We start from the raw sequence: 57212 nt of genomic DNA on the forward strand, positions 1-57212 counted from the left end.
CCTTCGGCCAGCCGCTGGATGCCTTCCCGGCGATCACCGCGAGCGTGTGCAACCTCAACCCCACCAGCCGCGGCACGGTGCGCATCAAGAGCCGCGACCCGCGCCAGGCGCCGGCCATCGCGCCCAACTACCTGAGCACGCCCGAGGATCGCCAGGTGGCGGCGGATTCGCTGCGGGTCACCCGGCGCATCGCCTCCCAGCCGGCCTTCGCGAAGTACGCCCCCGAGGAGGTCAAGCCCGGCCTCGAGTACCAGAGCGACGACGACCTGGCGCGCCTGGCCGGCGACATCGGCACCACCATCTTCCACCCGGTGGGCACGGCCAGGATGGGGCGCGACGACGACCCCATGGCGGTGGTGGACCCGCATCTGCGGGTGCGCGGGGTGGCGGGCCTGCGGGTGGTTGACGCCAGCGTGATGCCCACCATCACCAGCGGCAACACCAACTCGCCGACGCTGATGATCGCCGAGAAGGCCGCCCGCTGGATCCTGGCCGGTGAGTGAGCCGTGTCACGTCCCGGTCACGAAATGTAAATAGTGTTTGACCTGCGCCCGGCGAGGGGGCATGCTTCGCGCAGTTGGTTAGCAAGTCGTAACACCCCAGGTAGGCATCGAACGCTCTAGCGCCTCGATTTTCCCGGGAACGTTTCTTGTTTTACCCACTGCAACTCGGGTATTACCCGGCAAAATCAAAACGCTATTAGAGGAATTCGATAATGGCTACCGGTACCGTCAAGTGGTTCAATGACACCAAGGGCTACGGCTTCATCTCTCCGGACGACAACGGCGACGATCTGTTCGCGCACTTCTCCGAGATCCAGTCCGACGGCTTCAAGACCCTGCAGGACGGCCAGAAGGTCTCCTTCGAGGTCACTCAGGGCAAGAAGGGCCTCCAGGCCTCCAACATCAAGCTCATCGACTGAACGTCGATCGCTCATGATGTGACTGCTCTGCAGTCGATGAAAGGCCCGCTTCGGCGGGCCTTTCGCGTTTCTGGTGCTCGGCTCGATTTTTTTGGCATAAGAGAATTTCTATAAAGAACTTTTTAGAATAGACGGCAGGCGGCAGAATAGGGGCCTTCCCCCTGGACCGGATGCTCGCCATGCCCCTGGACGCCTGGATCTCGCTGGCCGTCATGATCGCCGCGTTCGCGATGATGGCCCTGTCGCGTCTTGGCCCCGACATCATCCTGCTCGGGGCGGTGGTGCTGCTGCTCACCCTGGGCATCATCGAGCCCGACCAGGCGCTGGCGGGCTTCTCCAGTACCGGGCTGTTCACCGTCGCCTTCATGTATGTGCTGGTCACCAGCATCCGCGAGACCGGCGGCATGGACCTGATCATCCGCCATGTGCTGGGGCGTCCCCGTAATGAGAGGGGCGCGCTTTCGCGCCTGCTGCTTCCGGCCGCCTCGCTGAGCGGCTTCATCAACAATACCCCCGTGGTGGCGACCTTCATCCCGGCCGTGCTGAGCTGGAGCCGGCGTGTGGCCGTGCCGGCGCATCGCCTGCTGATGCCGCTCAGCTTCGCTTCGATCCTTGGCGGCACCATCACCCTGTTCGGTACCAGCACCAATCTGGTGGTGCATGGCCTGCTGATCGATCGTGACCCGTCCCTGGCCATGGGGCTGTTCGATATCGCCTGGGTGGGCGTGCCGGTGGCGGTGGTGGGGCTGGCCTATCTGATTCTGCTGGGGCCGCGGCTGTTGCCGGTAAGGCGCGGCGCCGAGGCGGCCTTCGAGAATCCCCGCGAGTTCACCATCGAGATGGAGGTGGCCGCCGGTGGCCCGCTGGTCGATCGCACCGTGGAAGAGGCCGGGCTGCGCCACCTCTGCGAGCTCTTCCTGGTGGAGATCGAGCGTGACGGCAACGTGGTCAGCGTGGTGGGGCCAGGCGAGCGGCTCAAGGGCGGTGACCGCCTGGTGTTTGCCGGCACCTCCGATGGTGCCGTGGAGTTGCAGCAGATCCGCGGCCTGATGCCGTCGCGACACGGTGAATCGAGCCTTGACAAGGACTTCCGCGAGCGCCGTCTGGTGGAGGCGGTGGTCTCGGACCAGTGCCAGTTCGTCGGCCGTCGCATTCGTGATGGCCATTTTCGGACCCTCTACGGGGCCGCGGTGCTGGCAGTGTGTCGCGGTGGGGAGCGGGTGGCCGGCAACCTCGGCCAGGTGCGCCTGCAGCCCGCCGACGTGTTGCTGCTGGAGGCCCGGCCACCGTTTATCGAGCGGCACCGCCAGTCTCGCGACTTCCTGCTGATCAGCCAGGTCAACGGGGCGGCGCGCCCGGCGCACGAGAAGGCCTGGCTGGCCTGGAGCATCCTGGGTGGCGTGGTCGCACTGGCGGCGCTGGGCGTGATGAGCCTGATGAACGCGGCCATGCTGGGTGCGGTGCTGGCGTTGGCCAGCGGTTGCTGTTCGGTGGGGGCGGCCAAGCGTGGCCTCGACACCCAGGTCCTCATGACCATCGCCGCCTCCTTCGGTCTCGGCGCCGCCCTGGAGCAGTCGGGGGCCGCCGCGGTGCTGGCCGAGGTCGTGCTCGGCCTGGCCGGCGGCAGTCCCTGGGCGTTGCTGGTGGCGGTCTACGTGCTGGTCAGTCTGCTCACCGCGGTGGTCACCAACAATGCGGCGGCGGTGATCACCTTCCCGATCGTGATGACCGCCGTCGACAGGCTCGGCGTCGATCCCATGCCTTATGTGGTGGCGATGATGTTCGCCGCCTCGGCGAGCTTCCTGACCCCCATCGGCTACCAGACCAACCTGATGGTGCATGGCCCCGGCGGCTACCGTTTCGTCGACTACCTGCGCCTCGGGGCGCCGCTCAACCTGCTCACCGCGGGGGTGGTGCTGGGGCTGATCCCGCTGTTCTGGCCCTGGTGAGGTGGCGACGGCCATCTCGCCGCCATGCCAGGATTGCGGTAGGGTGACGGCTCTCATTTGCCTGACAGACGGAACCTCTCCCCATGAGCGAACCCGGTGAGCTGATCATCGACCCCAGGGGCGGCAAGCCCGCCGACGCCTGCGTGTTCATCCTCCACGGCCTGGGTGCCGATGGTCGCGACTTCGAGCCGCTGATACCGGCGCTGTCGCTGCCGGCCGATGCCAGCGTGCGCTTCATCCTGCCCCATGCGCCACGCCTGCCGGTGTCCATCAACGGCGGCATGGTGATGCCCGCCTGGTATGACATCAAGGAGATGAGTCTCGACCGGCGCGTCGATGAGGCGCAGCTGATGACCTCGGCCCAGCGCATCCAGGCCCTGGTGCGTGAACAGATCGGCCTCGGCGTCGACAGTCGCCGCATCATCCTGGCCGGCTTCTCCCAGGGCGGGGCGGTGGCCTACCAGGCGGCACTCTCCTTCGATCGGCCCCTGGGTGGCCTGCTGGCGCTCTCCACCTATTTCGCCACCGCCGAGAGCATCTCGCTTGCCGAGGCCAACCGCGAGCTGCCCATCGAGGTGCACCACGGCAGCTTCGACCCGGTGGTGCCCGAGGCGCTGGGCCGTGCCGGCTTCGAGAAGGTCAAGTCGCTGGGTTATCCGGCCCACTATCGCCAGTACCCCATGGCGCATGCCGTCTGCCCCCAGCAGGTCGCGGATATCGGCCACTGGCTGGGCAAGCGCCTGGGGCGCTGACGTGCCTGCAAGGCTCGCCTCGGGCGTCGCCGAAGGTCGCCTCGACAGCCATGTCGCCTGCGGGCAGGATATCTGCCACGATTTCCATGCCTGCAGGGTCGATACCATGAGCGCTTCCCCCTATGCCAACCTCCCCGATGCCCAGGGCTACTTCGGTCGCTTCGGCGGTCAGCTGATCCCTCCCGAACTCAAGGTGGTGATGGACGAGATCGACGCCGCCTACGAGGAGATCCGCGTCCGCGAGGATTTCACGCAGGAGCTGGCCAGCCTGTTGGCCGACTACGTGGGTCGGCCCAGTCCGATCTTTCATGCCCGGCGGCTCTCCGAGACGCTGGGCGGGGCCCAGATCCACCTCAAGCGCGAGGACTTGAACCACACCGGCGCCCACAAGATCAACCACTGCCTGGGTGAGGCCCTGCTCGCCAAGTTCATGGGCAAGACCAAGGTGATCGCCGAGACCGGCGCCGGCCAGCACGGCGTGGCCCTGGCCACCGCCTGCGCCCTGGTGGGCATTCCCTGCGAGATCCACATGGGCCAGGTGGATATCGAGAAGGAGCACCCTAACGTCACCAAGATGAAGATACTGGGGGCCACCCTGATTCCGGTGACCCGCGGCACGGCGACCCTGAAGGACGCCGTGGACAGCGCCTTCGAGGAGTATCTCAAGGATCCACAGCACTTCATCTACGCCATCGGCTCGGTGGTGGGGCCGCACCCCTTCCCGAAGATGGTGCGCGACTTCCAGTCGATCATCGGTCGCGAGGCGCGAGAGCAGTTCCTGGCGCGCCACGGCCGCCTGCCGGACCACGTCACCGCCTGCGTGGGCGGCGGCTCGAATGCCATGGGCATGTTCACCGCCTTCCTCGAGGATGAGGGCGTGCACCTGGTGGGCGTGGAGCCCGCCGGCGAGGGCCTCGACACCCCGCGCCACTCGGCCACCCTGACCCTGGGCAGGCCCGGCGAGATCCACGGTATGGCCTGCTACGTGCTGGAGGACGAGGCCGGCAACCCCATGCCGGTGCACTCCATCGCCTCGGGCCTCGACTACCCGGGTGTGGGGCCGCAGCACAGCTACCTCAAGGAGCTGGGCCGGGTGGACTACCAGAGCGCCAGCGACGACGAGTGCCTGGAGGCCTTCCTGACGCTGTCGCGGGTCGAGGGCATCATCCCGGCGCTGGAGAGCGCCCACGCCGTGGCCTGGGCCATGCGCGAGGCGCCGAAACTGCCCGCCGACCAGCATATCCTGGTCAACCTCTCGGGCCGTGGCGACAAGGACGCCGACTACGTGGCCGACCGGCTGGGACTCTAGACATCCCGGTGCCGCTCCTCCCGCGCGATATCCCGTCGCGCCTGGCGCCGGGCTCGACGGTCGCGCCGAGGGGTGTGTCCCGGGGCGAACTGGGGTAGGGTGACGGGAGGGTCCGGAGAGGCCCGCCTACCGCACAGGGAACCTCGGGGTGAGGAGATGGCTGCATTCAGGGAAAGATGGCAACGCTGGTGGCGTGGCGGTTCGGCCGGGGAGCCGGGCCTCGACGCGCTGCTGCTCGAGCACTACCCCGGCGCCGTGATGCTGCTGGACGACCAGGGCGTGGTGCGCCGGGTCAACCCTACCTTCGAACGCCACGCCGGCCATCCGCCCGAGCAGTTGCTGGGCCGGCGCGCCGTGACCCTCGACATCGACCCGCTGCACGGCGACTTCGCCCGGGCACTCGAGCAATGCGTGGCGACCCGGCGACCCTGGCAGGGTCTGCTGCTGTGCCGACGTGCCGACGGTTCCCTGCGCCATCAGACCACCATGATTCAGCCGCTGCGGCGTGACGACGGCCCCCTGCGGCTGCTGGTGATGCAGTATGACGTGACCGGCATGCGCGAGCGCGAGCTGCGCGACCGCCAGCTGCTGGGGCGCCTGGAGAGCACCGTCTCGAGGGTGCCCGGGGCGCTGTTCCGGCTCCGTCAGGGCAGCGACGGGCACCTCGAGTTCCTCTTTCTCGGCGAGGCCCTGCGCTCGCTCTTCGGGCTGGCCCCGGAGCAGTGCATGGATGACCCCGAGGCCCTGCTCGGCCGGCTGCCCGGCGACGACCGGCAGCGTTTCGAGACCAGCCTGGCCCAGTCCACGGTATCGCTTGCCCCCTGGCAGCTGGAGTTTCGGCTCTCGCTGGCCGAGGGGATGCGCTGGGTCGAGGCCCGTGCCACGCCCCTGGCGCGCGGCCAGGGTGACCTGATGTGGGATGGGCTGCTGATCGATATCGATGAGCGCAAGCAGGTCGAGCAACGTGTGCAGCGGCTGGTGGGGACCGACATGCTGACCGGCGCCCTCAACCGTCGCGCCTTTCTCGAGCAGGGCGAGGCGGCCCTGGCCCGCGCCTTCCGCCACGGCCAGACGCTGTCGCTGGCCATGCTCGACCTCGACCATTTCAAGGCCCTCAATGATACCTACGGCCATGCCGTGGGCGACCTGGCCCTGCAGGCCTTTGCCACGACCTGTCGTGAATCGTTGCGCCCCTACGACCTCTTCGCCCGCATCGGCGGGGAGGAATTCGTGGTGGTGCTGGTGGACAGCCGGCCCGAGGAGGCGTGGAGCGTGCTCGAGCGTCTGCGTCAGGCGGTCGCCGCCATCGAACTGGAGTCGGAGGCAGAGGTGGTGCGTTTCACCGTCAGCCTGGGGCTTGCGGTGCTCGTGGGTGAGGGCTCGCTGGAGTCGGGGCTCGCCCAGGCGGACCGCGCACTCTACCGCGCCAAACGCTCCGGGCGAAATCGGATCTGCGGTCCCGAGGTGCTGATCCAGGATCCCGGGGTTTCGTGAGGAGGGCGGGCTGGCAATTCACGCCACACCCCGTCACGATCGGGAAACCCGATCCCAAGCATTGATCCCGAGAACAAGGAGTACATCAGCATGGCCGGACTCTCCGAAGACTTTCGCCTGCCGGTGGCCTGCCCGGGCTGCGGCAGCCACCTGATGCGGGTCTCCCAGGTGAAGAATCCCGATGACGCGGTGCACTGCGCCTCCTGCGGCAAGAGGATCTGCCTGTGGCACGAGGCCCAGACGGTGCTCAGGCAGGGGCCCGGCAGCGAGAGCGAGGCGCTGATCGAAGCCGCGGTCAATCGCCACGGCTGAACGGGGCCGTTCGCGAATCGTAACAGGAGGGCCGGCGCCGATGGCGCCGGCCCTCCTGTCCTGAGCCTCCTCGCGCGTGTTCGCCGTCTACAGCAGCTCCTCGCCGGCCAGTGCCAGGCGCGAGCGCTCCACGCTCTTGAGCGTGACGTGGCCGGCGTGGGGCCAGTCGCGGAAGCGTTGCACCAGCGCCGCCATGCCGCAGGTGTTGGCGGTGAGGTAGGGGGTATCGATCTGGCCCACGTTGCCCAGGCAGACGATCTTGGTGTTGCGCCCGGCCCGGGTCACCAGCGACTTGAGCTGCTTGGGCGTGAAGTTCTGGGCCTCATCGATGATCAGGAAGGTGTCGTTGAGGGTGCGCCCCCGCATGAAGCCGGGGGCGCGGATCTGGACCCGGGCGCCGAGCAACTGGCGGGTGGCGCCGTTATCCCAGCTGGACTCGCCGTCCTCGTTGCGCAGCAGGTTGTCCATGTTGTCGTGGAAGGCGCCCATCCAGGGCGACATCTTCTCCTCCTCGGTGCCCGGCAGGAAGCCGATGTCCTCGCTCATGGAGATGGGGGCCCGGGTGAACACGATGCGCTCGAAACGCTTGCTGTCCAGGGTCTGTTGGAAGGCCGCGGCGAGTGTCATGAAGGTCTTGCCGGTGCCGGCGCTGCCGGCGATGGTGACCAGGTCGATGTCGTCATCCATGAGCAGGTTGAAGGCGAAGTTCTGGTAGCAGTCGCTGGCGTGCACCCCCCACACGCTGGCGCCATGCCGGAAGTTGGTGATCAGCTCCAGGCGGGCGCGTCGGTCGCTGACCTCGCGCACGACGGCCTCGAAGCTGGCATCACCGTCGGCGACCAGCATGCCGGGATGCCAGTCGGCGGGGATCTCGCCCGCCAGGTGGTAGGCCACGCGCTGGTGGTCACGCTCCACCGTGACGTCCAGGGCGAGGCCATTCCACAGCTCGCCGCCGGCGTCCGGGTAGACCCGCGCCCCCTCCAGCATGGCATCGCTGTCTTCGAAGGCGCGGTCGGTGAGGTAGTCCTCCACCGGCACGCCCAGGGCGGCGGCCTTGACCCGCAGGTTGATGTCCTTGGTGATCAGGATCACCGAGGCGTCGGCGCGTTCGCGGCGCAGCCGGCAGGTCTCGGCCAGGATGCGGTTGTCGGGGGTGTCGTCGAGTGGCTCAAGGCTGGCGAGGTCGGTGTAGCAGAGCAGGCGCAGACGGCCCTCGGGGCCGGTGAGGCGCGGGATGGGGATGCCATCGCGAATCTGCTCGAGGCCCACGTCGGCGGTGAGGTCGGATAGGGTGCGGCTGACCTGGCGGGCGGTGCGGGCGATCTCGCGGATGCCGTTCTTGTGCTTGTCGAGCTCCTCGAGCACGGTCATGGGGATGACCACCTCGTGCTCGTCGAACTGGTAGAGGGCGGCGGGGTCGTGCAGCAGCACATTGGTGTCCAGCACGTACAGCCGGGTGGCCTTCTTGTCGATGCGTACCATCGGCGCAGCTCTCCTGATTATCGCGAGACAGGCGTCATGTGACGCCCTCATGTCGACACTGTCAGCGCACGATGTCAGGGAGGTGACAGCGGCCCGACGGCGTCAGTAGCGCTGGGAACTCCTCCTGTGGCCTTGGACAAGCGGCGGGGTATGGGGTGCCCCGCTGATTCGAGCATGGTCGGCGGTGCGTGGGCCGACAAGGCGAGCGGTCGGCGAAGGTTCAACGCAGCCGGCTCACTCCGCGTGGCGATAGACCCGCTCGACGTCCAGGCTGGAGTGCCGGCCCAGCGCCGTGAAGTTCTCGCTGAGCCACGCCTCGGCGGTCTCCCGCCCCGCGTCGCGCAGGTAGCAGAGGAAGGGCCACTCGGCGTTCATCTTGCTCGAGACGGAGAGCTCGTCCAGCACATCGTCGCCGCTGATGCGGTGAAACAGGGCGCCGGCATAGCAGCCGATGTCGACCCCGTGGTCGCCGAGCAGGCGCTGGAGCATGGCGATCATGCGTACCTCCTTGATCAGCGAGGCATTGAAGGTGATCTCGTTGAGGCGGTTCATGATCCCCGCGGCGCTGGTTGGCACCTCGTCGCGGTAGATGGGGTTGATCTGCACCATGAGGATATCCCGGGAGCCGCAGTGCTCCATCAGCGGCATCAGCGCCGGGTTGCCAGTGTAGCCGCCGTCCCAGTAGGCCTCACCGTCGATCTCCACGGCCTTGAATACCGTGGGCAGGCAGGCCGAGGCCATCACCGCGTCGAGGCTCATCTCCTCGCGGGTGAAGACCCGCTGCTTGCCGCTGCGCACGTTGGTGGCGGTGACGAAGAGCTTGAGGTCGGGGCAGCGGCGCACCCGCTCGAAGTCGACCCGCTCGGCGACGATGTCGCGCAGCGGATTGAGGTTCAGGGGGTTGAACTGATAGGGCGAGACCAGCCGGCTCATCAGGTCCATGGCCACGTAGCCGGGCGAGTGGTCCAGGCTCCAGTTGCCGGTGAGCATGTCCAGCGGGGTGCGGCGGACGGGGCTGGCCATGCCGGCGCGGCTCACCGCGGCCCAGAAGTCGTGCAGGGCCTGGCGGGCGGTGTCGCGGTCGCCGCGGGTCAGGGCGTCGGCCATCACCACGCCGTTCATGGCCCCGGCGCTGGTCCCGCTGATCCCCTCTATCTCGATGCGGGGATCCTCCAGCAGGCGGTCCATCACGCCCCAGGTAAAGGCGCCGTGGGCGCCGCCGCCCTGCAGCGCCAGGTCGATACGCTTGGTCTCGCTCATGCTTTTCCCCTCGTCGCCGGGTCATGGTGCTGCGACGCATCATGGCAGGTCGTGGTGGCCGGGGGAAAGTGCGATGACGTCCGCGTGCTACTGCATGGCGAGTTGCTGGCCCTGGCCGCCCTCGCAATCGAGGTAGGCGGAGCTCGCCAGCCACTCCGGGTCGGGGTAGTAGGCGAACAGGTACTGCTCCTCCTTGAGGCTGTCGATCAGCGGATAGGTGACCTCCTGACGCACCGCCGGACAGCCCAGGCTGCGGCCCAGGCGGCCGGTCTGCTCGATGAACGATTGGCTGACATAGTCGGCGCCGTGCATCACGATGGCGCGTTCATAGGCCAGGTGGTTGACGCCCGGCTCGAGGCCCTCGAGGCGCAGCGAATAGCCGTTGCGCCCGTAGTAGGTGTTCATGGTGCGAAACAGGCCCAGGCTCGACTGGTGACTCTCCGGGGTGTTCGAGAAGCGCGAGGCCAGGGCATCGCCCGAGCCGCGGCCGTGGGAGACCAGTTCCTCGAAGAGCAGCGCCTTGCGGCGCAGGTCGAATACCCACAGGCGCGGCTCGCTGGAGGGCAGCGAGTAGTCGATCACCGCCAGGCGTTCGGCGTTCGGGTCGGCGCAGGAGAGAGCGCTGGCGGCAAGCGCAAGCACCTCGCGGCTGGCATCCGGTGCCAGGCGGGTGAGGGTCTGCTCCAGGGGTTCGTTGTCCAGCACCCTGGGATGCAGGGCCTGGGCGAGGGTCGTGTCGGCGAGGGCTGGCGCGCTGGTCATCAGGCCGGCCGCGCAGAGCAGCCAGGCGGGAAGGATCGATCGCATCATCGCATGTGTCTCCTGGTTTCTCGCTATTATGTAGGGACGAGCCGGGATGGCCAAGTTAGCAATAAACGATACTGGAGGCGAACATGCGGCGATCTGTCGCGATAGGCGCGATGACGTTGGGTATCATGCTGATGTCCGGCATGGCCATGGCGCAGCAGTCGACGCCGCAGGAAGGCGCCGTGAGCGCGGTGGAGCAGGCCCTCGACCAGCGTGACGGGGTCATGGAGGCCTTCTATGCGGCGCGTGACTTCCAGGCCGCCTGGACCCGCGAGTCACATGTGGAGGCGCTGGTCGAGGCGTTGAAGGAACTGGCCGAGGATGGCCTGGAGCCCACCGACTACGGCGCCGATCGCCTGCTGCCAGAGTTTCGCCAGGCCCAGGCCGGCGGCGACCTGGCCAGGGGGCGTTTCGATACCCGGGCGACGCGCGCCCTGCTCACGGCGTTGCGCCACCTCCACCATGGCAAGGTCGACCCCAACAGCATCGATGCCGACTGGGAGGTGCCCATCAACGCGCAGTTGCCTCCCATGGGTGCGATCGTGCGGGCGGTGGACACGGGAGAGATCGCGGCGCTGCTCGATTCGGTTCGCCCGAGCTATGCCCCCTATGAGCGGCTGCGGCAGGGGCTGGCCCGCTATCGCCATATCCAGCGCCTGGGCGGCTGGCCGATGCTGCCCGAGGGCGGGCCGACCCTGCGCCTGGGCGAGACGCATCCCGACGTCGCGCTCCTGCGCGAACGCCTGGCTCAGGTCGGCGAGCTGGAGGTGATGGCGGCGGATGCCTCGATCCTGCCCGCGGCCGATCTGGAGGCGCCGGATCCGCGGCGCTTCGATGCTGACCTGGAGGCGGCGGTGAAACGCTTCCAGAACCGCCACCTGCTGGAAACGGATGGTGTCGTCGGGCCTCGCACCCGGGCGGCCCTCAATGTGCCGGTGGGCAAGCGCGTCGACCAGATTCGCCTCAACCTGGAGCGTGCCCGCTGGCTGATGCACGGCCTGCCCGAGGCCTTCGTGCTGGTGGATATCGCCGGCTACCGGCTCAGCTACTTCCGCCCCAACGGCGAGGTGTGGCGCTCGCGCATCGTGGTAGGCCAGCCCTATCGGCGCACGCCGTCGCTGCGCTCACGGATCACCCACCTCACCGTCAACCCCACCTGGACGGTGCCGCCGACCATCCTGCGCGAGGACGTGATCCCCAAGGTACGTCGCGATCCGGGCTACCTGGCGCGCCAGAACATGCAGGTGCTGTCGCCCTCGGGGCAGCGCCTCAGCCCGAGCCAGGTCAACTGGTCGAGCCCGGGCAACGTGATGATTCGCCAGGCCGCGGGACCCAGCAACGCCCTGGGCCAGGTGGTGGTGCGCTTCCCCAACGACCACCTGGTCTACCTGCATGACACCCCGGCCCAGGGGCTGTTCGCCCGGCAGCAGCGGGCCTTCAGCTCGGGCTGCATCCGCGTGCAGGGGGTGCTGGAGTTCGCCCAGCTGCTGTTCGACGATACCGGCAGCGGTCATGACCTACGCGCCCTGCTGGCGGACGGGCGCACCCGCAACGTGCCGCTGGCCGAGACGATGCCGGTGATCCTGCACTACTGGACGGTGCATCCGGCCCCCGATGGCCGGCTGGTCTTCCGGCCGGATATCTACCAGCGCGACGACGCCCTGCTGCGTGCGCTGGATCGTCCGCTGTCGTTGTAGTCACTCATAGCCCTTGGCCTGCAACCGGAACAGCCGCGCATAGCGGCCATTGGCGGCCATCAGGCTCGGGTGATCGCCCTGCTCGAGGATCTCGCCGCCGTCGATCACCAGGATCCAGTCGGCGGCCCGCACCGTCGAGAAGCGGTGGGAGATCAGGATGGTCATGCGGTCGCGGCTGTGTTCGCGGAAGTCGGCATAGACGGCGGCCTCGGCCGCGGCGTCCATGGCCGCGGTGGGCTCGTCGAGCACCAGGATGTCGGCCCCCTCGCGCATGTAGGCCCGGGACAGGGCGATCTTCTGCCACTGGCCGCCGGAGAGCTCCTGGCCGCCCTTGAACCAGCGTCCCAACTGGGTGTGGTAGCCGCCCGGCATCTCGGCGATGAAGTCGTCGGCCAGGCCGCGTCGCGCCGCCGCCTGCCAGCGGGCCTCGTCGGTGAAGGCCTCGACGTCCCCGGCGCCCAGGTTCTCGCCGACCTTCATCTGGTAGCGCACGAAGTCCTGGAAGATCACGCCGATGCGCCGGCGAAGCGTCTGGACATCCCAGTCCCGCAGGTCGCTGCCGTCGAGCAGGATGCGCCCCGTGCTCGGCTCATAGAGCCGTGTCAGCAGCTTGATCAGGGTGGTCTTGCCCGAGCCGTTGGCGCCCACCAGGGCAAGGCTCTCGCCCGGCCGCAGGTGCATCGAGATGCCCGACAGGGCGGGTGCCTCGGCGCCGGGGTAGGTGAAGCCCACGTTCTCGAAGCGGATGCCGTCGCCGGGGCGAGTGCCTGCGGTCAGGCTGCCCGCCTCCGGGGCCACCGGCTGCTCGAGGTACTCGTAGAGGTTGGAGAGGTAGAGGTTGTCCTCGTACATGCCGCTGATCGAGGTCAGGCTCGCCGAGAGCGCCGCCTGGCCCTGCTTGAAGACCATCAGGTACATGGTCATCTGGCCCAGGCTCAGGGTGCCGGTGATGGTCTCCACCACCACCCAGGCATAGGCGCCGTAGAAGGCCAGGGTGCCCAGCATGCCGAGCACGAAGCCCCAGCCCTCCCGGCGCAGCGTGAGCCGGCGATCCTCGGCGTAGAGGGTGTCGAAGATCTTGCGGTAGCGCGTCAGCAGCAGCGGCTCCAGGCCGAACAGCTTGACCTCCTTGATGCTGTCCTCGCGAGCCAGCACGGTCTCCAGGTACATCTGCATGCGGGTCTGGGGCGAGCGCCAGCGGAACAGCCGGAAGGCGTCGCCGGAGAACTTGGCCTCGGAGATGAACACCGGCAGGGCGCCGACCACCAGCACCAGCAGCGCCCAGGGAGAGAACTGCACCAGCAGTACCCCGAAGCTCGCCAGCGAGATGCCGTTCTGGGCCAGGGAGAAGGTCTTGTTGACCAGCCCTAGGGGGCGGACCGAGGCCTCGCGGCGCGCTCGGGTGAGCTTGTCGTAGAACTCCGAGTCCTCGAACTGGGCGAGGCTCAGGGTGCCGGCCTTCTCGAGGATCATCACATTGACCTTCTGGCCGAGCAGGGCACGCAGCAGCGACTGCTGGGCCGAGAGCGCCCGCTGGGCCAGGGCGATGGCGGCGATCACCCCGCCTTCGGCGACCACGTAGCGCAGCACCGGCCACCAGGCCACGCTACCCGTCTCGGCGTGCTGTTCCATGGCGGCCACCACGGCATCGACGATCAGCTGGCCGAGCCAGGCCGCCACCGCCGGCAGCACGCCGGCCACCAGGGTGGCGATCGCCAGGCCCACGGTGAGCGCACGCGAGGTCTGCCACACCAGGACCATGGCACGGCGGCTGTAGCGGAACACGCCGAGGAAGGCCGCCAGGCGGCTCTCGGGCGGTGGGGCGGGGCGGGGCGAACGCGTGTGGGGGGATGACACGGGGCTCTCCGGGAGCGGGGGGGCAGAATCGAGGCGCCCCGCACGAAGGCGGGGCGCAGCGGAACAGCAGGGACGGCGCGAAGCGAGATCAGCCCTCGTCGGCCTCCTCGTCGGGATCACTCTCGCCGGTGCTGGCCACCACCGGCCCGACCTCGCCGGACTGCAGGGCGGCGAGCAGTGGCTCGGCCTCGCGCTGGAAGGCCACCAGGCGATCGCCCGCGAGGCTCTTGTTCTCCGGCAGCTTGACCTTCATGGCGTCGACCTGATTGTCGCTGACCAGCACCTCATAATGGAGGTGGGGTCCGGTGCTGCGGCCGGTGTTGCCGGAGAGCGCGATGCGCTGCCCCATGGTCACCCGCTCGCCGCGGCTCACCAGCGGCTTGGAGAGGTGCAGGTAGCGGGTGCGGTAGCCGTTGTCGTGGCGGATCACCACGTAGCGGCCCGCGGCGTAGTGGCTGCGCACCGACTCGACCACGCCGTCCGAGGGGGCAGTGACCGGCGTGCCGATCGGCATGGCGAAATCGGTGCCCTTGTGCGGGCTGATGCGCCCGGTCACCGGGTGCTTGCGGCGCGGGTTGAAGTTGGAGCTCAGCCGGTAGCGCCCCTCGAAGGGGTAGCGATTGAAGGCGGGGTCGAGGCTCTCGCCCTCCGGCGTGTAGAAGTTGTTGTCGGCGCTGTTGCGCACCAGGGTCAGCGCGGTGCGCTCGCCCTCGTACTGAACCGCCAGGATGCGCGGATCGAAGCTCTCGCCGTCGATCACGTCGGACTCGACCAGCACCTGAAAACGATCGCCGCGACGGGTGTCGCGGCGGAAGTCGAGTTTCTTGCCCAGCACGTGGGTCAGGCGCGAGACCTCGGTGCTGGAGAGGCCGGTGGCCTGGGCCGAGCGGGCGAAGCTGCCGCTGACGGTGCCGGCGAACAGGCGCTGGGCGGCCTCGCCGGTGCGCTCGATGCTGGCCACCTCGAAGCCGTTATCGCCGCGCTCGGCCACGAAGCCGCTGCGGGCGTCGCGCATCATGCGCAGGGTCAGCAGCTTGCCATCCTCGTCCAGCTGGTAGTCGAGGCGACTGCCGACCTGCCAGCGTTCGAGCAGGTTCCGGTCGGGCAGCTGCTCCAGCAGTGCCAATGCCTCGCTATAGCCCAGTCCCAGGTGCTCCTGAGCCGTGCGCGTAAAGGCGTCGCCTGGCGCGACGGTGTAGGTCTCCCACTCCGGGATATAGGGCTCCCGCGCGGCGATTTCCCGCTCGAGAAGCACCGGGACGTCGTCGAGTATGCTTAGCTCGCCCTCGGGAATCTCCTCGTAGGAAGTGGCGTCGGCCACCAGGCTGCCATCGTGGTCGAGCATGCCGCTGCCGATGGTGCCGATCATCGTGGCGATATGCAGGGCACCGCGATCCAGCCCGCCGGCGTCTCGAGCCGCGATCTCGCTGGCGATTCGCACCGCCTGCTCGTCCAGGGTGCCGCCGGTCGATACCTTGGCCATCATCAGGGGCCTGTCGCCACCCGGCGAGGCGTCCTCGGCGGGGCGGGCCAGCAGCGGAGGGGTGGTGCCTGCGCCGGCGGCGCCGGCCTCATCGATCAGTTCGAGGTCGACCACCTCGCTGACCTTCAGCTGGGTGATGGGCACACGCTGTCGCGTGGCATCCAGGGCCTGGTTGGCCAGTTCGATGGCGTCACCCACGGGACCGCGCTGAAGGCTCAGCGAGGGCAGGCGGGAGGTGGCGTCGGCGTCGAGGGGAATGACGACGGTTTCCAGCGACCGGGAGTCGCGCTGGACATCCTGGTAGGTGGTGAAGATCTTCTGTGCGCCCAGCACGGTGACCATGGTGGCGACCGGTAACAGCAATAACTTGTGCGTGCGGGGCAGCGAATGGAGGACTCGCAGCATGGATAAAGGCCAGTGAATATAGATAAAGGTAGAAAAAGGCCTCTGAACCATAACCCATGATGGGGGTGCTGCCTAGGCTGTACGCATGCACAGTTGTGCCGCCCCGGGCGGCCATGGTGGCCGTGCCGCGGGTGGCAGAGGGGGAGGTGAACGCTGTTTTCTAAGTATCCATTGGAACGAAGTCGGCCGGGGATTGCAACCCCCGGTCGACCTCCGGGCGGTGCTCAGGCCGTACCGTCGGCGAAGCTGCCGTCGCGATAGTCGCGCAGCGCCTGTTCCAGCTCGTGCTGGTGGTTCATCACGAAGGGCCCGTAGTGGGCGATGGGCTCGCCGTGGGGAGTGCCCGCCAGCAGCAGCGCCTCGGCGCCCTCGGCACTGGAGAGCGCGAGGCGGTTGCCCGAGCCCAGTCGCGCCAGCTGGCCGGCCGGTACCCGGGTCTCGCCGATGTCGAGCTCGCCCGCGAACACATAGACCAGCAGGGTCGGGGCATCGACCCGCAGGGTCAGCTCGCTCCCCGCCCCCAGGCGGGCATGGGCCACGCCAGCCTGGCCGGCCAGGGCATCCAGCGGCCCTTCGACGCTCTCGCCGTCGTCGCGTTGCCAGCGTCCGCCCAGGGCCGTCAGCTCGCTGCCCCTGGCGTTGGCAGCCAGGTCGCCCAGCCGTGGCATCTCGGCGTCGCGCACGTCGCGATAGGCGGGGGCGCTCATCTTCTCGCTGGCGGCCAGGTTGATCCACAGTTGGAAGGCCTGCAGGCCTTGGCTGTCGGTGAGTGGCATCTCAGAGTGGATGATGCCGCGGCCGGTGTGCATCCACTGGGCATCGCCGGAGCGGATGGTGCTGGAGTGTCCCAGGTGGTCCTCATGGGTCAGCCCGCCGTGGACCACATAGGTCAGGGTCTGCATGCCGCGGTGAGGGTGCGGCGGGAAGCCCCCGATATAGTCGTCGGCTCGCTCGGAGCCCAGCTCATCGAGCATCAGGAAGGGATCCAGGCCGCCGCCGAAGTCGTGGATGCGGCGAATCTTGACGCCGTCACCGTCCTGGCTGGGGCGGCTCGGCTGCAGCTGCTGGACCCGGCGGAGTTGTGGGGAGCTCATGGTGATTGCCTCGTGGGATAGTGGTGCCATGGCTGGTATTTTAGGTCGGTTTTTTCGAAACTTAAGCGCATAGTTTCGCTTTGTTCATTCGAGGAGTTCGAAATGTCCCGTGTCACCCTGACCCAGTGGCAGATGCTGGCGGCGGTCGTCGATCACGGTGGTTTCGCGCGTGCCGCCGAGGCGATCCACAAGAGTCCCTCCACCCTCAACCACGCGGTCCACAAGCTGGAGGAGCAGCTGGGCGTGCGTGTCCTGGAGCCGGCAGGCCGCCAGGTGCGCCTGACCGAGGCGGGTGAGCTTCTGCTGAGACGCGCGCGTCAGCTGATCGAGAGCGCGGCGGCCCTGGAGGAGGTGGCCGGCAGCCTCGCCGAGGGGCTCGAGGCCGAGGTGGTGCTGGCGGTGGATCAGGTATTCCCCCCCGATGCCCTGGCCCGGGCACTGGCCACCTTCTCCGCGGCCTACCCCCATGTGCGCGTGCAGCTCCACGAGACGGTGCTCAACGGCGGCATCGAGATGCTCTATGACGCCAGCACCGACCTGGTGATCTCGGGGCTCTCGGCCCAGGGGTTCCTGGGCGAGCCGCTGGCCACCGTGCGCTTCGTGGCGGTCGCCCATCCGCACCACCCCTTGCATCGGCTGGGTCGGCCGCTGGACCTGCGCGACCTGGTGCAGCACCGCCAGCTGGTGGTGCGTGACTCGGCGTTGCGTCAATCCATGGATGCGGGCTGGCTCAAGGCCGAGCAGCGCTGGACCCTGAGCCACCTGGAGACCTCCATCGATATGCTGGAGCGCGGCCTCGGCTTCGCCTGGCTGCCGGAGACGCGAATTCGCCAGGCACTCGATGCCGGGCGCCTCCGGCCGCTGCCGCTCACCGCCGGCGGGATCCGCGAGATCCCCGTGCAGCTGATCCATCGTGATCAGGACCGCGCCGGGCCGGCGACCCGTTTCCTGGCCGAGGCCCTGACCATGGAGGCGCAGCGCGGCACGGGCGAGGATGAATTCGACGCTATCGAATGAAAGCGCCCAGAATATGCGCTGAAGCGTCGATTGTTTCGCACTAAGCTAGGGGCATACTGTTCAAAAGGCGGCGAAGGCCGCCACTCCGAGGAGGATCCCCATGGGCCTGTTGATCGATGGCAAGTGGCACGACCAGTGGTATGACACCGACAAGCACGGCGGCGAGTTCGTGCGCGAGTCCGCGCAGCTTCGCGACTGGGTCACCCACGACGGCGGCCCGGGCCCCGATGGCCAGCCGGGGCTGTCCGCCGAGGCGGGGCGCTACCACCTCTACGTCTCGCTGGCCTGCCCCTGGGCCCACCGCGTCATGATCCTGCGCCGGCTCAAGGGGCTGGATGACCTGATCGGCCTCTCCCACGTCAGCCCCCTGATGCTCGACCAGGGCTGGACCTATCATCAGGATGAGGGCTCGAGCGGTGACCCCATCAATGGCGTGGCCTACCACCGCGATCTCTACACCCTGACCGATCCGCACTACACCGGCCGGGTCACGGTGCCGGCGCTGTGGGACAAGCGGGAAGGGCGCATCGTCAACAACGAGTCGGCCGAGCTGTTGCGCATGCTCAACGGCGCCTTCGATGAGCTCACCGGCAATCGCCTCGATTTCTACCCCGAGGACCTGCGCGAGACCATCGAGGCGATCAACGCCGATGTCTATGACCACATCAACAACGGCGTCTACAAGTCGGGCTTCGCCACCGAGCAGGCGGTCTACGAGAAGCACGTGGTGGCGCTCTTCGAGGCGCTTGACCGCATGGAGGCACGCCTGGCGGAGCATCGCTACCTGGCCGGCGAGTGGCTCACCGAGGCCGATATCCGCCTGTTCACCACCCTGATTCGCTTCGATGCCGTCTACCACGGCCACTTCAAGTGCAACCTGCGGCGCATCGAGGACTACCCCAACCTCTCGAACTACCTGCGCGAGCTCTACCAGTGGCCGGGCGTGAAGGAGACCGTGGACTTCGACCATATCAAACGCCACTACTATTACAGCCACGACACCATCAATCCCACGCGGATCGTGCCCCACGGCCCCATCCTCGAGCTTTCGCGCCCCCACGACCGCGAGCGCCTGCCGGGGAAGGGAATTCGAACCAAGCACGCTTGATGAGAAGCGAAGGGCTATAGGAACCAAGGGGCGCTGGGGACAAGTCGTAGAGGAGGTCCTACGCCAGGGATGGCGTCGGTAGCGCCCAGGGAAGGGTTCACAGCGCCTCCTCGAAGGCTTGTCGCCAGATCAGCCCCGATCGACAAGCTATCTACAATAGCTTTGGTGAGAAGCGCCTGCCGCCGTCAAAGCTTTGAGCGTTTTGCTAGAATGCGCCCAACTTCACGTCCAGACACGAGACCCATGACCGACCAGATCCAGCGCTTCCTGTTCGACAACACCAATGTGCGCGGCGAGCTCGTCACCCTCGAGCAGGCCTACGCAGAGGTCCTCGACCGCCACGCCTATCCCCCCGCGGTGAATCACCTGCTGGGCGAGCTGCTCGCCGCGGTGGCCCTGCTCACCGACACCGTCAAGCTCGATGGCACCCTGAGCATCGAGGTGCGCGGCAACGGCGCCCTGGCCCTGCTGATGGCCGAGTCCAATCCCGGCGGCGAGCTGCGTGCCATCGCCCGCATGGCCGAGGACGCGGCGATCCCCGGCGAGGATGCCGGCTTCCGCGAACTGGTGGGCGAGGGGCAGATCATGATCACCCTGGACCCCCGCGAGGGGCACCGCTACCAGGGCATCGTCGCCCTGGATCGCGACAGCCTGGCCGACTGCCTGGCCGACTACTTCGCCCAGTCCGAGCAGCTGCCCACCCGGCTGTGGCTGGCCGCCGATGGTCAACGCGCCGGTGGCCTGCTGCTGCAGCGCATGCCCGATGAGTCGCAGAACCAGGACCTGGATGCCTGGGAGCGCTGCGTGCACCTGGCGGCTACCGTCAAGCAGGAGGAGCTGCTGGGCCTGGCTCCCGATGAGCTTCTCCATCGCCTCTACCACGAGGAGACGGTGCGCGTCTTCCCGCCCAAGGCGCTGCGTTTCGGCTGCACCTGCTCCCGGGAGCGCATCGCCGATGCCCTGGTGACGCTGGGTGCCGAGGAGCTGCGCGACGTACTGGCGGAGCAGGGCGGCATCGAGACCCAGTGCCACTTCTGCCACACCCGCTACGCCTTCTCCGTGGCGGAGGTCGAGGCGCTGCTCGCCGAGTCCAGCGAGCCGCCGCCCACCCTGCACTGACGACGAGGCAGGCGCCCCGGCATACGCCGGCGGCGCGCCCGTTGTGCGGTGCACACGAGGTTGAGTGGCGAATTCCGGGCATGTTGTAGAAAAACTACATGAATTTCGCCTAAAAATGGCGTTCCCCGCCCTCGTCCTTTTTGCCATAATGGCGCCGCTTTCAGGCGCGATCATGGTCCACAGGCGGTTAGCCGCAGGGCCCGATCGCCACGCTACCCCCGGCTTTTCGCGTCGCCGGCGACGCCAGGCACACGAGAGAATCGGCCCACGGCCCAGGAATCGACATGACCACACCCCAAGCTTCCCACGCCCACGTCAACCTCAGCAGCGCCGAACTGATCGAGCGGTCAGTGGCCAGCGGCGAAGGCCGCCTGGCGGCCAACGGCGCCCTGGTGGTGAGCACCGGCGTTCGCACCGGTCGCTCGCCCAAGGATCGCTTCATCGTCGACGAGCCGACCACCAGTGCGAAGATCGACTGGGGCAGCGTCAACCGTCCCTTCGATGCCGAGAAGTTCGCGGCCCTCTGGGCGCGGGTCGAGGACTACCTGTTCGGCAAGGAACACTATGTCTCCGAGCTGCATGTGGGCAGCGACCCGGCCTACTACCTGCCGGTGCGCGTACAGACCGAGACCGCCTGGCAGAACCTGTTCGGCCGCACCATGTTCGTGCGCCCGGAGGCCTACAACCCCTCCGCCAAGGAGGAGTGGACCATCCTCAACGCCGCCGGCTTCGAGTGTGATCCGGCCCGCGACGGCACCAATTCCGACGGCACCGTGATCATCAACTTCGCCGAGAAGAAGGTGCTGATCGCCGGCATGCGTTACGCCGGCGAGATGAAGAAGGCGATGTTCTCGGTACAGAACTTCCTGCTGCCCGGCGTCGACGTGCTGCCGATGCACTGCTCCGCCAACGTCGGCGAGGATGGCGAGACCTGCCTGTTCTTCGGCCTCTCCGGTACCGGCAAGACCACCCTCTCCGCCGACCAGGCGCGCTACCTGATCGGCGACGACGAGCACGCCTGGGGGCCGGGCACCGTCTTCAACATCGAGGGCGGCTGCTACGCCAAGTGCATCGATCTCTCCGAGAAGAACGAGCCGGTGATCTGGAACGCCATCAAGTTCGGCACCGTGCTGGAGAACGTGGTCCTCGACGACCGTCGCGAGCCCGACTACGCCGATGACAGCCTGACCCAGAACTCGCGTGCCGCCTATCCGCTGGAGCACGTCGAGAAGCGCGTGCCCGAGAACCGCGCCGGCGAGCCCAACGCCATCGTCTTCCTGACCTGCGACATGTCCGGCGTGCTGCCCCCGGTCTCCGTGCTCTCCAAGGAGGCCGCGGCCTACCACTTCCTCTCCGGCTACACCGCCAAGGTGGGTTCCACCGAGATGGGCTCCTCGGAGGGCCTGTCCGCCACCTTCTCCACCTGCTTCGGCGCACCCTTCTTCCCGCGCCCGGCGCGTGAATACGCCGACCTGCTGATCAAGCGCGTGGCAGAGAAGGACGCTCAGGTCTATCTGGTCAACACCGGCTGGACCGGCGGCGCCTACGGCGAGGGCGGTGCACGCTTCTCCATCCCGACCACCCGCGCCATCATCAGCGCCATCCAGTCCGGCATGCTGCGCGAGGTCGAGACCCAGCGCCTCGACGGCCTCAACCTCGAGGTGCCCACCGCGGTGCCGGGGGTCGACTCCAGCCTGCTCAACCCGCGCGAGACCTGGGAAGACAAGGATGCCTACGACCGTCAGCGCCAGGAGCTGGCCGCCAAGTTCGTCGACAACTTCAAGAAGTTCGAGGGCGTCAGCGACGAGATCGTCAAGGCGGGTCCCAGCCTGACCTGAACGGTTGCGGTGTCGAACCTCGGGGCGTGACCGGGGTCTGAACGGGGGAGCGGCTCGGCCGCTCCCCCGTTCTGCTGTTGGCCCCTGACGGAGAGGACCCATGCAACGACGCCACTTCCTCGGACTGGCCGGTGCCGGCGTATCAACGCTGCTGCTGCCGGGCCTGGCCACCGCCCGTCCCAAACCCGACCTGCAGCGCGCCCCGGGGCTCGAGACGCTGGAGCTCAGCGAGGCCGAATGGCGCGAGCGCCTCACCCCCGAACGGTTCGAGATCCTGCGCGAGGCGGGTACCGAGCCGGCTTTCTCCAGCCCACTGGACAAGGAGACCCGCGCGGGCGAGTACCGCTGCGCCGGCTGCGACCTGGTGCTCTTCGAAAGCGCCATGAAGTACGATTCCGGCACTGGCTGGCCGAGCTTCTTCGACCACGTCGAGGGGCACCTGCTGACCAGCGTCGATTTCTTCCTGGTCTTCCCCCGCACCGAGTACCATTGCGCCCGCTGCGGCGGCCACCAGGGCCATGTCTTCGACGACGGACCCGCGCCTACTGGGCTTCGCTGGTGCAACAACGGCCTGGCGCTCACTTTCGTGCCAGCCTGACCCGATCGCGCCTGGCCGGGCTCGCCCTAGAAGCACGCCGTATCGCGCGATGCAGCGCGCTCCTGCGGGGCGAGAGGGGGGCTCACCCCTTGAGGTCGGGGAAATCCTCCTCCCGGAACTCCAGCTCGCCGCGCTCGTCGCCGGCCTTGTCGGCTTCGGCCTGGCGCAGCTCCACCCGGCGGATCTTGCCCGAGATGGTCTTGGGCAGGTCGGCGAACTCCAGGCGGCGAATGCGCTTGTAGGGCGCCAGCCGCTCCCGGGCGAAGGCGAGGATGTCCCGGGCGAGCTCGGCGCTGGGCTCATGGCCCGCGGCGGGAATGATATAGGCCTTGGGCACCGAGCTGCGCACCGGGTCGGGGCTGGGCACGATGGCCGCCTCGCCCACCGCGGGGTGCTCGATCAGCACGCTCTCGAGCTCGAAGGGGCTGATACGGTAGTCGGAGGCCTTGAACACATCGTCGGCCCGGCCCACGTAGGTGATATAGCCCTGGTCATCCACGCTGGCCACGTCGCCGGTGCGGTAGTAGCCCCCCTGCATGGCGGTCGCCGTGCGCTCCGGGTCGTTGGCATAGCCCACCATCAGGCCGGCGGGGCGCTCCTCGCCCAGGATCAGGGCGACCTCGCCCTCGCTTGCCGGCGTGTCCTCCGCATCCAGCATCACCACTCGGTAGCCTGGCAGCGGGCGCCCCATGGAGCCCGCCTTGAGCGGCTGGCCCGGGGAGTTGCCGATCTGGGCGGTGGTCTCGGTCTGGCCGAAGCCGTCGCGGATGGTGATGCCCCAGGCCCGGCGCACCTGCTCGATCACTTCGGGGTTTAGGGGCTCGCCGGCGGCCACCGCTTCGCGCAGGGCGACGCGGTGAGCGGCCAGGTCCTGCTGGATCAGCAGCCGCCAGACGGTGGGCGGCGCACACAGGGTGGTGATCGCGTAGTCCGTCAGCACCTTCAGCAGGGCGGCGGCGTCGAAGCGCACATAGTTGTAGAGGAAGACACAGGCGCCGGCGTTCCAGGGGGCGAAGAAGCAGCTCCAGGCGTGCTTGGCCCAGCCCGGCGAACTGATGTTGAGGTGGCGATCGCCCTTCTGCAGGCCGATCCAGTAGAGCGTGGAGAGGTGGCCCACCGGGTAGGACTGGTGGGTATGGGTGACCAGCTTGGGCTGGGAGGTGGTGCCCGAGGTGAAGTAGAGCAGCATGGGGTCGTCGGCGGGCGTCGGCCCGTCGGGGGTGAAGGCGTCGCTTTCGTCGTGGGAGTCGGCGAAGTCGTGCCAGCCCTCGGCGGTACCGCCCACGGCGATCCGCGTCAGGGCATCCTTTCGGCCGGAAAACTTCTCCAGGTGCTCATGGCCGATCACCAGGTGCCGGACCTGGCCGCGGGTGATGCGGTCCTCGAGGTCCTCCGGCGTCAGCAGGGTGGTGGCGGGAATGATCACCGCGCCGAGCTTGATGGCGGCCAGCATCACCTCCCACAGCGCTACCTCGTTGCCCAGCATCAGCAGCACCCGGTCGCCCCGGGCCACACCCAGGGAGCGCAGCCAGTTGGCGGCCTGGTTGGAACGCCGCGACATCTCGTCGAAGCTGAGTCGCGCCTCGCGGCCATCCTCCTCGACGATCCACAGCGCCGGGGCGTCGTTGTCCTTGGCCATGACGTCGAAGTAGTCCAGGGCCCAGTTGAACTCGCTGAACGTCGGCCAGCGGAAGTCACGATAGGCGGTGTCGTAGTCCTCGCGGTTCGCCTGCAGGAAGTCGCGGGCGGCGAGGAAGCGCTCCAGCGCCGGTGAGCTCGTCGGTGTGGGCATGTGCTGTCCCTTCTTGTTGTTGATGGTTGGCATAGAAGGTGGTGAGGCTAGGAACTCTAGACAGATTCGGGCTCGCCTGTCCAAGACCCGAGCAAGCGCTTGGACTAAAGTTGCCTGTCGCCGTCTGCCCCCAGCGGCGCCCGCCGTGCGTGGCTCGCCCCGGCGTTTGTGATACCTTGTCGCGATCGTTTTTCGAGCATCAGTGAAGGGGTTACATGGACGCCACCAGACGCATCATCACGCGCCTCGCCGAGGAGCTTTCCGTTCGTCCACAGCAGGTCTCGGCCACGCTGGAGCTGCTCGACGGCGGGGCGACGGTGCCCTTCATCGCCCGCTATCGCAAGGAGGTGACCGGCGGGCTCGACGACACCCAGCTGCGTCAGCTCCACGAACGCCTGGGCTACCTTCGCGAGTTGGAGGAGCGCCGCGCCACGGTGCTCGCCGCCATCGACGAGCAGGGCAAGCTCAGCGACGAGCTGGCCGGCCTGATCCAGGCCGCCGACACCAAGCAGCGCCTGGAAGACCTCTACCTGCCCTACAAGAAGAAGCGCCGCACCAAGGCCCAGATCGCCCGGGAGGCGGGCCTGGCGCCCCTGGCCGAGGCCCTGCTGGCCGACCCCGCCCTGGACCCGGAGGCCGAGGCGGCGAAGTATCTGCGTCCCGCGGAGGACGACATCCCCGCCGTCGAGGACGCCAAGGCGGCCCTGGACGGCGCCCGCCAGATCCTGATGGAGCGCTTTGCCGAGGATGCCGAGCTGGTGGGTCGACTGCGCGAGCGGCTGTGGAGCGAGGGTGAGCTCTCCGCCCGGGTGATTCCGGGCAAGGAGGCCGAGGGCGCCAAGTTCTCCGACTACTTCGAGCACGACGAGAAGCTCGCCAAGGCGCCGTCGCATCGCGCGCTCGCCATGTTCCGCGGCCGTAACGAGGGTGTGCTGACCCTGGCCATCCGGCTGCCCGGTGAGGAGGAGGCGCCGATTCATCCGGCCCAGGTGGCCATCGCCAAGCATTTCGATATTTTCAACGGGAGCGGCGATGCGGGCCGCGCCGCGGACAAGTGGCTGCGTGACGTGGTGCGCTGGACCTGGCGGGTCAAGCTCTATACCCATCTCGAGACCGAGCTGCTGGGCCACTTGCGCGAGCGCGCCGAGATCGAGGCCATCGAGGTGTTCGCCGCCAACCTCAAGGACCTGCTGCTGGCCGCCCCGGCGGGGCAGAAGGCCACGCTCGCCATCGACCCCGGCCTGCGTACCGGCTGCAAGGTCGCCGTGGTCGACGCCACCGGCCAGTTCCTGGCCCACACCACCATCTATCCCCACGCGCCGCGCAACGCCTGGGACGCCTCGCTGGCCGAGCTGGCCAGGCTGGTGAAGCAGCACGACGTGGCATTGATCGCCGTGGGCAACGGCACCGCCAGCCGCGAGACCGACCGCCTGGCCGGCGACCTGATCAAGGCCCTCGCGTCAGGTCCCGGGGCCGGCAAGCGCCCGCTCGCCAAGGTGATGGTCAGCGAGGCCGGTGCCTCGGTCTACTCGGCCTCCGAGTATGCCTCCCGGGAGCTGCCCGACCTCGATGTCACCATCCGCGGCGCGGTCTCCATCGCCCGTCGCCTGCAGGACCCGCTGGCCGAGCTGGTCAAGATCGAGCCCAAGTCCATCGGCGTCGGCCAGTACCAGCACGACGTCTCCCAGGTGCAGCTGTCGCGCAGCCTGGAGGCGGTGATCGAGGACTGCGTGAACGCCATCGGCGTCGACCTCAATACCGCGTCGAGCGCGCTGCTCTCCCGGGTGGCGGGCCTCTCGCCGGCACTCGCCGAGGCCATCGTCGCCCGGCGCAACGCCGAGGGCCCCTTCGCCAGCCGCCGGCAACTGCTCGATGTCAGCCGCCTGGGGCCCAAGACCTTCGAGCAGTGCGCCGGCTTCCTGCGCATCATGAACGGCGACAACCCGCTGGACGCCAGCGCCGTGCACCCCGAGGCCTACCCCCTGGTGGAGCGCATCGCGGAGAGGAGTGGCCGAGAGCTTTCCAGCCTGATCGGCGACAGCGCCACCCTCAAGGCGGTCAAGCCCGCCGAGTTCGCCGACGAGCGCTTCGGGGTGCCCACGATCACCGATATCCTGGTCGAGCTCGACAAGCCGGGCCGCGATCCGCGCCCCGAGTTCAAGGCCGCCGAGTTCCGCGAAGGGGTGGAGACCCTCAAGGACCTGGAGCCCGGCATGGTGCTCGAGGGCAGCGTCACCAACGTCACTCACTTCGGCGCCTTCGTGGATATCGGCGTCCACCAGGATGGCCTGGTGCATATCTCGGCGCTCTCCGACCGCTTCGTCGAGGACCCGCGCTCGGTGGTCAAGGCCGGCGATATCGTCAAGGTCAAGGTGATGAGCGTCGACCTCGAGCGTGCGCGCATCGGCCTCTCCATGCGCCTCGACGACCAGCCGGGCGAGGAGGGCGACAAGCCCCGGCGCCGACGTGAAGGAAATGGCAGCGAGCGCCAGCCCCGCGGCGGCAAGCCGCCACGCAAGGGCGCCGGGCGCGGCAACGACACCGGCCAGGGCGGACAGGTGGGCGCCCTGGGGGCGGCCCTGCTCAAGGCCAAGCAGAAAGGCTGATACAATCCGTCCTTTCACGGGCGCCGCCAGGGCGCCCGTCTCACGATCAGCGAGGCGCGCCGCCTCGGCGGCCGTTACCACCAGCAGGGGTGTTATCTTGTCCGACTCATTCGCTACCCTCATCGAGCGCCTGGAGGGCCCTGCCCGCCGGGGAGAGTTCAGCCGACTGCGTCGCGGCCTCGAGAAGGAGGGGCTGCGCGTCGACCACGAGGGACGCGTCGCACAGACGCTGCATCAGCATGCGCTGGGCTCCAAGCTGACCCATCCGCATATCACCACCGACTACTCCGAGGCGCTGCTGGAGTACATCACGCCGGTCACCTGTCGGCCCGCCGACGCCCTGGACTTCCTCGGCGACCTGCACCGCTTCAGCTATCGCTACCTGGGCGATGAGCTGATCTGGCCGGGCAGCATGCCGGCGCGCCTCAACGGCAACGACAGCATCCCCATCGCCGACTACGGCAGCTCCAACGTGGGCACCATGAAGCGGGTCTACCGGAAGGGCCTGGACATGCGTTACGGGCGCATCATGCAGGCCATCGCCGGGGTGCACTACAACGTCTCGCTCCCCGACGACCTGTGGACGCTGCTGCGTGATCTCGATGGCGACCAGGCCATGGCACTGAACGACTACCGCTCGGCGCGCTACTTCGGCCTGATCCGCAACTTCCGCCGCCACAGCTGGCTCTTGCTCTACCTGTTTGGCGCCTCGCCGGCCATCGACCGCAGCTTCCTGCCCGATGGCAGGATCCCCGACAAGCTCGAGGCCCACGGCGAGGAGACGCTGATCTCGCGTTACGCCACCAGCCTGCGCATGTCGGACCTGGGCTACCAGAACAAGGTGCAGGAGCAGCTCAAGATCTGCTTCAACTCGCTCTCCAACTACGTCAACACCCTGCGTCATGCCATCTCCACGCCGTGGCCGGCCTACGAGGCACTGGGCGTCAACGAGGACGGCGAGTGGCGCCAGCTCAACGCCAATATCCTGCAGATCGAGAACGAGTACTACAGCGATATCCGACCCAAGCGGGTGGCTCGCCACGACGAGACCCCCAGCCAGGCCCTGGAGGCCCGCGGTGTGGAGTACATCGAGGTGCGCTGCCTCGACCTCAACCCGCTGCTGACCCTGGGCGTGGACGAGCCCCAGATCCACTTCATCGATACCTTCGTGATGTGGTGCCTGCTGGCCGAGAGCCCGTGGATCCCCGATGCCGAGTGCGACACCCTCGATGACAACCGTCGCCTGGTGGTGGAGCGCGGCCGCGATCCCGAGCTGCGGCTGTGCCACGCCGGCACGCCGCGCAGCGTCGCCGACTGGGGCGGCGAGATCCTCGGCGATATGCGTCGGGTGGCCGAGCTTCTCGACCGCCTGGAGGAGGGCACGCCCCATGCCGATGCCGTGGCCGCCATGCTGCCGCGGCTGGAAGATCCCGCACTGACTCCCTCCGGACAGCTGCTGGCGCGCCTGCAGGAGCGTGGTGAGGAGTTGTCTGATGCCATGCTGGGCATCGCCCGGGAGCAGGCCGAACGGCTACGCCAGGAGCCGATGGACCCCGGTCGCGAAGGGATGTTCGACGAGCTGGTGGAGACCTCCCATCGACAGCAGGCGGAGATCGAGGCCGCCGATCGCGTCTCCTTCGCCGAGTTCCTGAGCGACTACTTCGCCCGTGCCCGGGAATCCCGTGTCACCGATGGGGTCAGCCAGTGAGCGCCCTGGCCCGTCTCTCGGTGAGCCAGTGGAGCCTCGCCGGCCTGGCCTTCTGTGTACTGATGATGGCGGTGGCCCTGGGGCTCGAGCATCTCGTCGGCCTCGAGCCCTGCCCGCTGTGCATCTTCCAGCGGGTGGCGGTGATCGCCGCGGCGCTGGTGTTCGCCGTGGCGGCCTTCCATAACCCCGCCGGCCGCCTCGGCGCGGCACTCTACGGCGTGCTGGGCCTGGTCGCGGTGGGCGGCGGCATCGGCGTGGCGGGGCGCCACCTGTGGCTGCAGTCGCTGCCCGCCGACGAGGTCCCCAGCTGCGGCCCCGGCCTGGACTACATGCTGGACATCCTGCCGCTGCAGCAGGTGATCGACATGGTGCTCTCCGGCTCCGGGGAGTGCGCCGAGATCGACTTCCTGTTCCTGGGCATCACGCTGCCGGGCTGGACCCTGGTCGGCTTCATCGTGCTGGCCCTGGCGCCGCTGGGCCTGCTGCTCTCGGCCTTCCGCGAGCGCTGATCTGCCGGGGAAGATAGCCATGCTCTACCGCGACTTTGCCACCCAGGAGGCCATCGACCGCGCCTACGATCCCATGATCGGCCGCGACCCGGCGGCGCTGCTGGCCGACTGGCGCTCACGCAGCGACGCCGCCCGCGCCCGCCACCGCGTAAGCCTGGATATTCCCTACGGACCGACGCTCGCCGAGCGTCTCGACCTCTATCACGCCAAGGGTCGCAAGGAGGGCGAGGCCGCGCCGCTGCACCTCTTCTTCCACGGTGGCTACTGGCGCTCGCTGGGCCATCGCGAGTTCGGCTTCATCGTCGACGAGCTGGTGGCCGCCGGGATCTCGGTGGGGGTGGTCAACTATGCGCTCTGCCCGACGGTGCGCTTCGCCGAGATCGTGCGCCAGGCCCGCGCCGCCCTGGCCTGGGCCTATCGCCACGCCGCCGGGTTGGGCCGCGACCCGGCCAGCATCAGCGTCTCCGGCCACTCCGCCGGCGGGCATCTCGGCGCCATGCTGCTGGCCACCGACTGGGAAGGCGACTATGGCCTGCCGGCCGACCCGATCCGCGGGGCGCTCTGCGTCAGCGGGCTCTTTGATCTCGGCCCCTTTCCCTGGTCGTGGCTGCAGCCCAAGCTGCGGCTCGGCGGTCGCGACGTCGCCGAGTTCAGCCCGGCCTTCCTGCCCTGCCGAGTAGCGGCGAAAGTGAGCCTGGTGGCCGGCGGCGAGGAGTCCGGCGAGTTCGCCCGACAGATGATGGACTACGCCACCCACCTGAGCGAGCAGGGGATCGAGGTCGAGCAGGCCGTGCTGCCCGGCGACGACCACTTCTCGATCCTCGAGCACTATCTCGATAGTGGACGCCTGGCCAGGACCGTCATGGGGTTTCACACCCCCAGATAGCGGTCGCGCAGCGACTCGGTGAGCGCCTCGGCGGGACCCGCCCAGGCGCTGCGGCCCTTCTCCAGCAGCACACAGCGGTCGGCCAGCGGCAGCAGTTCCGAGAGCGTCTTGTCGACGATCAGGATCGCCTGGCCCTGGCCCTTGAGGCGGCGAATCGCCTGCCAGATCTCCTGGCGGATCACCGGTGCCAGCCCCTCGGTGGCCTCGTCGAGCACCAGCAGGCGCGGATTGGTCATCAGCGCTCGACCGATGGCCAGCATCTGCTGCTCGCCGCCGGAGAGGGTCGCCGCGGCCTGGCGCTCGCGCTCGCCCAGGCGCGGGAAGAGCGCCTCGACTCGCTGCAGGGTCCACTCGCCGGCGCGGGCGGCCACCAGCAGGTTCTCGCGCACCGTCAGGTTGGGGAAGCAGCGTCGCCCTTCCGGCACCAGGCCCAGCCCCAGGCGGGCGATGCGGTGGGGCGGCAGGCGGCGCAGCTCGCGGCCCGCGAAGGTGACGCGTCCGGCGTGGGGCGGCGTTAGCCCGAAGATCGAACGGATGGTGGTGGTCTTGCCCATGCCGTTGCGCCCCATCAGCGCCACCATCTGGCCCGCCTGGACCTCCAGGTCCACGCCAAACAGGGCCTGGGCGGGGCCGTAGCGGGTCTCGATGGCTTCCACCTTGAGCATGACGGTCACTCCCCCAGGTAGGCGTCGCGGACCCGCGGGTCGCGGCGGATGGTGTCGCCATCGCCATGGGCGATGATCCGGCCGGCGACCAGCACCGAGATGCGCTCGGCCAGCCGGAAGACCGCCTGCATGTCGTGCTCGATCAAGAGGATCGGCACCTCGCGCTTCAGCGACTCGAGCAGCTCGGTGAGGCGTGCCGAGCCCTCGGGGCCCAGGCCGGCCATGGGCTCGTCGAGGAGCAGGGCGCGAGGCTTCATCGCCAGGGCACAGGCCACCTCCAGCGCGCGGCGCTCGCCGTGAGAGAGCTCCGCCACCGGCGTCCAGGCGCGGCTGGCGAGCCCCATGCGCGCGAGTGCCGCCATGGCGGGCTCGATCAGCCGCGGGTCGCGCTCCGCCGGTTTCCAGAAGCGGAAGCTGTGGCCGGCCATGGCCTGGACGCCGATCATCACGTTGCGGATCACCGGCAGCGGCTCGGCCAGCGACGAGACCTGGAAGCTGCGGCCCAGTCCCCGTCGGGCGCGGGCGGCGACGCTCAGGCCGGTGATCTCCTCGCCGCCGAGCAGGATGCGCCCGGCGTCGGGACGCAGGCTGCCGGCGATCTGGGCGATCAGCGTCGACTTGCCGGCACCATTGGGGCCGATCAGGGCGTGGATCTCGCCGGGCCTCAGGGTCAGCGAGACATCGTCGGTTGCCGCCAGGGCGCCGAAGCGCTTGTGGAGCCCCTCCAGGGCGAGCATCGCCTCAGCCATGGGACTCCCTCCCCGCCAGCCAGCCCATCACGCCGTGGCGGGCGAACAGCACCACGCCGAGCAGCACAAGGCCCAGGAACAGCTGCCAGTACTCGGTCAGCCCGCCGAGCAGGGTCTCCATGCTGATATACAGCACGGCGCCGGCCAGGGGCCCGTAGAGGCGGCCCACCCCGCCCAGGATCACGATCACCATCAGCTCGCCGGACATGTGCCAGCTGAGCATGCTGGGGCTGACGAAGCCGTTGAGGTCGGCATACAGCGCCCCGGCCAGGCCGGTGATCATCGCCGAGATCACGAAGCTCACCAGGCGCACCGGGTAGGGGTTGATCCCGGCTGTGGCCAGGCGGGTATCGTTGAGTCGCGCCATGCTCAGGGCCGCGCCGAAGCGCGAGCCCATCAGCCGCGAGGTGAGCGCCATGGAAAGCACCAGGCCGGCGAAGCAGATCAGGAAGAAGGTCAGCGGGTCCTGGGTGTCGAGTCCCGGCAGGGTGTTGCGAAGATAGATCGGCAGGCCGTCCTGGCCGCCATAGGTGGGCCAGGAGTTGGCGAAGTAGTAGACCATCTGGGCGAAGGCCAGGGTGATCATGATGAAGTAGACCCCGCTGGTGCGCAGCGAGACGGCGCCGATCAGCAGCGCCAGCAGGCCGCAGGCCAGCATCGCCAGCGGCCACAGCACCAGCAGGTTGTCGCTGCCGGGCAGCATGCCCATGAAGGCGGTGGCGTCGAAGGCATGGTAGGCGCCGATGCCGGCCACATAGCCGCCCAGGCCGAAGTAGGCGGCGTGGCCGAAGCTGACCATGCCGCCGTAGCCCAGCGCCAGGTTGAGGCCTACCGCGGCCATGGCGATCAGCGTCAGCCGCGAGGCCAGCGTCACGTAGTAGGGGTGCCCCAGCAAGTCGGCGGCCACCGGCAGCGCCAGCAGCAGGGCGAGCATGACGAGCTGCACCGTGCCCCGGCGGCCGAGGCGGCGCGGTGGGCGGGTAGGCAGGGCTTCGGGCGCGGTATCGGAAGGCGTCTGGTCAGTCATTGACGGCGAACAGTCCCTTGGGCTTGAAGGCGAGTATCACGGCCATGAGGATGTAGATCAGCATCGAGGCCAGGGCGGCGCCGACATCGGTGGCCTCCGCGGGGGGCAGCACGGCGCGGAAGGCGAGCGGCAGGAAGACCCGGCCCAGGGTGTCCACCACGCCCACCAGCAGGGCGCCGAACAGCGCCCCCTTGATGGAGCCGATGCCGCCGATGACGATCACCACGAAGGCCAGGATCAGCACCGGCTCGCCCATGCCTACCTGCACCGACTGCAGCGCGCCGACCATGGCCCCGGCCAGGCCGGCCAGCCCCGCCCCCAGCGCGAACACCGCGGTGTAGAGACGCGAGATATCGATGCCGAGGGCCCCGATCATCTCGCGGTCGCTCTCCCCGGCGCGCACGCGCATGCCCAGCCGGGTCCGCGAGATCAGCAGGTAGAGGCCCACGGCCACGCTGATGCCCACGCCGATGATCACCAGCCGGTAGAGCGGGTAGCGGGCGTCGCCCGGCAGGGTGACGTAGCCCGATAGCCACGCCGGGATGTTCAGCCACAGCGGCGAGGCGCCAAACAGCCAGCGGGTGCCCTCGGAGAAGATCAGGATCAGCGCGAAGGTGGCCAGCACCTGGTCCAGGTGCGAGCGATGGTAGAGGCGACGGATCACCACCAGTTCGACCACGGCACCCACCACGGCGGCACCCAGCAGGCCGGCCGTGAGGCCGAGCAGGAAGGAGCCGCTGGCGGCGGTCACCGCGGCGGTGAGGTAGGCCCCCACCATGTAGAAGGAGCCGTGAGCCAGGTTGATCAGCCCCATGACCCCGAACACCAGGGTCAAGCCGCTGGCCATCAGGAACAGCATGGTACCCAGCTGCAGGCCGTTGATCAGTTGTTCGAGAAGCAGGGTGGCTGACACGTCAGGCATCCGTCACATCTTGCAGTCGACGTGGTAGACGTCCTGGATATCCTCCACCGCGATGCCCAGCAGGCGGTTGGTGGGTTCGCCGTCCTCGCCTGCGACCACCTCGCGGATATAGATGTCCTGGATGGGGTGCTGGTTGGGGCCGAAGTGGAACTCGCCGCGCACCGAATCGAAGTCCGCCTCGCGCAGCGCCTCGCGGAAGGCGTCCTGGTCATCGGGGTGGGCCTTCTCCAGGGCGGACAGGATCAGGTTGGCGGTGTCGAAGCCCTGGGCGGCATACAGGGTCGGCATGCGGCCATAGGCCTCTCGGAAGCTCTCGACGAAGGCGTGGTTGGTGGCGTTGTCGAGGTCGTAGGCCCACAGCGAGGTGTTGCGGGCGCCGATGGCGGCCTCGCCCACCGCCTTGATCAGTATCTCGTCGAAGGAGAAGGCGGCGCCGAACACCGGCATCTCCACGCCCGCGTTCTGCCACTGCTTCATGAAGGAGATGCCCATGCCGCCGGGCAGGAAGAAGAACAGGCTGTCGGCATCGCTGGCGCGGATCTGGGCGATCTCGGCGGCGTAGTCGGTCTGGCCCATCTGGGTGTAGAGCTCGTCTGCCACCTCGCCCTCGAAGAGGTGCTTGAAGCCGGCCAGGGCGTCGGTGCCCGCCGGGTAGTTGGGGGCCATGATGATGGGGTTCTGGTAGCCCTGCTCGCGCATCCAGGCACCCATGGCACCGTGCAGGTTGTCGTTCTGGTAGGCGACGTTGAAGTAGTTCTCGTGACACATGCGACCGGCGAGGTCCGAGGGCCCGGCGTTGGGGGAGAGGTAGAAGGTGCCTTGGCGCACCACCGAGGGCACCACGGCCATGGCCAGGTTTGACCAGATGATGCCGGTCATGATGTCCACGTTGTCGCGCTGCATGAACTCGTTGGCCAGGTTGCGCGCCAGGTCGGGCTTGCGGGCGTCGTCCTGAACCAGCACCTCGACATCGTCGCGACCCGACTGCTCGATGGCCAGCAGGAAGGCGTCGCGCACGTCGACGCCCAGGTGGGAGCCGCCCCCGGACAGGGTGGTGATCATGCCGATCTTGACCTCTTCGGCGTGGGCGGTGGCAAGGCCGGTGGCGAGCAGCAGGCCGAGACCCAGGCGAGCAAGCTGTTTCATGGAGAACCTCTGGGGTGTTTTGGCGTTGTTGGGCAGTGGTCTGGTGTTATTGAGCAGTGGTTTGGTGTTGTTCGTGAGGGCATAGACTACCAAGGAAATGCCGGCGCCAGGCAATCGAAAAGGCCGCAATGGTCCTCTTGACGACGCGGGCTATCCACGTTCGCCGCCGCAGGCCTCGTTCGCGATCGCAGGATTGACAGCCCACCCCGGTAGCGCGACTCTGGTGCTGAGCCGGCCGGGCCCTGGATGCCCTCGGCACCACTGAGCTTGCTCCACCACACGAAGGGAGTCCCCCATGCTGGAAGACTGCAAGAGCGCCCTGGAGCGCTGGGGCGGCGTACACAAGCTGATCGATCGTTGGCTGGATGAGCGCCGCGAGTTGCTGGTCAACTTCGTCGAGCTCAAGGAGGCCTGCGATGCCGAGCTGGAAGCGGTGACCAAGGAGCGCATCGACGGCTTCAGCGAACTGCTGATGGATTACATCAGCGCCGGCCACTTCGAGGTCTACCCCCAGCTGCGCGAGGAGGCCCGCGCCTTCGAGGACGACTCGGCGCTGACCCTGGCCGACCGTCTGCTGGAGCGCCTGGAGATGTCCACCGAACTGGTGCTCGACTTCGATGCCGAGTACGCCAGCCCCGGCCGCGTGCGCCAGCATCTCGGCCGCCTGCCCGCCTGGCTTGAGCGCCTGGCCCACGGCCTCACCGAGCGCTTCTCGCTCGAGGACGAGCTGATCGGGCGCATCCACGCCCGCCACGCGCCGGATGCGGCCCGGGCGGAAGCCGCCAGCCGTACCTCGTAGGAGCGCGATTGATCGCGCGATTACAGGGCCCAACGCCGCTGTATCGGCCTCCAGTCGCGAGACGCAGTCCCCCTCCTACTGCTTGGATTCAGGCTTTTTCCTGCGCGGCTCCAGCACCAGCATGCACGGCGTCAGCAGCAGCGTCAGGCCGGTGGCGAAGGTCAGGCCACCGGCGATGGCGCTGGAGAGCTGGGTCCACCACTGGGTGGAGGGAGCGCCGATCCCCAGGCTGGGGGCGAGCAGGTCGACGTTGATCCCCAGCACCATGGGCGTGAGGCCCAGCACCGTGGTCACCGCGGTGAGCAGCACCGGTCGCAGGCGCAGGCTGCCCGCCTCCAGGGCCGCCTCGAAGGGGGGGAGTCCCTCCCCGCGCAGTTCGTTGTAGGTATCGATCAGCACGATATTGTTGTTCACCACGATCCCCGCCAGGGCGATGATGCCCATCCCCACCATCACGATGCCGAAGGGCTGGGCGTTGGCCAGCAGCCCCAGCAGTACCCCCGCGGTGGAGAAGACGATCGCCGAGAGCACCAGTCCCGCCTGGTAGAAGCTGTTGAACTGGGTCACCAGGATCAGCGCCATCAGGCCGATGGCCACCATGAAGGCACCGGCCAGGAAGCGGCTCGCCTCCTGCTGGTCTTCCTGCTCGCCGGCCACGCTCAGCTGTACGCCCTCGGGGGGGGCGCCGGCGGCCTCGAGCAGGGCGCGCAGCCGCTCGTCGGCGCTGGCCTCGCCGGTCACGTCGGCCTCCAGGGTGATGGCGCGGCGGCCATCGATGCGGTGCAGGGTGCCCACCTTGGGCGCCGGCTCCACCGACACGAAGTGCGATAGCGGTACCTGCCCCCGGGAGGTGTTGAGGCTCAGTCGGCCCAGCTGGTCCAGGGTACGGTCGCCCTCGGGCAGGCGCACCCGGATATCCACCTCGTCGTCGACCCCCTCGGGTCGATAGCTGGCCACCTGGACGCCGGTGGTCAGCAGCTGCACCGCGCTGCCCACGCTGCTCACGTCGGTACCGAAGCGGGCCGCCGCCTCGCGGTCGACGATGATCCGCCACTCCACGCCGGGCAGGCTGCGGTTGTCCTCGATATCGCGGAAGCCCCCCAGCTCCTCCATCAGTTCGCGCAGCCGGTCCACCGCCTGGTCGGCGATCACTGGCGTCCGGCCACCGATCTCCAGCACGATCGGCTTGCCCTCGCCGGGGCCCATCTGCTGCTTGCGGAACTCCAGCGTGAGGCCGGGCAGGTCGGCGGTCCGGCGGCGCATCTCGTCGAAGATGGCGGCCAGCGGCCGACGCCGATGCCAGTCGATCATCTGGAACTGCAGCACGCCGATGACGTCGGCGCCGAGCTGCTCGTTGGGATTGGCGAAGGAGCGCGCATAGAGTGCCTCGACCTCGCTCATTCCGGCCAGTCTCGCCTCCACCCGGCGCACCATGGCGTCCTTCTCCTCGATGGAGAAGTCGCCGCGGGTGCGCACCATGACCTGGGCGCTGTCGGGCTCGACGCTGGGGAAGAACTCCACGCCGTGGTTGAAGCGCGCATAGGCGGTGTAGATCAGCGCCATCAGCAGCACCGCGAACAGCAGGGTCAGCGCCGGATGGGCGAGCAGACGCGCCAGCGCCCCGCGATAGAGTCGGCCGCCGGCCGAGGCGCCCACCGGCGCCGAGCTCGGCGAGGCCGCGCGGGCGCCGAATACGCTGCCCAGGGTGGGCAGGAAGACCAGCGCCATGGCCAGGGAGGCGAGCAGGCAGAGGATCACCGTGGCCGGCAGGTACTTCATGAACTCCCCCACCAGGCCCGGCCAGAACAGCAGCGGCACGAAGACCGCCAGGGTGGTGGCGGTGGAGGCGATCACCGGCCAGCTCATGCGGGTCGCCGCCTCCAGCCACGCCTGGCGCGGCGCCATGCCCTGGCGCAGGTGGCGGTCGGCCAGCTCGCTGACCACGATGGCGCCGTCCACCAGCATGCCGGCCACCAGGATCAGCGCGAACAGCACCACGATGTTGAGGGTGTAGCCCACCGCCCAGATCATCAGGATGCCGCTGAGGAAGGCGCCGGGGATGGTCAGCCCCACCATCAGGGCGCTGCGCACCCCCATGGCGGCCAGGATCACGATCAGCACCAGCACCACCGCGGTGACCACGTTGTTGAGCAGCTCCGAGAGCATGTCCTCGACGAACTCGGACTGATCGGTGATGGTGGTGATCGTAAGCCCCTCAGGAAGCAGCCCCCCGGCCTGCTCGAACAGCGCCTGGACCTGCTCCACGGTGGCGATGATGTTGGCCCCGGCACGCTTGGAGATCTCCAGCACCAGCGCCGGCTGGCCGTCGATTCGCGCATACCCCTCGGGGTCCTTGAAGGTGGGGCGGATGATCGCCACGTCGCCGAAGGTCACCACCCGGTCGCCGTCCACCTTCACCGGCATGGCCATCACGTCCTCCAGCGTCTCGATGACCCCGGGCACCTTCATGCCCAGCCGGCCGGCGCCGGTATCCAGGCTGCCGGCCGCCACCAGGCGGTTGTTGCGGCTGACCAGGTTGAACAGGGTGGCGAAGTCGATGCCATAGCTCGAAAGCACCAGTGGGTCGACCACGATCTCCAGCAGTTCCTCTCGGTCGCCGCCGATGTCCACCTCGAGCACCTCGGCGATGCCCTCGACCTCCTCCTTGATGCGCCGCGCGATGGCCACCCGCTGGCTCTCCTCCACGCTGCCGGAGAGGCCGATGGAGAGCACCGGGAATTCGCTGACGTTGACCTCCACGACGCGCGGCTCTTCGGCCTCGGAGGGCAGCTCCGCCCTGGCGATATCGACCTTCTCGCGCACGTCGGAGAGCGCCTGGTCGGCGTCGAAGCCGGCATCGAACTCCAGGGTGATGGAGGCGTGGCCCTCACTGGACTGGGAGGTCATCTTGCGCAGCCCCTCGATGCTGCGCAGCTCCTGCTCCATGGGGCGCACCAGCAGTCGCTCGCCGTCCTCGGGGCTGACCCCCTCCAGGCTCATGGCCACGTAGATCATGGGAATGGCGACGTCGGGGTTGGCCTCCTTGGGGATCGCCTGCCAGGCGCCCAGGCCCGCCAGCAGCAGGGCGGTCAGCAGCAGCAGGGTGGTGCGGGCGCGCGCTTGAGCGGCCGCGATCAGCTGGCGCATCTCAGCGAGTCCCCCCGGCGGCAGCGGGTGTCGTGGACGCGACGCTGTCGGCGGTCACCGGCGTGACCCGCTCGCCGACCGCCACCATGCCGGCCCCCAGGGTGATCAGGCGCACCGGATCGGGCAGGCCGCTCACCCGAGCGGTCTCGAGGTCGGCATCCACCAGCGTGACCGGGGTCTGCACCACCCGGTCATCGGCGTCGAGGTGCTTGACCACCAGCTCGCCAGCGGGGTCGAGTGCCAGCAGGGCAGGCGAGAGGCGGTGCACCCGGCGCTCGGGCAGGGTGATGGCCAGGGTGGCGCTGGCACCGGCCAGGCGGCGCCCCTCGGGGTTGTCGGCGCTGACCTCGACCCGGAAGCTGCGTGTCGCCTCCTCGGCACGACGGGCCACCATGCTGACTTCGCCGCTCAGCCGCGAGCCATCCAGCAGCCGCAGCTCGGCGGGCTGGCCGGCCGCGAGGGTGAGGGCGTCTCGCTGGGGCGCCCAGGCCACCGCGGTGAGCCGCGAGTCGTCCAGCAGCCGTCCCCAGGCCTCGCCTACCTGCACCAGTTCGCCGAGCTCCACATCGAGTCGGTCCAGGGTGCCGGAGAAGGGCGCCTCGAGACGGGTATCGTCGAGCTGGCGCTGCAGCGCGGCAAGCTCCGCCGCGGCGCGACTCGTCTGGGCCTGCCGGCGCAGGTAGTCGGGGCGTGAGATCAGCTTGCGACCGAGCAGGGACTCGGCGCCGGCGAGCTCCGCCCGAGCCAGTGCCAGGTCGTCCTCGGCCTGGGCCAGGCGCGCGGGCAGCTCCTCACGGGCCAGCGCCAGCATGAGCTCGCCCGCCTCGACCCGGCTGCCCTCGGCCACCGGCAGTGTCGCCACGTGACCGGACTGGCGGGCGCGCAGCTCCAGTTCGCGGTATGCCTCGAGCTCGCCCTGGAGTACCAGGGTAGGGGCATGGGGCTCGGCATCGCGAATCGCCACCTCGACCCGCGGCGCGTCGGCCTCGGGGGCCTGCTGGCCCTCCGGCGGGGCATCGCGAAATCCCTGGATGTCGCCGAGCAGCAGCCAGGCGAGCAGGGCGATGACCAGCCCGATGGCCAGCAGGGCGGGGAAGGGGGGAAGGCGACGGCGGGGCATGCGGTGTGATCCATCAGCGGCATGAAGGGCGCCAGCATACTATTCTCGGGAGGTATCCTCATACAGCCGTTTGTCGCACCCGGGCGCTTCCTTCACTCCTAGGTCGCATTGAGTTTTGTGCACTGCAGGCATAACATTCCAGCGGTTTGCACGGCGGTCCGGCTGGATCGCCCCACGGTGACAACCCGCGCGTTGACAACCCAAGGAGCCCCCATGAAAGCACCCGTTCGCATTGCCATTACTGGCGCCGCCGGCCAGATCAGCTATTCCCTGGCCTTCCGCATCGCCTCCGGCGACATGCTGGGCAAGGACCAGCCGGTCATCCTGCAGCTGCTCGAGATCACCCCGGCCATGGACGCCCTGAATGGCGTGGTCATGGAGCTCAACGATTGCGCCTTCCCGCTGGTGCAGGAGATCGTCGCCACCGACGATGCCAACGTCGCCTTCAAGGACGCCGACTTCGCCCTGCTGGTGGGTGCCCGTCCGCGCGGCCCGGGCATGGAGCGCAAGGACCTGCTGGAAGCCAACGCGGCGATCTTCTCCGTGCAGGGCAAGGCGCTGAACGACAACGCCAGCCGTGACGTCAAGGTGCTGGTGGTGGGCAACCCGGCCAACACCAACGCCCTGATCGCCTCCTGCAACGCGCCGGACCTGGATGCCAAGCAGTTCACCGCCATGACTCGCCTGGACCACAACCGCGCCCTGACCCAGCTGGCCCAGAAGACCGGCAAGCACGTCAACGATGTCGAGAGCATGATCATCTGGGGCAACCACAGTGCCACCCAGTACCCCGACATCGCCCACTGCAAGGTGGATGGCAAGCCCGCCGCCGAGCTGGTCGAGCGTGACTGGTACGAGAACACCTTCATTCCGGACGTGCAGCAGCGCGGTGCCGCCATCATCAAGGCCCGTGGCGCCTCCTCCGCGGCCTCCGCGGCCTCTTCCGCCATCGACCACATGCGCGACTGGGCGCTGGGCACCGACGGCAAGATCGTGAGCATGGCGATTCCCGCCGACGGCAGCTACGGCGTCGAGCCGGGCATCATCTACTCCTACCCGGTGACCTGCCAGGGCGGCAAGTACGAGATCGTCCAGGGTCTGGACGTCGATGCATTCAGCCGCGAGCGGATGAACGCCACCGAGCAGGAGCTGCGTGAAGAGCGCGCCGCGGTCGAGCACCTGCTGGGCTGAACCCCAGTTTGAAGCTGTAAGCTTTAAGCCGTAAGAAAAACCCCGCCAGGCCATGCCTGAGCGGGGTTTTTGTATTGCCGTCCCTCTGCCGTTGTCTGCCTACCGTCAGGGACTGTCCCTTGGCACCTGCGCCCGGATCAGTCCCTCAGGCTGATGATCCTCCAGCCGCGGGCCTCGGCCACCTCGCGCAGGCTGGGGTCGGGGTCGACGGCCACCGGGTACTCGACGACCTCCAGCAGCGCCAGGTCGTTGTGGGAGTCGCTGTAGAACCACGCCTCGTCCAGGGTCTGGTCCTTGTCGGCCAGCCACTCCTCCAGGCGCTTCACCTTGCCCTCGCGGTAGCTGGGCGTGCCGCTCACCCTGCCGGTGTAGTGGCCGTCGACGATCTCGGGCTCCACCGCAATCAGGTCATCGACGCCCAGCCGCTCGGCGATGGGGCCGGTGATGAAGCGGTTGGTGGCGGTGATGATCAGCAGGGTGTCGCCGCGGGAGCGGTGGCGGGCCAGCAGCTCCTCGCCCTTGTTCAGGATATGCGGCTCGATCTTGCTGGCCATGAACTGCTGGTGCCAGGCGGCGAGCTGCTCGGGGCTGTTCTCGGCCAGGGGCCTGAGCGCGACTTCCAGGAAGGCGTGGATATCCAGGGTGCCGGCCTCGTAGTCGGCCAGGAAACGGTCGTTGGCCTCGCGGTAGGCCACCGGGTCGACGGCGCCCTGCTCGAGCAGGAACTCGCCCCAGGCATGGTCGCTGTCGATCGACAGCAGGGTATTGTCCAGGTCGAAGATGGCCAGGCTCACGGAAACTCCCCAGATAGCTGACAAGGTGGATGGAAAGCCGGCGATTATGGCAGATGGCGTGATCCCCTGCATCACTGCGGCGGAAGGCGTATTGATGCGCTTCACGGCCTTGTGGAAGAATGGCGGCAATACTGGATTCAACAAGGTGAAGTCCGTGATCGACGCTGACGGCTTTCGCCCCAACGTTGGCATCATCATCGCCAACGACCAGGGGCAGCTGCTTTGGGCGCGTCGGGTAGGGCAGAATGCGTGGCAGTTTCCCCAGGGAGGCATCAAGGCTGACGAGACACCCAAACAGGCGCTATTTCGAGAGCTCCATGAGGAGATCGGCCTGTGCGCCGATGACGTCGAGATCCTTGCCTGCACCCGGGGGTGGCTGCGCTATCGCCTGCCGCGACGCATGATTCGCACGCATTCCCGGCCGGTGTGTATCGGCCAGAAACAGAAGTGGTTCCTGCTCCGGATCCGCTGCCAGGAGAGCCAGATCTGCATGGATCTTTCCGAGAAGCCGGAGTTCGATGGCTGGCGTTGGGTCAGCTACTGGCATCCGCTGGCGCAGGTGGTGCCCTTCAAGCGTGAGGTCTATCGTCGCGCCCTGAAGGAGCTCTCGCCGCGCGCCCAGCGCCTGGCGCTGGGGCACGGCTAGCGCCTGAGGGGCCAGCGATGGTAATGAACCACGGCCGGGGGAGGGAGTCTCACGGCCGAGGTCCTGGCTATCTCTCGGCACCATCGTCTGGCGTCCAACTACAACACCGTGCAACGACAACAGAACGTCCAACGACAACAGGGATACCCGCTCGACATGCTCGAGGTCTTGCGCCGCATCATCCAGGAAGTCAACGGGGCCCGCAGCCTGGACGCGGCGCTCTCCACCATGGTGCGCCGCATTCGCAAGGCGATGCAGACCGACGTCTGCTCCTTCTACCTGTTCGACGAGGAGATCGACCGCCTGGTGCTGATGGAGACCATCGGCCTGCGCACCCAGGCGGTGGGACAGGTCACCCTGCCCATCGGCGAGGGGCTGGTGGGCCTGGTGGCCAGGCGCGAGGAGCCGCTCAACCTGGAGGATGCCCGGGCGCACCCCCAGTTCCTCTACTTCGAGTCCACCGGCGAAGAACGCTACTTCAGCTTCCTCGGCGTGCCCATCATCCACCAGCGCCGCATGCTCGGTGTGCTGGTGGTGCAGCAGGCCGAGAAGCGCCGCTACGGCGAGGAGGACGAGGCCTTCCTGGTCACCATGGCCGCCCAGCTGGGCGGCGTGCTGGCCCATGCCCTGGCCACCGGCAACCTGACGCGGCCCAGCCTGGAGGGCCAGGTGCAGTTCAAGGGCGTGGCGGCCTCGCCGGGGATGGCCATCGGCGAGGCGGTGGTGATCGCTCCGCCCGCCGACCTCGACAGCGTGCCCGACCTGATTCCCACCGATGTCGACTACGAGATCACCCGCCTCAAGGAGGCGATCAGCCGTGTGCGCGAGGAGATTCGCGCCGCCGCCGCCCGCCTGGCCAACCGCATCTCCGCCCAGGAGCTGGCGCTGTTCGAGGTCTACCAGCAGATGCTCAGCGAGGCGGCGCTCTCCCAGGAGGTGGTGAAGCGCATCCGCGAGGGGCAGTGGGCGCCGGGGGCCCTGGCCGATGTGGTCAAGCGCCATGTGCAGTATCTTGAGCGGGTCGACGACGACTACCTCCGCGAGCGCTCCGCCGACGTCCGCGACCTGGGCCGGCGGGTGCTGGCCCACCTCCAGGAAGAGACCCCCCAGACTCCCAGCGTCTATCCCGAGCGCACCATCCTGGTGGGGGACGAGCTGAGCGTGGCGCTGCTCGGCGAGGTGCCCCGCGAGAAGCTGGTCGGCCTGGTCTCGGTGCGCGGCTCCAGCACCTCCCATGTGGCCATCCTGGCCCGGGCCATGGGCATCCCCACGGTGCTGGGCATGGTCGACCTGCCGCTGCCGCGACTCTCCGGGGCACAGCTGATTCTCGATGGCCACCGCGGGCGGCTGTTCATCCGCCCCGGCCAGGAGCTGCTGACCCATTACGCCAGCATGATGGCCGAGGAGGAGGCGCTGGCCGAGGTGCTCGAGCATGAGCAGCACCTGCCCAGCCGCACCCCGGACGGTTACGACATGCCGCTGATGGTCAACACCGGCCTGGCGGTGGACGCGGTGGCCTCGCTCAAGCCGCGCATCAGCGGGGTGGGGCTGTACCGTACCGAGGTGCCCTTCATGGTCACCGAGCGCTTCCCCGGCGAGCAGGAGCAGACCCGCCTCTACCGCGACCAGCTCGAGAGCTTCGCGCCGCTGCCGGTGGTGATGCGCACCCTGGATATCGGCGGCGACAAGGACCTGCCCTACTTTCCCATCGAGGAGGCCAACCCCTTCCTCGGCTGGCGTGGCATCCGCGTGACCCTCGACCACCCCGAGGTGCTGATGGTGCAGCTGCGCGCCATGCTGCGTGCCTCCCAGGGGCTCGACAACCTGCAGGTGCTGCTGCCCATGATCACCAATGTCGACGAGGTCGATGCCGCCCAGCGGCTGCTCGAGCGCGCCATCGTCGAACTGGGCGAGGAGGGCGTGGTGGTGACGCGTCCCAGGGTGGGGGTGATGATCGAGGTGCCGGCGACGCTCTACCAGCTCGACGCCCTGGCCGCACGCGCCGACTTCTTCTCGGTGGGCAGCAACGATCTGACCCAATACCTGCTGGCGGTGGATCGCAACAACCCTCGGGTCGCCGACCTCTACGACGCCTGCCATCCGGCGGTGCTCTCCGCCATGGCCACCCTGGCCAGCGAATCGCGGCGCCTCGAGATGCCGGTCTCGGTGTGCGGTGAGCTGGCAGGCGACCCCGCCGGCGCGCTGCTGCTGATGGGCATGGGCTTCGGCGCCCTCTCCATGAACGCCCCCAGCCTGCCACGGGTGCGCGCCGCCATTCGCCGCGTGTCGCTGGAGGATGCCCAGCAGCTGGTGGCCCAGACCCTGCGCCTCGACTCCCCCGGCGAGGTGCGCCGCCACCTCGACCTGCGCATGGACGAGTGGGAGCTTACCCACCTGCTGCCGCCCAGGGATTGACCCGGCCTCGTTGCCGTAGGAGCGCGATTTATCGCGCGTTGCTTTGGCCATCGCCGAATAATCGCTCCCACCATTCGGCCATGGGAGCCACCATCAAGGTGTAGCCCGCATTGTGGGAGCCCGATTTATCGGCGATGAGGGTTGGCGCCGCTGGGTGGTCCTGTCGCTATCCTGTAAGCGCGTGGCGGCATTCGTATCGCGCAGAATCTGCGCTCCTACATGCTGAGCCTTGTTTCACCCTCTTCTACGCCCCCCGGCCCGAAGCGCCTCTCGCCGATCTCCATGCGCCCGCTGGCGTGCCAGCCGAGCCAGGTCATGGCCCGGGTGCCGTACTGTTCGCCGATGATGAAGGGGGAGGAGAGGGTTCGCTCCAGCTCGAGGCCCACGCCGGTATCCGGCAGGGCGCGGTCATCGGCGGGGTGCGGGTCGGCCATCACCGCCAGGGCGTCTTCCGGCCAGCGGCCGTGGCGCAGGGCGGTGCCAAGCCCCTGGCGGGCGTCGATCAGCTTCGGCCAGGGGGTGTCGAGGGAGGCGTTGGAGAGGCCGTGGGTGCCGAGCGGCACCTCGCGAAGCACGCAGCCCTCCCGTCCGCGGTGCAGATGCCACAGCCGCTCGCCGTCGCCGGCCAGCAGGTTGAAGCCGGCATGGCGCAGGGCGTCGCCACGCTCGAGCCGGGCCAGCCAGCCGCCAAGGTCGGGATGGGTGAGCGCGTCATACACCAGGCCGCCGCGGCTCGGCGCCCCGTCGGGCACACGCAGCTCGGGGTCGCGCACGTTGGTCAGCGCCGCGAAGCGCCCGCGGCGATGCACCGCCAGCCAGGTACCACCGGCTTCAAGGTCGCGCCCGCCGATGATCTCGGGGGCATCGTCCCAGGCGGCCAGCGGTGCGGCGGGGCGGGCGTGGAACTCGTCGCGGTTGGCGACCAGGCGCAGGGGCCAGGCGCTACCGGGGCGGTGGTCGAAGGCAATCAGGCACATGCGGCCAGCTTAGCGGCTCGCTGCCGGGCGGGGAAGCGCCTGCGATGACAGCGCCCGTGAGCCGGCGTACACTCGAGCGCTACCTCGTTAACGGCCAAGGATGACGGATGCGAGACGAGTCGAGGCGCGCCCGGCGCCTTCCAATACTCATCGTGATGGCGCTGCTGGTCCAGCTGCTCCTGCTGCTGGCCGGTGGCGGTATCCTGCTGTTCCACACCGGCGGGTCGGCTGCCTGGCTGATGGTGCTGCTGCTGGTCGCCAGCCTCAACCTGATACTGGTGGTGCTGCAGCCCAGCTGCTGGCGGCGCGACCCGCAGGCCGAGCCGCCCGCCGAGGCCCCCGAGCGACGCCGAATGGTGCAGGACTCGGTTGCCGAGCCCTCGGTGACCGAGGAGCGGCTGCGTCGGCAGGTGCGCGACCTGGAAGACGACCTCGCGCACCGTGAGCAGCGGCTCTCTCGTCTGGCGGCCGGGCGTGAAAGGGCCCGCGAGGAGTCGCGGCTCAAGTCGGACTACCTGACCCTGATGAGCCGCGAGCTGCAGCGGCTACGCCTGCGCATCGAGGAGCTTGCCGGCGAGCAGGCGCCGACCCCGGCGGCCGGTCACCGCATGGCCGATGAGCTGCGCGAGCGCCTCGCCGACCTGACCGAGCTGCTCGAGGGGCTGGCCGGTGAGCGCCAGCCGCCATCGTCGCGTGCGGCCGCTCGCCCGGGCCGGGTGCTGATCGTCGACGATGGCCCGGTCAACCTGATGCTGGCGCGGCAGGTGCTGGAGCGCGAGGGGCTCGAGGTCACCACCGTGACCTCGGGGGCCGAGGCCCTGGCCCTGCAGGAGGAGGAACACTTCGACCTGGTGCTGATGGATATCTTCATGGAGGGCATGGACGGCATGGAGGCGAGCCGCCGCTGGCGCGAGCACGAGCGTGCCCGGCACGTCGCCGCCGGCAGCGTGCTGGTGGCGCTGACCGCCAACGCCAGCGATGCCGACCGCCGGCGCTTCGCCGAGGCCGGGCTGGATGACTTCCTGGCCAAGCCCTACCGCCCCCAGGAGCTGGTCGAGCGGGTCGCCCGCTGGCTCCCCGAGCGCCTGGTGGAGCGCGGCACCCCATGAGCCTGCTGCCGGTGATTGTCGGCTACCTGGCACTGGGGGCCGTGGCCGGGACCATGGCCGGGCTGTTCGGCGTGGGCGGCGGGCTGATCATCGTGCCGGCGCTGGTCTTCGCCTTCGGCCTGCAGGGCGTGCCCGCGGAGGTCACCATGCACCTGGCGGTGGGTACGTCGCTTGCCACCATCGTGGTCACCGGTGCCTCCTCGGCCTGGGGCCACTACCGCCGTGGCAGCATCCATCGCCAGTGGTTCCTGGCCCTGCTGCCCGGGCTGCTGCTGGGGGCCGTGGCCGGGGTATTCGTCGCCGACGGCCTCTCCGCGGGTAGCCTCGGCACGCTGTTCGGTGTCTTCGTGCTGGTGATGGCGGTGCGCATGGCGCTTTCGCGTGGGCCACGCCCCGGCAGCGTGGCGCCGGGGCGGGCGGTGATGGCCGCCGCCGGCGGGGTGATCGGCGGCGTCTCGGCGCTGTTCGGCATCGGAGGCGGCACCCTCTGCGTGCCCTGGCTGACCCGCTGCGGGGCGCCCTTGACCCAGGCCGTGGGCACCTCCGCCGCCTGCGGGATTCCCATCGCCCTGTTCGGCGCGGCCACCTTCATGGTGCTGGGCTGGGGCAATGCGCTGCTTCCCCCCGGCGCCGTGGGCTTCGTGATGTGGCCGGCCCTCGCGGGCATCGTGCTGGCCAGCGTTCCCTGCGCGCGACTCGGCGTGTGGCTCGCCCATCGCCTGCCGGCCAGGGTGCTGCGCCTGGCCTTTGCCGCCCTGCTGGCCTCCGTCGGCCTTACCTTCGTGATTTGAGGATTCCATGCTTTCCTATCCTGATATCAACCCCGTAGCGATCTCCCTCGGCCCCTTCCAGGTTCACTGGTATGGCCTGATGTATGTGGTGGGCTTCGTCGCCGCCTGGTTCCTGGGGCGTCGCCGCGCCGCGCGCATCGGGCTTTCCCCCGACGACATCGGCGACCTGCTGTTCTACGCCGCCCTGGGCGTGGTGCTGGGCGGCCGGCTGGGCTATGCGCTCTTCTACGGCCTGGACCAGTGGCTGGCCGACCCGCTGTGGATCGTGCGGGTGTGGGATGGCGGCATGAGCTTCCACGGCGGCCTGCTCGGCGTGCTGGTGGCCGCCTGGTGGTTTGCCAGGAAGAAGGGCCTGGCCTTCCTGACCCTCACCGACTTCGTCGCCCCGATGGTGCCCATCGGCCTGGGGGCCGGGCGCATCGGCAACTTCATCAATCGGGAACTGCCCGGCCGCGTGACCGAGATGCCCTGGGGCATGCCGTTCCCCGGTCTCGGGCCCGAGGCGCGTCACCCCAGCTCGCTCTACGAGGCGGCTCTGGAGGGGGCGGTACTGTTCGTGGTGCTGTGGTTCGTTACCGCCACCCCGCGCCGCCGCGGCCTGGCCTCGGGACTCTTCCTCGCGCTCTACGGCGCCTTCCGTTTCCTGGTCGAGTTCTACCGCCTGCCGGATGCCCATATCGGCTACCTGGCCTTCGACTGGTTCACCATGGGCATGCTGCTGACCATGCCGATGATCGCCGCCGGCCTGGGGCTGATCGCCTGGTCGCGCCGCCAACCCGTCGATGCCCGTATCGGCACCCCGTAGGAGCGCGATTTATCGCGCGATACGGTAGAATTTTGTCCCTGCATTCATCAGCCAGAGAACACCGTGACCGACGAAACCCTGCCCGCCCTGGAACAGCCCTACCTCGACCTGATGCGCCAGGTGCTCGACCAAGGGGTCGAGCGCGATGATCGCACCGGGGTAGGCACGCGCTCGATCTTCGGCCACCAGATGCGCTTCGACCTGGCCCGCGGCTTCCCGCTGCTGACCACCAAGAAGCTGCATACCCGCTCGATCTTCCACGAGCTGCTGTGGTTCCTGGCCGGCGACACCAATATCGCCTACCTCAAGGAAAATGGCGTGCGGATCTGGGACGAGTGGGCCGACGACAACGGCGACCTTGGCCCCATCTACGGCTATCAATGGCGCAGCTGGCCCGACCCTCGCGGCGGCCACGTCGATCAGATCGCGCAGCTGCTCGAGCAGCTGCGCGTGAATCCCCGGTCGCGGCGGCTGATCGTCTCCGCCTGGAATCCCGCCCTGGTCGACGAGATGCAGCTGCCGCCGTGCCACTGCCTGTTCCAGTTCTATGTGGCCAATGGCAGGCTCTCCTGCCAGCTCTACCAGCGCAGCGCCGATATCTTCCTGGGCGTGCCCTTCAATATCGCCAGCTACGCCCTGCTGACCCAGATGGTCGCCCAGGTGGCGGGCCTCGAGCCCGGCGAGTTCATCCACACCCTGGGCGACGCCCACCTCTACCTGAACCACCTGGAGCAGGCCGAGGAGCAGCTGGCACGCACGCCGCGCCCGGCGCCCAGGTTGGTGCTCGACCCGAGCGTCAGCGACCTGTTCGCCTTCGGCATCGAGCATATCGCCATCGAAGGCTATGATCCCCATCCGCATATCAAGGCCGAGGTGGCGGTATGAGCCAGCCTGACCCCGTGTCCCAGGACACCCTCATCCCCGTCGCCATGATCGCCGCCATGGCGAAGAACCGCGTGATCGGCGTCGACAACCAGCTTCCCTGGTACCTGCCCGAAGACCTCAAATTCTTCAAGCGCATGACCCAGGCCAAGCCTCTGGTGATGGGGCGCAAGACCTTCCAGTCCATCGGCCGGCCGCTGCCCGGGCGGCTCAATATCGTGGTCACCCGCGACAGCGAGTTTGCCCACGACGGCGTGCGCGTCTGCCATGACCTGCCATCCGCCCTGGTCCTAGCCGACCAGCAGGCCATCATCGATGGCGTGGAGGAGATCATGGTGATGGGCGGCGGCGAGATCTACGCCCAGGCCCTGCCCCATGCCAGCCGCCTCTACCTCACCGAGGTGGATGTCGAGGTGGAGGGCGATGCCCGCTTCCCCGAGATCGATTCCGCCGAGTGGGAGGAGGTCCAGCGCGTGCCGGGCAGCCCCGCCGAGGGACAGCCCGCCTACGACTTTGTCGAGTATCGTCGTCACGAAGGGTAGCGCCGCGCGGCTGTCGGCGGCCGACGACATTTGTCATGGGCGCGCATCTGGCACAGACTTGATGGTAACGCCTGTATCACAGAGCCTGCGGGAGGAGACCGGTTTGGCCGAGCAACGCCTACACTCGCTGCTGGACGCCCTGGATGGGCGTGCCCGATCGCTGCTGGAGCGCCTGGCCCACGAGCGCGAGGCGCGCCGTCACGCCGAGGCCGTGCAGGGCGAGCTGGCCCAGCGCCTCGCCGAACTGGAGCGCCGCCTGGCCGAGGCCGAGGCCACCCGCCTGGAGCTCACCGAAGCGCGCCACGAGCTGGCTGAAGAGTGCCGCGAACTCGACGAGCAGAACCGCGAGCTCGAGGCCCATAACCGCCACCTCCACGAGCGCTTGGCCGGCGGCGAGCCCCCCGAGGGCGGCTTCCGCCCCGGGCGTCGCTCCCAGGGGCTCTCCGCGCTGATCGGGCGGCGGCCCGCGGCGCCCGATGCTGTTCCCGCAGACCCGCCCGCAGAGAGTCGCCACGAGGAGGCCGTGTCGCCCGCCGCGGCCGAACCGGCGGCGCCATCGGACACCACCGAGCGCTTATCCAATGATCAAGCCTCTGGAGAGTCAGAACTTCCCCAGGAGCCGCAGGACGCTCGCCAGGATTCCCTGGCCATCGGCGAGGCCCCCTCTCCCCAGGCCCTGCTCGACGACTGGTATGCGCGCTATCCCGCCGCCTTCTTCAAGGGCCATACCCGCCCGCTGATGGTCGGCATCCACGAGGTGCTGGCCAGCCGCGAACCCTGGCCCGAGAAGCTGGTGCGCCGCGCGCTGGCCTGCTACGTCAACCTGCCGCGCTACCTCAAGGCGGTGCGCGTGGACGCCGAACGCATCGACCTCGACGGCCAGCCCGCCGGCAAGGTGGATCCCCAGTCGGCCGATCACGCCCACCGCAAGCTCGACCGCCTGCAGGGCGAGAAGCGCAACACTCAAGGCCGCAAGGCCCAAGGGCGCCAGAACAACAAGGGGCGCGGCAAGCCGGCCGGGACATCGGCCGCGGCGCAAGCATCAGCTAACGGCAAGCCGAAGCAGGGCGCCAAGGGCAAGCCGTCGTCCAGAGGGCCGGGCGGCAGTGCCGGGCCGGCCCCTAAGCCTGCCCCCGAGCGTGGCGAGCCGGCGCCCGCCACCATGGAAGAGAAACTCTCGGCCCTGCTGGCCAAGCATAACGGCCGCTAACTCCCCGCCAGGCAAGCCATTTTCCAACGCCCATCGCTCGCCATGTCGTTATCGAACGGCGTTGGTAGGCGTTGACTTGTGTTCGTCATATCGGCAAGGCATGATGCAGCAACCGCCGTGAGGCGAGTGTTTGCAAGCGCAAGGGAAAGTTCCGTGGGGGAGGTGCATCGCGTAGGGAAACAGTGTTTTTTCTTCTTGCGTTCCCCCAGAACCCGGTATAAGGTTCCTCTTGCGAGCATTGGACTATAACAAGGCTTCGCCGAAGCTGGCTCGCATCGGCGCCCTCCGCGAGGAGGCCAGCCGCTACGAACCGGCGCAGACCGGCAAAGCCGCCGAACCGCCATAGAGCGGACGGCAACAAACGATCGAAACAGACTGCTAGTCAAAGGAACGTCATCATGAAAAAGACACTGTTAGCGACTGCTATTGCCACCGCCATGGTCGCCTCCGGCGCCCAGGCTGCCACCGTCTACAACCAGGACGGCACCAAGCTGGACCTGTACGGCAACCTGCAGATTGCCTACAAGTCAATCGAGACCGCTCAAGCCGATGGCTCTGTCGACTCTGAAGGCGAAGTCTTCGATAACGGCTCCACCTTGGGTGTCTCCGGCGAGCACATGATCAACGAAGGTCTGGCCGGCTACTTCAAGTATGAGTTTGAAGGCGACGCAGACGAAGCCAAGAATAACGGTGGCCTGAACAGTGGTGACCAGGCTTATATGGGCCTGAAGGGCACTTTCGGTGATGTGCGCCTGGGTTCCTGGGATCCGCTGATCGACGACTGGATCCAGGATCCGATTACCAACAACGAGTACTTCGACGTCTCCGACTCCAATGGTCGTATCGTGGGCATCGAAAACACTCGTGAAGGCGACAAGCTGAGCTATATGTCTCCGGCGCTGAATGGTTTCCAGTTTGCCGTGGGCACTCAGTACGAAGGTGATGCCGAGGGAGTTGGTAGCGAAAGCATTGAACCCTCTACCGGTGGCAGCGCAACTGTCACTCAGGATAGTGGCAGCAACGCTTCCTTCTTCGGTGGTCTGAAGTACACCGCTGGCGCCTTCTCCATCGCGGCTGTCTACGACAACCTTGACAACAACGACGGTAGCTATACCGGCGTTGACAGCAATGACATCGCCATCGGTGGTGACTTCGACGCTGGCGAGCAGTACGGTATCACCGCCCAGTACGCTATGGCCACTCTGCGAGTGGCCCTGAAGCTGGAGCGTTTCGAGTCCGATAACGACCTGCTCGCCGACACCAACTACTACGGTCTGGGTGCCCGCTACGGCTATGGCATGGGCGACATCTACGGCGCCTACCAGTATGTCGATGTAGGCGGTGACAACTTCCTCGATACCGCCGACGATGCCTTCACCAGCGGTGACTGGCCCACCGAGCGTGAAGACGAGAGCTACAACGAAGTCGTGATCGGCGCCACTTACAACATCTCCGATGCCATGTACACCTTTATCGAAGGTGCCTGGTACGACCGTGAGCAGGACGAAGACGACGGCGTTGCCGTTGGCGCGGTCTACATGTTCTAAACCGCTCGGTCGCAGGGCCTGACCCTGCCCCGATGGGTTTCGACATCGAAAGCCGATCCTCAGGGGTCGGCTTTTTTTATTTATCCACCTGATCAGCGAGGTTCCATGAACAAGCCTATCGTGATCGCCGGCCTGCTGACCCTGGGGCTCGCCCTGGCCGGCTCCCCGGCGCTGGCCAGCGAGATGCAGGATCGTTTCCGCGAGTCGGGCAAGCAGCTCGACCTGACCGGCTTTCTGCAGGCCGATAACGACGCCCGCAGCCGCAGCTTCCTCTACGGCGGCGTCCAGGAGCACGACTTCACCGTCAAGGAGAGCGGCACCTACCGCTTCGCGAGCCGGGTGCCGATCGGGGAGTCCGAGGCGTATCGCATCGAGGCGCTGCTGCTCGATAAGCAGGGCAACGTGCTGGCTCGCAGTGAGGGGCTGGGCCAGAACGGCGGCCTGAGTTTCCAGCAAACACTTGAGCCCGGCGACTATGTGCTGCAGGTGCAGGCCAACAAGTTCGGCACGGTGCGCCGCGGCGGCAACAGCTTCTCGTTGAGTGTCTCCGGCGTGGATGTCGAGCAGGGTGTCTCAGCCGGCGAGGGTATCGTCTTTACCGGTACCAGCCGCGAGGGCGGTCGTAGCGCCTTCGTGCGCCGCCCGGATGTGGTGGCCGCCATCGCCGCGCCTGCGGCCAGCGAGTCCGCAGAGGCGTCGCAGCCGGCCCGGGCGGATGCCCAGACAGCGGCAGCCGAGCCTTCGGCGCCCACCATGCCGGCAGCCGCCTCGGCCGACAGCCAGGCGGCGACGGCGGCGACTGGCGCCACCGCGGCACCCGAGCCCCAGCCTGCCAAGGGCTTCGAGCGGGTCGTCACCGACGTCAAGATCCGCGCCCGCGGCGAGGTGCTGAGCTTCGAGGTGCTGGAGGCGGGTACCGTGGCCATCACCACTTCCACCTTCCCCGGCAACGAGGGCACCTACCGCATCGAGGCCGAGGTGGTGGACGAGCGCGGGGGCGTGGTGGCAAGCGATGCCGGCGAAGGCTTCGACGGCGACGTCGACCTGCGCACCGAGCTGAAGCCGGGGCGTTACACCATCCGCGTCAACGGCCAGAAGTTCGGCTCGGCGATGAGTGGCGTCAACAACTATGAGCTCGAGGTGCGGCAGCTGGATCGCCGCTGAGGCCGACCTAAGCTGCCGCTCATCCTTGTTTCCCGAGCGGTTGCACGCAAAAGCCCCGGCCAGATTGGCCGGGGCTTTTGCTTTCTAACGTATGCTCCCACGCGTGAAAGCTCGATTGATCGGCGATTGAATTCCACCCTCAGAACTTCGTCGGAAGGCCCGTTCGGCCGTCATCGGCAGGCTTAGAAGCTGTACTTGACCATGCCCTGCAGGCGTACCGCGTCGCCGTCGCGGCCGTCGACCACCTCGCGGGTATGGTAGGCGGCCTCGATGCCATAACTGACGCGCTGGATGGGTGACCAGATGTAGTTCAGGTGCACCGCCTCGAACTGCTCGTTGGCGCCTTCCACCCCGGCGATGCCAGCGTCGCGGGCATCGTCCAGGTCCGCCTGGGCGATACCGTAGCCCAGGTTGATGGCGCCGTGGCCGACGGCCAGGCTCATGCCCACGTTGGCACCCCAGGCCTCGATGGTCTCGACGCTGTCGCCCTCCAGGTAGGCCGGCGCCGAGGGGTTGTTCTGCATATATTCGCCGATGCCGTCGCCCCAGGTCAGCGCGCCGCGCAGGGTCAGGGTGTCGCTGGCCGGGTAGCGGGCCGCCAGGTTGAGGCCATAGCCGGTGGCGCTGTCATCGACGCCGTTGACCTCCTCGACCTCCAGTTGGCGGGCCATGGCGGCGGCGGAGTAGTGCAGGCCGGCGGCCTGGTTCTGGTAGCGCAGGGTCAGATCGGGCAGGCCGGTCTTGCCTGACTCGTGTTCGCTATAAACGCCCCGTGGGTGCTCGACTCCTTTCGGGTTTAACCAGTTGACCGCTACGCCATCCTTGTAGTCTTCCGGATCCGGATTCTCCAGGGCGATATGCCAGTTGTTCCAGGAGTAGCGCAGCTGCGCCTTGCGCCCCACCTTGCTCTGGCCCGGCTGGGGTGCGAGGTCGATGGTCGGGGTCTTGCCCAGCAGACTGCCGAAGTTGGTCCAGGTCTTGCCCGCCGTGATGCCGTTCCAGCTGCCGAAGGCGTGACGCAGGCGCAGATCGCCGCCTTCCGGGGCGTTGTCGAACCAGTCCACCTCGACCATGGTGGTCAGGTTGCTGCCGCCCATGGGAGTGGCGGTCTTGAAGCCCAGGCGACTCTGGTAGGCGTGCATGGTGGTATGACCGTCGCTGCCTTCCTGACCGTCGATCAGGATACGCGGACGGGCGGCCAGGTCGCCGAGCTCGTTGTCGACGTCGTAGATCATGTCCAGCTTGGCGTAGCCGTAGACGCTAGCCTGGGTGTCGCCGAGCTCGAAGTCGACGGCGTGGGAGGCCGAGGCGATGGCCAGCGCCAGGGTGCTGCCGGCGAGCAGCGTGGCGTGCTTGAGGCGGATGGGGGCAGTCATTGGCTTTTCCTTCTTGCGGGACGCCCAGTGGGCGGAAACGGCTCGGCGACGCCTGCGGGTTCCCTTGATGATTCCGCTTGCCGCCGATGGTTGTCATGCTAACCACCCCGGCGTGCCGGGCCCACAGTCGAGTCGAAGGAAAAGCTTGATATGAGTCAAGTAGAAGAAGGATCATAGGATTCTTGCAAGCTGGGTAGATAATCCTGCTGAAACAGTCGATTAAGAAAGGATTAACGCCCTGCCCGGGGTCATCCTTGCGGTGGGAAGTCGCCGGCTTGACGCAAAAAGCCCCGGCCAGTGGCCGGGGCGGAAGGATCGAAGCGTTCTGCTTGTACTGACGGATGCTATTGCCAGCATGGCGGGGCGAGTCCCGCCATCGGTCAGCTTGTTAGAAGCTGTACATCACCATGCCCTGGATGCGAACGGCATCGCCGTCGCGATCATCCTTGGTCTCGCGGCTGGCCCAGCTGGTCTCGATGCCGTAGCTGACACGCTCGGCCGGTGACCAGATATAGTTCAGGTAGGCGGTTTCATGGGTATCGGTGCCATCGATTCCTTCATCGTCGAGGTCGACTGTGGCGACGTTATAGGAGGCGTTGATGGCGCCCGGGCCGGCCTTGATGCTGGCGCCGATGGTGCCGCCGGTGCTCTCCAGGGTCTCGAGATCACCGTTGTCGGCCACATAGGCAGGAGAGGTCTGCGGGCTGACGTTCATGTAGCCCCCCAGGCCGTCGCCGTGGGTCACGCCGGCGCGCAGGGTCACGGCCTCGTTGACCGCCATAGCCGCTTCCAAGGCGATACCCCAGCCAAAGGCTGAGTCGTCATTGACGGTGGCATTGGGATCCTCTTCGGCATCAAACTCCAACTGGCGCAGCACCGCGGAGGCCGAGTACTTGAAGGGACCGGAGGTATCGGTATAGCGCGCTGTCACGTCCGGCAGCTCGCTCTTGGCAGTGTCTGCGGATGTTTGAACCACACCATTTGCAGTGGTCTCTGAGCCACCCAGGGTATCCGGATCCTCGATGGATGCCGAGAAGTTGCCGGCGGTATAGCGCAGCTGCGGCTGACGCGCCTGGTTGCCGACCCCGGGAGGACCGGTGAAGTCGATGGTCGGGGTGCCGGCCACGAAGCCGTAGAAGTTGGTCCAGGTCTGGCCGGCCAGGATGCCGCCCCAGGAGCCGTAGGCGTGACGCAGACGGAAGGAACCGCCGCCGCTGCCGTAGAAGTCACCCTCGATGCGAGTGACCAGGTCGCTACCGGAGACCGGAGTAGTGGTCTGGAAGCCGATACGGCTCTGGTAGGCGTGCATATTGAAGTGGCCGTCCTGGCTGGGCTCGTCGTCCAGCTTGATGTTGCTATGGCCGATGGAGTTACCGAGATCCGCATCCACATCGTAGATGATATCCAGCTTGGCGTAGCCGTAGACGCTGGCCTTGGTGTCGCCGACCTCGAAATCCACGGCGTGGGAGGCGCTGGCCACCGCCAGTGCCAGGGCGGAGGCGGTAAAGATCGATGCCTGCTTGAACTTGTTGTATTGGGTCACTTGCTGTTCCTTGAATCGTCTGGCCGCGCAAGGGCGGCGTTATTATGTGGGTCCTGCGATGCATGCCGAACTCACGGATCGGCAGTGCGGCTGACGTAAACGTCAGGGTGAAAGTAACGAGACGTTGCGTTGATAACAACGCCCTGAATGCCCAAGGCGACCAAAGTAGTAGGAACTTCCTGACGAAATGGGAGCGCACCTGTCGGCTTCGCACGGGCATTCCGCCGCGGGTTTCTGCCGGCTCGGGAGCGGTTACGTTCATGGGGAGAGTGACGGTTCCGGGGGAAAGGACCGACGATCGGAGGTGACGGAGAGGAGGCGAAAAAATCGGAAAACGAAGAAGGTGGCGCCCCCTTCAGGATTCGAACCTGAGACCTTCCCCTTAGGAGGGGGACGCTCTATCCAGCTGAGCTAAGGGGGCAACACGCGGCGCATTATAGGGAAATGCGTCGCCGAGGGGAACCGTGGTGCCGGCGACAGCGGCCTGCATGCGGTTTGCCTATTGCTTCGGCTGCTGCGGCAACCTGCCCCATACCGCACCAGATAACATGAACTTAATATTCCCGGCGCTTATAAACGCACACCTAAAAGAAGATGAGCACGGGATCCATGACTAGCAAATTGCCACGCCGCCTGCCGCT

The 57212-nt window shown here is 67.9% G+C and carries 48 protein-coding genes and 1 tRNA gene (2 of these 49 running past the window's edge); 30 read left to right on the forward strand and 19 right to left on the reverse strand.

All coding sequences use genetic code 11. The annotated features are described in order from the left end of the window. The 7 genes from RAN53_RS04405 to RAN53_RS04435 form a co-directional block, all read left to right on the forward strand. On the forward strand, positions 1-503 hold the 3' portion of the coding sequence (locus RAN53_RS04405; protein ID WP_305795601.1) for a GMC family oxidoreductase. It extends 1144 nt beyond the left edge of the window; 503 of the gene's 1647 nt are visible here — the last part of the coding sequence; its start codon lies off the left edge, out of view; the stop codon is at positions 501-503. Positions 504-715: 212 nt separating this feature from the next. After that, entirely contained in the window at positions 716-922 is a 207-nt protein-coding gene (locus RAN53_RS04410) for a cold-shock protein (protein WP_305795602.1), read from the forward strand. 179 nt (positions 923-1101) lie between these two features. Continuing rightward, the gene (locus RAN53_RS04415) at positions 1102-2871 is read left to right on the forward strand and encodes an SLC13 family permease (protein ID WP_305795603.1); all 1770 of its coding nucleotides are present in this window, start codon (positions 1102-1104) and stop codon (positions 2869-2871) included. Positions 2872-2954: 83 nt separating this feature from the next. Next, positions 2955-3623: an alpha/beta hydrolase gene (locus tag RAN53_RS04420; RefSeq protein ID WP_305795604.1), complete on the forward strand. Its 669-nt coding sequence runs from the start codon at positions 2955-2957 to the stop codon at positions 3621-3623. A gap of 106 nt (positions 3624-3729) precedes the next feature. After that, positions 3730-4932 (forward strand): tryptophan synthase subunit beta, encoded by a 1203-nt coding sequence (gene trpB / locus RAN53_RS04425; protein ID WP_305795605.1) that lies wholly within the window; start codon positions 3730-3732, stop codon positions 4930-4932. Positions 4933-5088: 156 nt separating this feature from the next. Next, a complete protein-coding gene (locus RAN53_RS04430; RefSeq protein WP_305795606.1) occupies positions 5089-6426 on the forward strand; it encodes a diguanylate cyclase in 1338 nt (445 codons plus the stop codon). 90 nt (positions 6427-6516) lie between these two features. Continuing rightward, positions 6517-6738 (forward strand): hypothetical protein, encoded by a 222-nt coding sequence (locus RAN53_RS04435; RefSeq protein ID WP_305795607.1) that lies wholly within the window; start codon positions 6517-6519, stop codon positions 6736-6738. 87 nt (positions 6739-6825) lie between these two features. On the opposite strand, the gene RAN53_RS04440 is transcribed toward RAN53_RS04435, so the two are convergent. From RAN53_RS04440 to RAN53_RS04450, 3 genes are all read right to left on the reverse strand, one after another. Continuing rightward, positions 6826-8220 carry a PhoH family protein gene (locus RAN53_RS04440; RefSeq protein WP_305795608.1) on the reverse strand — a complete coding sequence of 465 codons (1395 nt, stop codon included), beginning with the start codon at positions 8218-8220 and terminating at the stop codon, positions 6826-6828. A 234-nt stretch (positions 8221-8454) separates the two neighbouring features. Beyond that, the gene (locus tag RAN53_RS04445) at positions 8455-9480 is read right to left on the reverse strand and encodes a patatin-like phospholipase family protein (protein WP_305795609.1); all 1026 of its coding nucleotides are present in this window, start codon (positions 9478-9480) and stop codon (positions 8455-8457) included. An 87-nt stretch (positions 9481-9567) separates the two neighbouring features. Next, the gene (locus RAN53_RS04450; RefSeq protein WP_305795610.1) at positions 9568-10290 is read right to left on the reverse strand and encodes a murein L,D-transpeptidase catalytic domain family protein; all 723 of its coding nucleotides are present in this window, start codon (positions 10288-10290) and stop codon (positions 9568-9570) included. Between the two features lie 110 nt (positions 10291-10400). Between RAN53_RS04450 and RAN53_RS04455 the strand changes: the two genes are divergently transcribed. Then, positions 10401-11984 carry a L,D-transpeptidase family protein gene (locus RAN53_RS04455; RefSeq protein WP_305795611.1) on the forward strand — a complete coding sequence of 528 codons (1584 nt, stop codon included), beginning with the start codon at positions 10401-10403 and terminating at the stop codon, positions 11982-11984. Here RAN53_RS04455 and RAN53_RS04460 read toward each other — a convergent pair whose 3' ends face one another. From RAN53_RS04460 to RAN53_RS04470, 3 genes are all read right to left on the reverse strand, one after another. After that, positions 11985-13841, reverse strand: a complete 1857-nt coding sequence (locus RAN53_RS04460) for an ABC transporter ATP-binding protein (protein WP_414842957.1) — start codon at positions 13839-13841, stop codon at positions 11985-11987. Positions 13842-13929: 88 nt separating this feature from the next. Then, positions 13930-15729: a peptidoglycan DD-metalloendopeptidase family protein gene (locus RAN53_RS04465; RefSeq protein ID WP_305795612.1), complete on the reverse strand. Its 1800-nt coding sequence runs from the start codon at positions 15727-15729 to the stop codon at positions 13930-13932. Between the two features lie 224 nt (positions 15730-15953). Beyond that, positions 15954-16823, reverse strand: coding sequence for a pirin family protein (locus RAN53_RS04470; protein WP_305795613.1), 870 nt, complete (start codon positions 16821-16823; stop codon positions 15954-15956). 102 nt (positions 16824-16925) lie between these two features. Here RAN53_RS04470 and RAN53_RS04475 point away from each other — a divergent pair, with 102 nt between their 5' ends. The 5 genes from RAN53_RS04475 (at position 16926) to msrB (ending at position 22503) form a co-directional block, all read left to right on the forward strand. Next, entirely contained in the window at positions 16926-17840 is a 915-nt protein-coding gene (locus RAN53_RS04475) for a LysR family transcriptional regulator (protein WP_305795614.1), read from the forward strand. Positions 17841-17940: 100 nt separating this feature from the next. Beyond that, the gene (locus RAN53_RS04480; RefSeq protein WP_305795615.1) at positions 17941-18948 is read left to right on the forward strand and encodes a glutathione S-transferase family protein; all 1008 of its coding nucleotides are present in this window, start codon (positions 17941-17943) and stop codon (positions 18946-18948) included. A 243-nt stretch (positions 18949-19191) separates the two neighbouring features. Continuing rightward, positions 19192-20067 (forward strand): Hsp33 family molecular chaperone HslO, encoded by an 876-nt coding sequence (gene hslO / locus RAN53_RS04485; RefSeq protein ID WP_305795616.1) that lies wholly within the window; start codon positions 19192-19194, stop codon positions 20065-20067. Between the two features lie 284 nt (positions 20068-20351). Continuing rightward, positions 20352-21905: a phosphoenolpyruvate carboxykinase gene (locus tag RAN53_RS04490; RefSeq protein WP_305795617.1), complete on the forward strand. Its 1554-nt coding sequence runs from the start codon at positions 20352-20354 to the stop codon at positions 21903-21905. A 100-nt stretch (positions 21906-22005) separates the two neighbouring features. Further along, positions 22006-22503, forward strand: coding sequence for a peptide-methionine (R)-S-oxide reductase MsrB (msrB, locus tag RAN53_RS04495; RefSeq protein WP_305795618.1), 498 nt, complete (start codon positions 22006-22008; stop codon positions 22501-22503). An 82-nt stretch (positions 22504-22585) separates the two neighbouring features. Here msrB and RAN53_RS04500 read toward each other — a convergent pair whose 3' ends face one another. Continuing rightward, the gene (locus RAN53_RS04500; protein ID WP_305795619.1) at positions 22586-24295 is read right to left on the reverse strand and encodes an AMP-binding protein; all 1710 of its coding nucleotides are present in this window, start codon (positions 24293-24295) and stop codon (positions 22586-22588) included. A gap of 215 nt (positions 24296-24510) precedes the next feature. Between RAN53_RS04500 and RAN53_RS04505 the strand changes: the two genes are divergently transcribed. From RAN53_RS04505 to RAN53_RS04520, 4 genes are all read left to right on the forward strand, one after another. After that, on the forward strand, positions 24511-26901 hold the full coding sequence (locus RAN53_RS04505) for a Tex family protein (protein WP_305795620.1): 2391 nt from the start codon (positions 24511-24513) through the stop codon (positions 26899-26901). 97 nt (positions 26902-26998) lie between these two features. After that, positions 26999-28609 (forward strand): glutamate--cysteine ligase, encoded by a 1611-nt coding sequence (gene gshA, locus RAN53_RS04510; protein WP_414842958.1) that lies wholly within the window; start codon positions 26999-27001, stop codon positions 28607-28609. After that, the gene (locus RAN53_RS04515; RefSeq protein WP_414842959.1) at positions 28606-29118 is read left to right on the forward strand and encodes a disulfide bond formation protein B; all 513 of its coding nucleotides are present in this window, start codon (positions 28606-28608) and stop codon (positions 29116-29118) included. The genes gshA and RAN53_RS04515 overlap by 4 nt, the downstream gene beginning before the upstream one ends. Positions 29119-29137: 19 nt before the next feature. After that, positions 29138-30004 carry an alpha/beta hydrolase gene (locus RAN53_RS04520; protein WP_305795621.1) on the forward strand — a complete coding sequence of 289 codons (867 nt, stop codon included), beginning with the start codon at positions 29138-29140 and terminating at the stop codon, positions 30002-30004. On the opposite strand, the gene RAN53_RS04525 is transcribed toward RAN53_RS04520, so the two are convergent. The 5 genes from RAN53_RS04525 to RAN53_RS04545 form a co-directional block, all read right to left on the reverse strand. Beyond that, positions 29989-30669 carry an ABC transporter ATP-binding protein gene (locus RAN53_RS04525; protein WP_305795622.1) on the reverse strand — a complete coding sequence of 227 codons (681 nt, stop codon included), beginning with the start codon at positions 30667-30669 and terminating at the stop codon, positions 29989-29991. The two genes, RAN53_RS04520 and RAN53_RS04525, sit on opposite strands and share 16 nt — an antisense overlap. A gap of 5 nt (positions 30670-30674) precedes the next feature. Next, a complete protein-coding gene (locus RAN53_RS04530) occupies positions 30675-31418 on the reverse strand; it encodes an ABC transporter ATP-binding protein (RefSeq protein ID WP_305795623.1) in 744 nt (247 codons plus the stop codon). Beyond that, the gene (locus RAN53_RS04535; RefSeq protein WP_305795761.1) at positions 31411-32352 is read right to left on the reverse strand and encodes a branched-chain amino acid ABC transporter permease; all 942 of its coding nucleotides are present in this window, start codon (positions 32350-32352) and stop codon (positions 31411-31413) included. Before RAN53_RS04535 ends, RAN53_RS04530 begins: the two co-directional genes overlap by 8 nt. Before the next feature lie 85 nt (positions 32353-32437). After that, the gene (locus RAN53_RS04540; protein ID WP_305795762.1) at positions 32438-33358 is read right to left on the reverse strand and encodes a branched-chain amino acid ABC transporter permease; all 921 of its coding nucleotides are present in this window, start codon (positions 33356-33358) and stop codon (positions 32438-32440) included. 12 nt (positions 33359-33370) lie between these two features. Next, positions 33371-34513 carry an ABC transporter substrate-binding protein gene (locus tag RAN53_RS04545; protein WP_305795624.1) on the reverse strand — a complete coding sequence of 381 codons (1143 nt, stop codon included), beginning with the start codon at positions 34511-34513 and terminating at the stop codon, positions 33371-33373. A gap of 295 nt (positions 34514-34808) precedes the next feature. Here RAN53_RS04545 and rsd point away from each other — a divergent pair, with 295 nt between their 5' ends. Further along, the gene (gene rsd / locus RAN53_RS04550; RefSeq protein WP_305795625.1) at positions 34809-35312 is read left to right on the forward strand and encodes a sigma D regulator; all 504 of its coding nucleotides are present in this window, start codon (positions 34809-34811) and stop codon (positions 35310-35312) included. A gap of 75 nt (positions 35313-35387) precedes the next feature. Here the strand turns inward: rsd and RAN53_RS04555 are convergent, their stop codons facing one another. Both RAN53_RS04555 and RAN53_RS04560 read right to left on the reverse strand, forming a co-directional pair. After that, positions 35388-38459 carry an efflux RND transporter permease subunit gene (locus tag RAN53_RS04555; protein ID WP_305795626.1) on the reverse strand — a complete coding sequence of 1024 codons (3072 nt, stop codon included), beginning with the start codon at positions 38457-38459 and terminating at the stop codon, positions 35388-35390. Between the two features lies 1 nt (position 38460). Further along, positions 38461-39579: an efflux RND transporter periplasmic adaptor subunit gene (locus tag RAN53_RS04560; protein WP_305795627.1), complete on the reverse strand. Its 1119-nt coding sequence runs from the start codon at positions 39577-39579 to the stop codon at positions 38461-38463. A 213-nt stretch (positions 39580-39792) separates the two neighbouring features. Between RAN53_RS04560 and RAN53_RS04565 the strand changes: the two genes are divergently transcribed. Next, complete coding sequence (locus tag RAN53_RS04565; RefSeq protein ID WP_305795628.1) at positions 39793-40770, forward strand: malate dehydrogenase; 978 nt, start codon at positions 39793-39795, stop codon at positions 40768-40770. A gap of 137 nt (positions 40771-40907) precedes the next feature. Here the strand turns inward: RAN53_RS04565 and RAN53_RS04570 are convergent, their stop codons facing one another. Next, positions 40908-41564: an HAD family hydrolase gene (locus tag RAN53_RS04570; protein ID WP_305795629.1), complete on the reverse strand. Its 657-nt coding sequence runs from the start codon at positions 41562-41564 to the stop codon at positions 40908-40910. Between the two features lie 154 nt (positions 41565-41718). On the opposite strand from RAN53_RS04570, the gene RAN53_RS04575 reads away from it, so the two are divergent. Together RAN53_RS04575 and ptsP are read left to right on the forward strand one after the other, a co-directional pair. Further along, positions 41719-42210 (forward strand): RNA pyrophosphohydrolase, encoded by a 492-nt coding sequence (locus RAN53_RS04575; RefSeq protein ID WP_305795630.1) that lies wholly within the window; start codon positions 41719-41721, stop codon positions 42208-42210. 156 nt (positions 42211-42366) lie between these two features. Continuing rightward, positions 42367-44625 carry a phosphoenolpyruvate--protein phosphotransferase gene (gene ptsP / locus RAN53_RS04580; RefSeq protein WP_305795631.1) on the forward strand — a complete coding sequence of 753 codons (2259 nt, stop codon included), beginning with the start codon at positions 42367-42369 and terminating at the stop codon, positions 44623-44625. 215 nt (positions 44626-44840) lie between these two features. Here the strand turns inward: ptsP and RAN53_RS04585 are convergent, their stop codons facing one another. Then, positions 44841-45602, reverse strand: a complete 762-nt coding sequence (locus tag RAN53_RS04585) for an NRDE family protein (protein ID WP_305795632.1) — start codon at positions 45600-45602, stop codon at positions 44841-44843. A 107-nt stretch (positions 45603-45709) separates the two neighbouring features. Here RAN53_RS04585 and RAN53_RS04590 point away from each other — a divergent pair, with 107 nt between their 5' ends. The 8 genes from RAN53_RS04590 (at position 45710) to RAN53_RS04625 (ending at position 53652) form a co-directional block, all read left to right on the forward strand. Beyond that, positions 45710-46711 carry a response regulator gene (locus RAN53_RS04590; RefSeq protein ID WP_305795633.1) on the forward strand — a complete coding sequence of 334 codons (1002 nt, stop codon included), beginning with the start codon at positions 45710-45712 and terminating at the stop codon, positions 46709-46711. After that, positions 46708-47502: a sulfite exporter TauE/SafE family protein gene (locus RAN53_RS04595; protein WP_305795634.1), complete on the forward strand. Its 795-nt coding sequence runs from the start codon at positions 46708-46710 to the stop codon at positions 47500-47502. Before RAN53_RS04590 ends, RAN53_RS04595 begins: the two co-directional genes overlap by 4 nt. A gap of 7 nt (positions 47503-47509) precedes the next feature. Continuing rightward, the gene (lgt, locus tag RAN53_RS04600) at positions 47510-48307 is read left to right on the forward strand and encodes a prolipoprotein diacylglyceryl transferase (RefSeq protein WP_305795635.1); all 798 of its coding nucleotides are present in this window, start codon (positions 47510-47512) and stop codon (positions 48305-48307) included. A gap of 111 nt (positions 48308-48418) precedes the next feature. Further along, a complete protein-coding gene (locus tag RAN53_RS04605; RefSeq protein WP_305795763.1) occupies positions 48419-49192 on the forward strand; it encodes a thymidylate synthase in 774 nt (257 codons plus the stop codon). After that, complete coding sequence (locus RAN53_RS04610) at positions 49189-49731, forward strand: dihydrofolate reductase (RefSeq protein ID WP_305795636.1); 543 nt, start codon at positions 49189-49191, stop codon at positions 49729-49731. The genes RAN53_RS04605 and RAN53_RS04610 overlap by 4 nt, the downstream gene beginning before the upstream one ends. A gap of 103 nt (positions 49732-49834) precedes the next feature. Further along, the gene (locus tag RAN53_RS04615) at positions 49835-50941 is read left to right on the forward strand and encodes a ProQ/FINO family protein (RefSeq protein WP_305795637.1); all 1107 of its coding nucleotides are present in this window, start codon (positions 49835-49837) and stop codon (positions 50939-50941) included. A gap of 398 nt (positions 50942-51339) precedes the next feature. Next, entirely contained in the window at positions 51340-52488 is a 1149-nt protein-coding gene (locus tag RAN53_RS04620; RefSeq protein WP_305795638.1) for a porin, read from the forward strand. A gap of 105 nt (positions 52489-52593) precedes the next feature. Further along, a complete protein-coding gene (locus RAN53_RS04625) occupies positions 52594-53652 on the forward strand; it encodes a hypothetical protein (RefSeq protein ID WP_305795639.1) in 1059 nt (352 codons plus the stop codon). Between the two features lie 182 nt (positions 53653-53834). Here RAN53_RS04625 and RAN53_RS04630 read toward each other — a convergent pair whose 3' ends face one another. From RAN53_RS04630 to RAN53_RS04640, 3 genes are all read right to left on the reverse strand, one after another. Next, on the reverse strand, positions 53835-55028 hold the full coding sequence (locus RAN53_RS04630; protein WP_305795640.1) for a hypothetical protein: 1194 nt from the start codon (positions 55026-55028) through the stop codon (positions 53835-53837). Between the two features lie 388 nt (positions 55029-55416). Further along, the gene (locus RAN53_RS04635; protein ID WP_305795641.1) at positions 55417-56571 is read right to left on the reverse strand and encodes a DcaP family trimeric outer membrane transporter; all 1155 of its coding nucleotides are present in this window, start codon (positions 56569-56571) and stop codon (positions 55417-55419) included. Positions 56572-56915: 344 nt separating this feature from the next. Beyond that, a tRNA-Arg gene (locus tag RAN53_RS04640) sits at positions 56916-56992 on the reverse strand. Between the two features lie 188 nt (positions 56993-57180). On the opposite strand from RAN53_RS04640, the gene RAN53_RS04645 reads away from it, so the two are divergent. Continuing rightward, positions 57181-57212, forward strand: the beginning of a protein-coding gene (locus RAN53_RS04645) for a TonB-dependent receptor domain-containing protein (protein WP_305795642.1). 2014 nt of this gene lie beyond the right edge of the window; the window shows 32 of its 2046 coding nt (coding positions 1-32); its start codon is at positions 57181-57183; its stop codon lies off the right edge, out of view.

The organism is Halomonas sp. SSL-5 (assembly GCF_030708455.1).
In the GTDB taxonomy this organism is placed as follows: Bacteria; Pseudomonadota; Gammaproteobacteria; order Pseudomonadales; family Halomonadaceae; genus Halomonas.

Excerpts from the sequence above, each read along its gene's own strand:
- RAN53_RS04530 (WP_305795623.1), bottom strand. The coding sequence starts at position 31,418 with ATGGCTGAGGCGATGCTCGCCCTGGAGGGGCTCCACAAGCGCTTCGGC.
- ptsP (WP_305795631.1), top strand. The coding sequence starts at position 42,367 with ATGCTCGAGGTCTTGCGCCGCATCATCCAGGAAGTCAACGGGGCCCGC.
- RAN53_RS04480 (WP_305795615.1), top strand. The coding sequence starts at position 17,941 with ATGGGCCTGTTGATCGATGGCAAGTGGCACGACCAGTGGTATGACACC.
- RAN53_RS04465 (WP_305795612.1), bottom strand. The coding sequence starts at position 15,729 with ATGCTGCGAGTCCTCCATTCGCTGCCCCGCACGCACAAGTTATTGCTG.
- RAN53_RS04595 (WP_305795634.1), top strand. The coding sequence starts at position 46,708 with ATGAGCCTGCTGCCGGTGATTGTCGGCTACCTGGCACTGGGGGCCGTG.
- msrB (WP_305795618.1), top strand. The coding sequence starts at position 22,006 with ATGCAACGACGCCACTTCCTCGGACTGGCCGGTGCCGGCGTATCAACG.
- RAN53_RS04545 (WP_305795624.1), bottom strand. The coding sequence starts at position 34,513 with ATGAAACAGCTTGCTCGCCTGGGTCTCGGCCTGCTGCTCGCCACCGGC.
- hslO (WP_305795616.1), top strand. The coding sequence starts at position 19,192 with ATGACCGACCAGATCCAGCGCTTCCTGTTCGACAACACCAATGTGCGC.
- RAN53_RS04535 (WP_305795761.1), bottom strand. The coding sequence starts at position 32,352 with ATGCTCGCCCTGCTGCTGGCGCTGCCGGTGGCCGCCGACTTGCTGGGG.
- RAN53_RS04415 (WP_305795603.1), top strand. The coding sequence starts at position 1,102 with ATGCCCCTGGACGCCTGGATCTCGCTGGCCGTCATGATCGCCGCGTTC.
- RAN53_RS04455 (WP_305795611.1), top strand. The coding sequence starts at position 10,401 with ATGACGTTGGGTATCATGCTGATGTCCGGCATGGCCATGGCGCAGCAG.
- RAN53_RS04440 (WP_305795608.1), bottom strand. The coding sequence starts at position 8,220 with ATGGTACGCATCGACAAGAAGGCCACCCGGCTGTACGTGCTGGACACC.
- RAN53_RS04620 (WP_305795638.1), top strand. The coding sequence starts at position 51,340 with ATGAAAAAGACACTGTTAGCGACTGCTATTGCCACCGCCATGGTCGCC.
- RAN53_RS04630 (WP_305795640.1), bottom strand. The coding sequence starts at position 55,028 with ATGACTGCCCCCATCCGCCTCAAGCACGCCACGCTGCTCGCCGGCAGC.
- RAN53_RS04445 (WP_305795609.1), bottom strand. The coding sequence starts at position 9,480 with ATGAGCGAGACCAAGCGTATCGACCTGGCGCTGCAGGGCGGCGGCGCC.
- RAN53_RS04435 (WP_305795607.1), top strand. The coding sequence starts at position 6,517 with ATGGCCGGACTCTCCGAAGACTTTCGCCTGCCGGTGGCCTGCCCGGGC.
- RAN53_RS04555 (WP_305795626.1), bottom strand. The coding sequence starts at position 38,459 with ATGCGCCAGCTGATCGCGGCCGCTCAAGCGCGCGCCCGCACCACCCTG.
- trpB (WP_305795605.1), top strand. The coding sequence starts at position 3,730 with ATGAGCGCTTCCCCCTATGCCAACCTCCCCGATGCCCAGGGCTACTTC.
- rsd (WP_305795625.1), top strand. The coding sequence starts at position 34,809 with ATGCTGGAAGACTGCAAGAGCGCCCTGGAGCGCTGGGGCGGCGTACAC.
- RAN53_RS04605 (WP_305795763.1), top strand. The coding sequence starts at position 48,419 with ATGCGCCAGGTGCTCGACCAAGGGGTCGAGCGCGATGATCGCACCGGG.
- RAN53_RS04430 (WP_305795606.1), top strand. The coding sequence starts at position 5,089 with ATGGCTGCATTCAGGGAAAGATGGCAACGCTGGTGGCGTGGCGGTTCG.
- RAN53_RS04505 (WP_305795620.1), top strand. The coding sequence starts at position 24,511 with ATGGACGCCACCAGACGCATCATCACGCGCCTCGCCGAGGAGCTTTCC.
- RAN53_RS04450 (WP_305795610.1), bottom strand. The coding sequence starts at position 10,290 with ATGATGCGATCGATCCTTCCCGCCTGGCTGCTCTGCGCGGCCGGCCTG.
- RAN53_RS04520 (WP_305795621.1), top strand. The coding sequence starts at position 29,138 with ATGCTCTACCGCGACTTTGCCACCCAGGAGGCCATCGACCGCGCCTAC.
- RAN53_RS04470 (WP_305795613.1), bottom strand. The coding sequence starts at position 16,823 with ATGAGCTCCCCACAACTCCGCCGGGTCCAGCAGCTGCAGCCGAGCCGC.
- RAN53_RS04525 (WP_305795622.1), bottom strand. The coding sequence starts at position 30,669 with ATGCTCAAGGTGGAAGCCATCGAGACCCGCTACGGCCCCGCCCAGGCC.
- RAN53_RS04500 (WP_305795619.1), bottom strand. The coding sequence starts at position 24,295 with ATGCCCACACCGACGAGCTCACCGGCGCTGGAGCGCTTCCTCGCCGCC.
- RAN53_RS04490 (WP_305795617.1), top strand. The coding sequence starts at position 20,352 with ATGACCACACCCCAAGCTTCCCACGCCCACGTCAACCTCAGCAGCGCC.
- lgt (WP_305795635.1), top strand. The coding sequence starts at position 47,510 with ATGCTTTCCTATCCTGATATCAACCCCGTAGCGATCTCCCTCGGCCCC.
- RAN53_RS04625 (WP_305795639.1), top strand. The coding sequence starts at position 52,594 with ATGAACAAGCCTATCGTGATCGCCGGCCTGCTGACCCTGGGGCTCGCC.
- RAN53_RS04610 (WP_305795636.1), top strand. The coding sequence starts at position 49,189 with ATGAGCCAGCCTGACCCCGTGTCCCAGGACACCCTCATCCCCGTCGCC.
- RAN53_RS04585 (WP_305795632.1), bottom strand. The coding sequence starts at position 45,602 with ATGTGCCTGATTGCCTTCGACCACCGCCCCGGTAGCGCCTGGCCCCTG.
- RAN53_RS04565 (WP_305795628.1), top strand. The coding sequence starts at position 39,793 with ATGAAAGCACCCGTTCGCATTGCCATTACTGGCGCCGCCGGCCAGATC.
- RAN53_RS04590 (WP_305795633.1), top strand. The coding sequence starts at position 45,710 with ATGCGAGACGAGTCGAGGCGCGCCCGGCGCCTTCCAATACTCATCGTG.
- RAN53_RS04475 (WP_305795614.1), top strand. The coding sequence starts at position 16,926 with ATGTCCCGTGTCACCCTGACCCAGTGGCAGATGCTGGCGGCGGTCGTC.
- RAN53_RS04410 (WP_305795602.1), top strand. The coding sequence starts at position 716 with ATGGCTACCGGTACCGTCAAGTGGTTCAATGACACCAAGGGCTACGGC.
- RAN53_RS04560 (WP_305795627.1), bottom strand. The coding sequence starts at position 39,579 with ATGCCCCGCCGTCGCCTTCCCCCCTTCCCCGCCCTGCTGGCCATCGGG.
- RAN53_RS04420 (WP_305795604.1), top strand. The coding sequence starts at position 2,955 with ATGAGCGAACCCGGTGAGCTGATCATCGACCCCAGGGGCGGCAAGCCC.